The 56,533-nt window shown below is 67.3% G+C and carries 54 protein-coding genes (2 of these 54 cut by a window edge); 23 read left to right on the forward strand and 31 right to left on the reverse strand.

The genetic code is table 11. The features are described 5' to 3' along the window. Both GGC47_RS02360 and GGC47_RS02365 read left to right on the forward strand, forming a co-directional pair. Positions 1-149, forward strand: the 3' portion of a protein-coding gene (locus GGC47_RS02360) for a DUF1028 domain-containing protein (protein ID WP_142020245.1). The gene continues 580 nt to the left of window position 1, outside the view; only the last 149 of its 729 coding nucleotides appear in the window; its start codon lies off the left edge, out of view; its stop codon occupies positions 147-149. An 82-nt stretch (positions 150-231) separates the two neighbouring features. Further along, entirely contained in the window at positions 232-798 is a 567-nt protein-coding gene (locus GGC47_RS02365; RefSeq protein ID WP_038361293.1) for a DUF2345 domain-containing protein, read from the forward strand. Between the two features lie 63 nt (positions 799-861). On the opposite strand, the gene GGC47_RS02370 is transcribed toward GGC47_RS02365, so the two are convergent. The 11 genes from GGC47_RS02370 to GGC47_RS02420 all read right to left on the reverse strand — a co-directional run bounded on the left by GGC47_RS02370 (position 862) and on the right by GGC47_RS02420 (position 12,253). Further along, complete coding sequence (locus GGC47_RS02370; protein ID WP_142020244.1) at positions 862-1,983, reverse strand: alanine racemase; 1,122 nt, start codon at positions 1,981-1,983, stop codon at positions 862-864. Then, positions 1,980-2,438, reverse strand: coding sequence for a RidA family protein (locus GGC47_RS02375; RefSeq protein ID WP_038361290.1), 459 nt, complete (start codon positions 2,436-2,438; stop codon positions 1,980-1,982). Before GGC47_RS02375 ends, GGC47_RS02370 begins: the two co-directional genes overlap by 4 nt. 37 nt (positions 2,439-2,475) lie before the next feature. Further along, positions 2,476-2,985 carry a GNAT family N-acetyltransferase gene (locus GGC47_RS02380; protein WP_370953896.1) on the reverse strand — a complete coding sequence of 170 codons (510 nt, stop codon included), beginning with the start codon at positions 2,983-2,985 and terminating at the stop codon, positions 2,476-2,478. Positions 2,986-2,990: 5 nt separating this feature from the next. Then, positions 2,991-4,154: an amidohydrolase/deacetylase family metallohydrolase gene (locus GGC47_RS02385; protein WP_142020243.1), complete on the reverse strand. Its 1,164-nt coding sequence runs from the start codon at positions 4,152-4,154 to the stop codon at positions 2,991-2,993. A gap of 46 nt (positions 4,155-4,200) precedes the next feature. Further along, positions 4,201-4,773, reverse strand: coding sequence for a hypothetical protein (locus tag GGC47_RS02390; protein WP_142020242.1), 573 nt, complete (start codon positions 4,771-4,773; stop codon positions 4,201-4,203). 5 nt (positions 4,774-4,778) lie between these two features. Then, positions 4,779-5,720 carry an N-carbamoyl-D-amino-acid hydrolase gene (locus GGC47_RS02395; RefSeq protein ID WP_429066750.1) on the reverse strand — a complete coding sequence of 314 codons (942 nt, stop codon included), beginning with the start codon at positions 5,718-5,720 and terminating at the stop codon, positions 4,779-4,781. Between the two features lie 106 nt (positions 5,721-5,826). Beyond that, positions 5,827-6,738: an ABC transporter permease gene (locus GGC47_RS02400; RefSeq protein WP_429066753.1), complete on the reverse strand. Its 912-nt coding sequence runs from the start codon at positions 6,736-6,738 to the stop codon at positions 5,827-5,829. Next, positions 6,735-7,676, reverse strand: coding sequence for an ABC transporter permease (locus GGC47_RS02405; RefSeq protein ID WP_038361273.1), 942 nt, complete (start codon positions 7,674-7,676; stop codon positions 6,735-6,737). Before GGC47_RS02405 ends, GGC47_RS02400 begins: the two co-directional genes overlap by 4 nt. Positions 7,677-7,784: 108 nt before the next feature. Further along, positions 7,785-9,383: an ABC transporter substrate-binding protein gene (locus tag GGC47_RS02410; protein ID WP_112763366.1), complete on the reverse strand. Its 1,599-nt coding sequence runs from the start codon at positions 9,381-9,383 to the stop codon at positions 7,785-7,787. A 216-nt stretch (positions 9,384-9,599) separates the two neighbouring features. After that, positions 9,600-11,012 carry an amidase gene (locus GGC47_RS02415; RefSeq protein ID WP_142020240.1) on the reverse strand — a complete coding sequence of 471 codons (1,413 nt, stop codon included), beginning with the start codon at positions 11,010-11,012 and terminating at the stop codon, positions 9,600-9,602. 11 nt (positions 11,013-11,023) lie between these two features. Next, positions 11,024-12,253, reverse strand: coding sequence for a M20 family metallo-hydrolase (locus GGC47_RS02420; protein WP_142020239.1), 1,230 nt, complete (start codon positions 12,251-12,253; stop codon positions 11,024-11,026). Positions 12,254-12,388: 135 nt separating this feature from the next. On the opposite strand from GGC47_RS02420, the gene GGC47_RS02425 reads away from it, so the two are divergent. The 4 genes from GGC47_RS02425 (at position 12,389) to mbfA (ending at position 17,014) form a co-directional block, all read left to right on the forward strand. Beyond that, complete coding sequence (locus tag GGC47_RS02425) at positions 12,389-13,798, forward strand: MATE family efflux transporter (protein ID WP_142020238.1); 1,410 nt, start codon at positions 12,389-12,391, stop codon at positions 13,796-13,798. A 531-nt stretch (positions 13,799-14,329) separates the two neighbouring features. After that, positions 14,330-15,031, forward strand: a complete 702-nt coding sequence (locus tag GGC47_RS02430) for a L,D-transpeptidase (RefSeq protein WP_113252221.1) — start codon at positions 14,330-14,332, stop codon at positions 15,029-15,031. Positions 15,032-15,133: 102 nt separating this feature from the next. Beyond that, positions 15,134-15,940, forward strand: coding sequence for a DUF2076 domain-containing protein (locus tag GGC47_RS02435; protein WP_142020237.1), 807 nt, complete (start codon positions 15,134-15,136; stop codon positions 15,938-15,940). Between the two features lie 117 nt (positions 15,941-16,057). Next, a complete protein-coding gene (gene mbfA / locus GGC47_RS02440; protein ID WP_142020236.1) occupies positions 16,058-17,014 on the forward strand; it encodes an iron exporter MbfA in 957 nt (318 codons plus the stop codon). 12 nt (positions 17,015-17,026) lie between these two features. Here mbfA and GGC47_RS02445 read toward each other — a convergent pair whose 3' ends face one another. Next, on the reverse strand, positions 17,027-17,836 hold the full coding sequence (locus tag GGC47_RS02445) for a L,D-transpeptidase (protein WP_142020235.1): 810 nt from the start codon (positions 17,834-17,836) through the stop codon (positions 17,027-17,029). Between the two features lie 172 nt (positions 17,837-18,008). After that, complete coding sequence (locus GGC47_RS02450) at positions 18,009-19,451, reverse strand: lipopolysaccharide biosynthesis protein (protein ID WP_142020234.1); 1,443 nt, start codon at positions 19,449-19,451, stop codon at positions 18,009-18,011. A 171-nt stretch (positions 19,452-19,622) separates the two neighbouring features. On the opposite strand from GGC47_RS02450, the gene GGC47_RS02455 reads away from it, so the two are divergent. From GGC47_RS02455 to GGC47_RS02465, 3 genes are all read left to right on the forward strand, one after another. Continuing rightward, positions 19,623-20,387: a sulfite exporter TauE/SafE family protein gene (locus tag GGC47_RS02455; protein WP_185747784.1), complete on the forward strand. Its 765-nt coding sequence runs from the start codon at positions 19,623-19,625 to the stop codon at positions 20,385-20,387. A gap of 63 nt (positions 20,388-20,450) precedes the next feature. Next, on the forward strand, positions 20,451-20,948 hold the full coding sequence (locus GGC47_RS02460) for a GNAT family N-acetyltransferase (protein WP_142020232.1): 498 nt from the start codon (positions 20,451-20,453) through the stop codon (positions 20,946-20,948). After that, positions 20,945-21,787, forward strand: a complete 843-nt coding sequence (locus GGC47_RS02465; RefSeq protein ID WP_112763357.1) for a DMT family transporter — start codon at positions 20,945-20,947, stop codon at positions 21,785-21,787. The genes GGC47_RS02460 and GGC47_RS02465 overlap by 4 nt, the downstream gene beginning before the upstream one ends. Here GGC47_RS02465 and GGC47_RS02470 read toward each other — a convergent pair. Continuing rightward, positions 21,774-22,256, reverse strand: coding sequence for a PaaI family thioesterase (locus GGC47_RS02470; protein WP_038361243.1), 483 nt, complete (start codon positions 22,254-22,256; stop codon positions 21,774-21,776). The two genes, GGC47_RS02465 and GGC47_RS02470, sit on opposite strands and share 14 nt — an antisense overlap. 145 nt (positions 22,257-22,401) lie before the next feature. Continuing rightward, complete coding sequence (locus GGC47_RS02475; protein ID WP_162720090.1) at positions 22,402-22,869, reverse strand: MarR family winged helix-turn-helix transcriptional regulator; 468 nt, start codon at positions 22,867-22,869, stop codon at positions 22,402-22,404. A 219-nt stretch (positions 22,870-23,088) separates the two neighbouring features. On the opposite strand from GGC47_RS02475, the gene groES reads away from it, so the two are divergent. The 4 genes from groES to GGC47_RS02495 all read left to right on the forward strand — a co-directional run bounded on the left by groES (position 23,089) and on the right by GGC47_RS02495 (position 28,844). Beyond that, complete coding sequence (gene groES, locus GGC47_RS02480; RefSeq protein WP_038361241.1) at positions 23,089-23,376, forward strand: co-chaperone GroES; 288 nt, start codon at positions 23,089-23,091, stop codon at positions 23,374-23,376. Between the two features lie 48 nt (positions 23,377-23,424). Further along, positions 23,425-25,062: a chaperonin GroEL gene (groL, locus tag GGC47_RS02485; RefSeq protein ID WP_038361239.1), complete on the forward strand. Its 1,638-nt coding sequence runs from the start codon at positions 23,425-23,427 to the stop codon at positions 25,060-25,062. Positions 25,063-25,372: 310 nt separating this feature from the next. Then, positions 25,373-26,482 (forward strand): branched-chain amino acid ABC transporter substrate-binding protein, encoded by a 1,110-nt coding sequence (locus tag GGC47_RS02490; RefSeq protein ID WP_112763356.1) that lies wholly within the window; start codon positions 25,373-25,375, stop codon positions 26,480-26,482. Between the two features lie 268 nt (positions 26,483-26,750). Further along, positions 26,751-28,844 (forward strand): ABC transporter ATP-binding protein/permease, encoded by a 2,094-nt coding sequence (locus GGC47_RS02495; protein ID WP_038361236.1) that lies wholly within the window; start codon positions 26,751-26,753, stop codon positions 28,842-28,844. 156 nt (positions 28,845-29,000) lie between these two features. On the opposite strand, the gene GGC47_RS02500 is transcribed toward GGC47_RS02495, so the two are convergent. The 9 genes from GGC47_RS02500 to GGC47_RS02540 all read right to left on the reverse strand — a co-directional run bounded on the left by GGC47_RS02500 (position 29,001) and on the right by GGC47_RS02540 (position 38,644). Next, positions 29,001-29,486: an META domain-containing protein gene (locus GGC47_RS02500; protein WP_038361233.1), complete on the reverse strand. Its 486-nt coding sequence runs from the start codon at positions 29,484-29,486 to the stop codon at positions 29,001-29,003. Between the two features lie 151 nt (positions 29,487-29,637). After that, complete coding sequence (gene hisG, locus GGC47_RS02505; RefSeq protein ID WP_133562085.1) at positions 29,638-30,627, reverse strand: ATP phosphoribosyltransferase; 990 nt, start codon at positions 30,625-30,627, stop codon at positions 29,638-29,640. Then, positions 30,624-31,736 carry an ATP phosphoribosyltransferase regulatory subunit gene (locus GGC47_RS02510; protein ID WP_142020231.1) on the reverse strand — a complete coding sequence of 371 codons (1,113 nt, stop codon included), beginning with the start codon at positions 31,734-31,736 and terminating at the stop codon, positions 30,624-30,626. The genes hisG and GGC47_RS02510 overlap by 4 nt, the downstream gene beginning before the upstream one ends. Positions 31,737-31,871: 135 nt before the next feature. Further along, entirely contained in the window at positions 31,872-33,446 is a 1,575-nt protein-coding gene (gene hisS / locus GGC47_RS02515) for a histidine--tRNA ligase (RefSeq protein WP_142020230.1), read from the reverse strand. A 296-nt stretch (positions 33,447-33,742) separates the two neighbouring features. Beyond that, complete coding sequence (glcF, locus tag GGC47_RS02520; protein ID WP_142020229.1) at positions 33,743-35,113, reverse strand: glycolate oxidase subunit GlcF; 1,371 nt, start codon at positions 35,111-35,113, stop codon at positions 33,743-33,745. After that, on the reverse strand, positions 35,113-35,364 hold the full coding sequence (locus GGC47_RS02525) for a hypothetical protein (RefSeq protein WP_142020228.1): 252 nt from the start codon (positions 35,362-35,364) through the stop codon (positions 35,113-35,115). The genes glcF and GGC47_RS02525 overlap by 1 nt, the downstream gene beginning before the upstream one ends. Before the next feature lie 24 nt (positions 35,365-35,388). Further along, entirely contained in the window at positions 35,389-36,024 is a 636-nt protein-coding gene (locus GGC47_RS02530) for a DUF2585 domain-containing protein (protein WP_370954297.1), read from the reverse strand. Next, entirely contained in the window at positions 36,024-37,211 is a 1,188-nt protein-coding gene (locus GGC47_RS02535) for an FAD-binding protein (RefSeq protein ID WP_142020227.1), read from the reverse strand. Before GGC47_RS02535 ends, GGC47_RS02530 begins: the two co-directional genes overlap by 1 nt. Continuing rightward, positions 37,208-38,644, reverse strand: a complete 1,437-nt coding sequence (locus GGC47_RS02540; protein ID WP_142020226.1) for an FAD-binding oxidoreductase — start codon at positions 38,642-38,644, stop codon at positions 37,208-37,210. Before GGC47_RS02540 ends, GGC47_RS02535 begins: the two co-directional genes overlap by 4 nt. Positions 38,645-38,771: 127 nt before the next feature. Between GGC47_RS02540 and GGC47_RS02545 the strand changes: the two genes are divergently transcribed. Together GGC47_RS02545 and GGC47_RS02550 are read left to right on the forward strand one after the other, a co-directional pair. Then, entirely contained in the window at positions 38,772-39,677 is a 906-nt protein-coding gene (locus GGC47_RS02545) for a LysR family transcriptional regulator (RefSeq protein WP_038361212.1), read from the forward strand. Positions 39,678-39,739: 62 nt separating this feature from the next. Then, complete coding sequence (locus tag GGC47_RS02550; RefSeq protein WP_142020225.1) at positions 39,740-40,672, forward strand: SMP-30/gluconolactonase/LRE family protein; 933 nt, start codon at positions 39,740-39,742, stop codon at positions 40,670-40,672. 28 nt (positions 40,673-40,700) lie between these two features. Here GGC47_RS02550 and GGC47_RS02555 read toward each other — a convergent pair whose 3' ends face one another. From GGC47_RS02555 to mscL, 4 genes are all read right to left on the reverse strand, one after another. Continuing rightward, a complete protein-coding gene (locus GGC47_RS02555; protein WP_112763346.1) occupies positions 40,701-42,056 on the reverse strand; it encodes a protoporphyrinogen/coproporphyrinogen oxidase in 1,356 nt (451 codons plus the stop codon). A 145-nt stretch (positions 42,057-42,201) separates the two neighbouring features. Further along, positions 42,202-43,266 (reverse strand): AbrB family transcriptional regulator, encoded by a 1,065-nt coding sequence (locus GGC47_RS02560; protein ID WP_429066774.1) that lies wholly within the window; start codon positions 43,264-43,266, stop codon positions 42,202-42,204. 113 nt (positions 43,267-43,379) lie between these two features. Continuing rightward, the gene (locus GGC47_RS02565; RefSeq protein WP_112763344.1) at positions 43,380-44,573 is read right to left on the reverse strand and encodes a pyridoxal phosphate-dependent aminotransferase; all 1,194 of its coding nucleotides are present in this window, start codon (positions 44,571-44,573) and stop codon (positions 43,380-43,382) included. Between the two features lie 121 nt (positions 44,574-44,694). After that, positions 44,695-45,114, reverse strand: coding sequence for a large conductance mechanosensitive channel protein MscL (mscL, locus tag GGC47_RS02570; RefSeq protein ID WP_038361203.1), 420 nt, complete (start codon positions 45,112-45,114; stop codon positions 44,695-44,697). 260 nt (positions 45,115-45,374) lie between these two features. Between mscL and GGC47_RS02575 the strand changes: the two genes are divergently transcribed. Continuing rightward, a complete protein-coding gene (locus GGC47_RS02575; protein ID WP_113253391.1) occupies positions 45,375-48,950 on the forward strand; it encodes a PAS domain-containing hybrid sensor histidine kinase/response regulator in 3,576 nt (1,191 codons plus the stop codon). Positions 48,951-48,961: 11 nt separating this feature from the next. On the opposite strand, the gene GGC47_RS02580 is transcribed toward GGC47_RS02575, so the two are convergent. Next, positions 48,962-49,522 (reverse strand): thioesterase family protein, encoded by a 561-nt coding sequence (locus GGC47_RS02580; RefSeq protein WP_142020223.1) that lies wholly within the window; start codon positions 49,520-49,522, stop codon positions 48,962-48,964. Between the two features lie 118 nt (positions 49,523-49,640). Between GGC47_RS02580 and GGC47_RS02585 the strand changes: the two genes are divergently transcribed. The 5 genes from GGC47_RS02585 to GGC47_RS02605 all read left to right on the forward strand — a co-directional run bounded on the left by GGC47_RS02585 (position 49,641) and on the right by GGC47_RS02605 (position 52,994). Further along, positions 49,641-50,153, forward strand: coding sequence for a tyrosine phosphatase family protein (locus tag GGC47_RS02585; protein ID WP_142020222.1), 513 nt, complete (start codon positions 49,641-49,643; stop codon positions 50,151-50,153). A 145-nt stretch (positions 50,154-50,298) separates the two neighbouring features. Then, positions 50,299-50,763: an Lrp/AsnC family transcriptional regulator gene (locus GGC47_RS02590; protein WP_185747783.1), complete on the forward strand. Its 465-nt coding sequence runs from the start codon at positions 50,299-50,301 to the stop codon at positions 50,761-50,763. A gap of 83 nt (positions 50,764-50,846) precedes the next feature. Continuing rightward, positions 50,847-51,116 (forward strand): exodeoxyribonuclease VII small subunit, encoded by a 270-nt coding sequence (locus GGC47_RS02595; protein WP_038361192.1) that lies wholly within the window; start codon positions 50,847-50,849, stop codon positions 51,114-51,116. Positions 51,117-51,138: 22 nt separating this feature from the next. Continuing rightward, positions 51,139-52,404 carry a YcxB family protein gene (locus tag GGC47_RS02600; protein WP_142020221.1) on the forward strand — a complete coding sequence of 422 codons (1,266 nt, stop codon included), beginning with the start codon at positions 51,139-51,141 and terminating at the stop codon, positions 52,402-52,404. Continuing rightward, entirely contained in the window at positions 52,401-52,994 is a 594-nt protein-coding gene (locus tag GGC47_RS02605) for a hypothetical protein (protein WP_210245553.1), read from the forward strand. Before GGC47_RS02600 ends, GGC47_RS02605 begins: the two co-directional genes overlap by 4 nt. A 24-nt stretch (positions 52,995-53,018) precedes the next feature. On the opposite strand, the gene GGC47_RS02610 is transcribed toward GGC47_RS02605, so the two are convergent. After that, entirely contained in the window at positions 53,019-53,927 is a 909-nt protein-coding gene (locus GGC47_RS02610; protein ID WP_142020220.1) for a LysR family transcriptional regulator, read from the reverse strand. An 85-nt stretch (positions 53,928-54,012) separates the two neighbouring features. On the opposite strand from GGC47_RS02610, the gene GGC47_RS02615 reads away from it, so the two are divergent. After that, the gene (locus GGC47_RS02615; RefSeq protein ID WP_142020219.1) at positions 54,013-54,573 is read left to right on the forward strand and encodes an NAD(P)H-dependent oxidoreductase; all 561 of its coding nucleotides are present in this window, start codon (positions 54,013-54,015) and stop codon (positions 54,571-54,573) included. 56 nt (positions 54,574-54,629) lie between these two features. Next, positions 54,630-55,550, forward strand: a complete 921-nt coding sequence (locus GGC47_RS02620; protein WP_112763338.1) for a pirin family protein — start codon at positions 54,630-54,632, stop codon at positions 55,548-55,550. 27 nt (positions 55,551-55,577) lie between these two features. Here GGC47_RS02620 and GGC47_RS02625 read toward each other — a convergent pair whose 3' ends face one another. After that, positions 55,578-56,533, reverse strand: the 3' portion of a protein-coding gene (locus GGC47_RS02625) for an MFS transporter (protein ID WP_142020218.1). It continues 274 nt past the right edge of the window; the window shows 956 of its 1,230 coding nt (coding positions 275-1,230); its start codon lies beyond the right edge, outside the window; the stop codon is at positions 55,578-55,580.

Below are 56,533 nucleotides of genomic sequence, written 5' to 3' on the forward strand. Positions count from 1 at the left end.
TCTGGCGGGTGGCGCATCAGCGCTCCGTGCCGTTCCAGCAGGCCTCGCCCTCGCGCAGCCGCCCTGCCGGCGTCACCGACAGGGCCGAACTCGACCGGCTCTGCGCGGAATACGCGGCGAACTGGAACGCGCGGCATCCGGAGAGCTGAGCCGCGGAGCGCATTCTCGCCAAGCCTGTCGCGTGATAAGGTGACGTTTCGTCACCCTGTCATCCAATAAGCGGGGAATGCGATGGCCGATCGGGACAACGAAGCCCTCCAGAAGCGCATCGCCACGCTGGAGACGCAGGTCGCAGCCTTGCTGCAGGCGATTTCGGCAGACCGGGGCGGCAATGTCGTCATCAACGCGCCGGGCTCTCTGACCGTCAATTGCGGGCTCGGGATCTCGCTCACGGCCGGCAGCGCGATGACGCTGACCGCAGGCGCCAACCTTGCCGTGATCGCAGGCGCCAATGCCAGCCTCGTTGTCGGCAACCGTCTGCGCATCAGCAGCGGCCATGAAGCCTCGTTCGAAACACGGAGCTTCAACGTCACCGCGGCCGTGGGCTGCAAGATCGATAGCGGACAGAGCCTTGCCGTCACCTCCGGCAAGGAGATGACGGTCGCGGTCAGCAAGACGCTTCTGGTCGAAAGCGCCAACGCGATGGTGCTGAAAAGCGGCGATGCCAGGCTGGATCTGAAGAAGGACGGCAGCGTCGAGCTTCACGGACGGGACGTCACGCTCAAGGCCTCCGGACACCTCGAAGCCAAGGCGTCCGGCCATGTCACGATCAAAGGATCGAAGATCCTGCAGAATTGAGCCTGAGCATGTTCAAGCGAAGCGGCCGCCGCTTCACTTGAAGAAAATGCGGATGCGCTTCAGTCAGGTCAGCTTCCCGCGCGCCGCGACCGGCAGTTCCCCGATCAGCTTGTCGCCGCGCACCGTGATGAGGCGGTCGACCATGTTGACGACGACGCAGACATGGTTCGGCACGACACGCACGACCTCGCCGACGACGGGACGCTCGTTCGTGCCGGAGAGATCGAGGAAACCGTGCTCCTCGGCGAATTGCGCAATCTTCGCGCGAGGATATTCGAGGATCAGCCCGTGGCCGTCGAGGCCGCCCTTGTCGCTGGTCAGCGTCTTCGAGCCGGAATCGAGGATGCCGCGCTCGGGCGCCGCCCGGCTCACCACCGTGGCGTAGACGGTCAGCGCGCAATCATCGAGGGTCGCGACCCCGGCCGCCATCTGCATGCGGTCGTTGAAGATCGAGGTGCCCGAGCGATGCTCGGTCGCGCCCTTGAGCTTGCCCATGTTGGGGATGTTGGGCGAGCCGCCGGTCGAGACGATATCGGCCTTGAGGCCGGCATCGCGCAGGCCGGCATTGGCGGTGTCGAGGAAAACCTGCGTGCGCTCCCAGCCATCCTCCGGCGGGTACATCAGGAAGCCGGCGAAGCGCAGGCCGGGCGACGCCGCGACCATCTTCGCCAACTCGACCGCCTCGTTCGGGGTCTCGACGCCGGCGCGCTTGCGGCCGGTGTCGCATTCGATGACGACTTCCAGATCACGACCCGCGATCTCGCCCGCGCGCGGCAGGCCAGAGATGGTGACGGGGTTGTCGGCGGCGACGATCATCCGGACGCGGCGCTGCAGGGCGCCGAGGCGGCCCAGCTTCTCCTCGCCGAGGATGTTGTAGCTGATCAGGATGTCGTCGATGCCGCCATCGGCCATCACCTCGGCCTCGCCGAGCTTCTGGCAGGTGATACCGCGCGCGCCGGCCTCGACCTGGAGCCGGGCCAGCTCGGGCGATTTATGCGTTTTGATATGCGGGCGGTTGGCGACGCCGGCCGCATCACAGGCGGCCTGGAGACGGGCGATGTTGGCATCGACCTTGTCGAGGTCGATCACGACGGCAGGGGTGCCGTAAATGCGGGCGATCTCGGCCGCAAGAGGGGTCGCGGCCGGCTGCTCGACGGCCCTGGAGGTGGTCGCGGTCACGCTCATGGATGCACCTTGACGATAACCTCGATCTCGACGGTCATCCGGTTCGGCAGCGAGCCCATGCCGACGGCCGAGCGGGCGTGGCGGCCCCGGTCGCCGAGTACGGCGACGAACAGGTCGGAGCAGCCATTGATGACCTTGGGATGATCCGAGAAATCCGGCGCTGCATTGACCATGCCGAGCAGCTTGACGATCTCGACCTTGTCGAGGGAGCCCGCCGCCTTCTTCATCGCCGCGAGCAGGCCGAGGCCGGTCTGCTTGGCATGCTCATAGGCCTGCTCGATCGTGACGTCGGCGCCGACCTTGCCGGTCGGATAGGTGCCGTCGGCGCGCTTGGGACCCTGACCGGAGAGATAGATCATGTCGCCGACCTGCTTGAAGCTGACATAGGTCGCGACCGGCGTCGGCACCTCCGGCAGGGTCAGCCCCAGTTCCTTCAGCCTGTCATCGGCGCTCATGGCATCTTTCTCCTCAGTCCTTCCGACGCCTGTCGCGTCAGTCCTTCAGGTCGCGGCGCATATAGCAGGCCGCTTCATCGTAAGTCGCCAGCTTCCCGGCCAGCGCGGGCTCTTCGACAACGGCAAATCCCTGACGCCGCCAGAAGCTTGTAGAGCCGTTCACCGCCACCAGCGAGAGGCTTCGGTAGCCGGCCTGCCCGAGCCGGCGGGCGAGCTCCGCGACGATCCGGCCGCCAGCCCCCGCTCCGCGTCCTTCGGGCAGCACAGCGAGATCGTGCAGATACCAGTTCGCCTGACCGTCCGGAACGGCGCCAAGCCGGGAGTTGAGCGCAGGGATCTCGCCGGCCGGCCAGGGATGGCTGACCAGATAGCCGAGCAGCGCCCCGCCCTCGCCCTCCAGGACATGGCAGCCTTCGCCGGCAAGCCGCAACCGCTCGGCGAAGACGGCTTCGTCCTCGGGATAAGCCGCGTGGACGACCGCCGCGATCCGCATCACGGCCGGCAGATCGGCAGGCGCCATGCGGCGCCAGCCCGTTTCGCGTGACATGAAAGTTACGCCGCGACCTTCGGGAACTTGCTGGTCCGCTTCGGGTGCCACCACTTGCCCTTGAGCACGACGCCCTCGGAGACGAACTTCCTGTCGCCGATCAGATGCTCGCCGACCACGTCGACATAGTCGAACTTGCCTTCCTTGATCGTCAGGATGGTCGCGTCGCCGAGCGAGCCGACCTTGAGCGAGCCGTATTCCGGGCGCTTCAGCGCCATGGCGGCGTTCACCGTCGAGGCCGCGACGACATTGTTCAGGCTCATGCCCATGCAGAGGAATTTCGACATGGTAGTGACCTGGTCGAAGGCCGGGCCGTCGATGCAGAGCTTGTGAACGTCCGACGAGATCACGTCCGGCTCGAAGCCGTTGGCGAGCATGGCGCGCGTCGTCTTGAAGGAGAACGAGCCCTTGCCGTGGCCGATATCGAAGATCACGCCGCGCTTGCGGGCGGCCACCACCTCCGGCTTCACCGTGCCCTGCGCCGTGCAGGGGGCGTTCGGGAAGGGCCTGAAAGCGTGGGTGAGCACGTCGCCCGGCCTGAGCATGGCAAGGACTTCCTCATAGGATGGCGGCGGATGGTCGATATGGCACATCAGCGGCATGCCGACCTCTTCGGCCACCTGCAGCGCGATGTTGAGCGGCTTGGTGCCCTGGTCGCCCGAGGCATGCAGGCCGACGCGGACCTTGATGCCGACGATGTAGTCGCGGTTCTTGTCGGCGACCTCGGCGCAGTCGATCGGGTTCATCATGCGCATGTCGCCGCTCTCGCCGACCATGACGCGATGATCGAAGCCGTAGATGCCGGCATGCGAGACGTGGAGATAGGCGAGGATGCGCGCCTGGCTCGGCTCGATGACATGCTTGCGGAAGCCCGCCCAGTTGCCGGGGCCGGCCGAGCCAGTGTCGACCGAGGTGGTGACGCCCGACAGGCGGCAGAACTCGTCGGCGTCGATGCCGAGCGAGGTGCCGCCCCAATAGACATGGGTGTGCAGGTCGATCAGGCCGGGCGTGACGATGTAGCCGGAGACGTCGCGGATCTCCTTCGCCCCCTTCAGATCCTTGCCGAAGCCGGAGACCTTGCCGTCCGTGAAGGCGACGTCGAGGATGCCGTCATGCTTCTGCGAGGGGTCGATGACCCGGCCGCCTTTGAGGATAATGTCGTGGGTCATCGAAACTACTCCGCAGGCCATTGAGCAAAGGCGATGGCGACGCCGTTCAGAAGGTGGAGGCCGGCCCCTGCCGGACGATAGAGAAGGCGCGCCCGAAATACAGATGCAATTCGGGAATGAAGAGTTGCGAAATCGTCGGGTCCTGGATCGGCGTGTATTTCGCACCGCCATCGCGGACGTCGGCACCGCCGAGATAGGCGGTCAGGCCGCGGCCGCGAAAGGCGTCGATCCGGTCGGTGAGCCTTGCGACGACGATGACGCCGCAATCGCCCCATTCATAGGGAATCGCGAAATAGAGCTTGGCGGCGTAGCTCAGCGTCGCCTCGCCCAGGCCCTGGGCATAGCGCGCCATGGTCGCCGAGCGGCCCGCCACGCTCCTGACCTTGCTGAAGACCTCGTGATCCGCCCACCAGCCGCCGGCAGCGGCGCGCAGCGGATCGCTGGCGAAGCGAGCCGCATCGCAGAAGCGATAATAATTCTGGCCAACGCTCAGATGGACGCGCTGGACCTGGGACATGCCGCCGTTCTGGCCCTGCGCGGAGAAACCGCGCGCCGCCTGCTCATAGGTGGAAAGCTTCGGTGGGAAGAAACAATCCCGGTTCAACGGGTCGGGTGACACGGGCTCTATCCTCTCAGCAAAGGCCCTGCCCCCTTGCGCTCGACGATCAAGCCGTAAGCCTGCGGCTCGCGATGCTTCGCGAAGTTGAAGGTCGAGGCCTTGTAACTCTTGCCGAGATCCATGTCGCAACGGGCGATGACGAGTTCGTCGCCTTCCGTCACGGCCTGCGCCACGACCTCACCGGTCGGGGCGATGATGCAGGAGCCGCCGATCTGGTCGACACCGGCCTCCAGCCCCGCCTTGGCGACGCCGACGACCCAGCTGGCGTTCTGATAGGCGCCGGCCTGCATCACGAGCTGGTTGTGGAAGTTTCCAAGGCGGTCATGGTCAGGTGCGGGCGGGTTGTGCTTGGGCGTGTTGTAGCCGAGCACGATCAGCTCCACGTCCTGCAAACCCATGACGCGGTAGCTTTCGGGCCAGCGCCGGTCGTTGCAGATCATCATGCCGATATGGGCGTCCATCGTCCGCCAGACCGGCCAGCCGAGATTGCCGGTCTCGAAATAGCGCTTCTCGAGATTCTGATACGGCGCGTCGGGCCGATGCTCCGGGTGGCCGGGCAGATGGATCTTGCGGTACTTGCCGACGATGGTGCCGGTCTTGTCGACCAGGATCGCCGTGTTGAAGCGGCGCTTGCGCCCTTCCTCATGGGCGAGCTCGCAATAGCCCAGATGGAAGCCGATCCCCAACCGCTTGCTTTCCTCGAACAGCGGCGCCGTCTCGTTGGAGGGCATCGCCGTCTCGAAATAGCTGTCGATCTCTTCCTCGTCCTCCATCCACCAATGCGGGAAGAAGGCGGTGAGCGCGGCCTCCGGATAGACGACGAGATCGACGCCGTGCTCCTTCGCCTGCCGCATCAGCGCGATCATCCGGGCGACGGCCGAAGCCCGGCTTTCGTCGCGCTGGATCGGGCCGAGCTGGGCTGCGGCGACGGTCAGGATTCGACTCACGGCGGAAGGCTCCGGATAAATGGGGCGACAGGCTCGAAAACCACTGCCGGCGCGTCAAGCGCCGGCAGTGGTTGGCGGGGGTTGCTTCAGCGGCAGGGCTACCGCTTCAGAGCCGCTTGGCGATGCGCGGATCGAGCGAGTCGCGCAGTCCGTCGCCGAGCATGTTCACCGCGAGCACGGTGATCGAGAGGAAGACGGCCGGGAACAGGATGATGTGCGGCCTGACCTGCCAGAGCGCCCTGCCCTCGGCCATGATGTTGCCCCAGGACGGGGTCGAGGGCGGCACGCCCGCGCCGATGAAGGAGAGGATGGCCTCGACGATCATGGCGCTGGCGCAGATATAGGTCGCCTGCACGCTCATCGGTGCGAAGGTATTGGGCAGGATGTGCTTGATGATGATGCGCGGCGCGCGCGCACCGTTGGCCACCGCCGCCTCGACATAGGGCTGCTCGCGCAAGGACAGCACCACGCCGCGGACCAGCCGGGCGACGCGCGGAATCTCGGCGACGGTGATGGCGAGGATGACGTTGCCGATGGAGCCGCGCGTCAGCGCCATCAGCGCGATGGCGAGCAGGATCGGCGGGATCGACATCCAGCCGTCGATGATGCGCATGACGATGCCGTCGGCCCAGCGCATGAAGCCCGCAAAGAGGCCGATGGCGAGCCCGGCGACCGAGGCCAGGATCGCCACGCTGAAGCCGACGAGCAGCGAGACGCGCGCGCCGTAGATGACGCGCGAATAGATGTCGCGACCGAGCATGTCGGTGCCGAACCAGTAGAGCTCCGAGGGCACGCGCGTGCGCCGGCTGGGCGAGATCGCCGTCGGGTCGACGGTGCCGAGCAGCGGCGCGAACAGGCCGATGAGCGCCATGAGGACGAGGAGCCCGCCGCCGATCGCAACCGAGGGGTGGCGGCGCAGATAGCGCCCGAAGCGGACGAGCCTGCCGGGCCCGGCGGGCTTCGCCGGGGCTGCGGGGGCGGCGATACCGTTCGCCGGAATGGGATGCTGCAAGGTCAATAGCGGATCCTCGGGTCGACGAGGGTGTAGGTCAGGTCGATCAGCAGGTTCACGAGCACGTAGACCAGGCTGAACATCAACACGACGCCCTGGATGACGGGGTAGTCGCGCCGCAGGATGGCATCGACGGTGAGCCGGCCGAGACCGGGAATGGCGAAGACGCTCTCGGTGACGACGGCGCCGCCGATCAGCAGCGCGATGCCGATGCCGATGACGGTGACGATCGGCACCGCCGCGTTCTTGAGCGAGTGCAGGAAGAGCACGTCCTTCTGCGCCACGCCCTTGGCGTTGGCGGTGCGGACATAGTCCTGCTGCAACACTTCCAGCATGGTGGCGCGGGTGATGCGCGCGATCAGCGCGATATAGACCAGCCCGAGCGTCACCGCCGGCAGGATCAGGTTCTTGAGCCAGGGCCAGACGCCCTGCGAGAGCGGCGTGTAGCCCTGCACCGGCAGCCAGTCGAGCTTCAGCGCGAAGATCCAGGCGAGCAGGTAACCGACGACGAAGACGGGCACCGAGAAACTCAGGACGGCGAAGGCCATCGCGCCCTTGTCGATCCAGGTGCCGGCCTTCCAGGCGGCGATCACGCCCATCGGAACCGCGATCACCACTGCAAAGATCAGCGTCAGCACCATCAGCGAGAGCGTCGGCTCGACGCGCTGGGCGATGAGCTGCGTCACCGGCAGGTTGGTGAAGATCGAGGTGCCGAGATCGCCTTGCACGACCCGCCACGACCATTCGCCGAAACGGACCAGATAGGGCCGGTCGAGCCCCAGGCTGGCGCGGATGCGCTCGACATCGGCCGGCGAGGCCTGGTCACCGGCGATGATCGCCGCCGGATCGCCCGGCGCGATGTACAGCAACGAAAACACGAACAGCGCAACGAACGCCATCACCGGGATGGTCGCGACGATGCGTCTGACGACGAATGCAAGCATGGGGCTGTCCGAACCTCGTTCAAGTCTGACCAGGGGCCACGGCCGGAACGGATGTCCCGGACGCAGCAGGGTGAAGCGTCGAGGCGGCCACCGCCGCCCCCGCCATCGTCAGGCCTTCGACACGCCCCAGAAGAAGGGCAGCGGGCCTGAAACCACGCCCGAGACGTTCTTCCGCCAGGCCTGATAGCCGAGGTAGAAGCCCGTGGGCGCATAGACGACATTCTCGACCGCCGCCTTGTTGAGGCGGCCGAGCGCCGCCTTCTCTTCGGCAAGGTCCTTGGCGTTGAACCAGTTCGTCACCTCGGTCTCGACGGCCGGCACGTCGGGCCAGCCGAACCAGGCCTTTTCGCCATTGGCGCGGATCGCGGTGTACGCGGCCGGATTGATGCAGTCGGCACCGGCATGCCAGGTGTGGAACATGCTCCAGCCGCCCTGCCCCGGCGGCGTCTTCTGGGCGCGGCGGGCGCCGACGGTGCCCCAGTCGGTCGCGACGAAATCGACGTTCATGCCGATGCTCTTCAGCAATTCGGCGGTGACGTCGCCCATCGACTTGGTCGCCGCCATGTCCTGCGCCACGACGCAGACCACCGGCTCGCCCTTGTAGCCCGATTCCGCGAGGAGCTTCTTGGCGGCGGCGACGTTCTTCGCCTTCATCATCTCGCCGCCCTCCTCGGTATAGAGCGGCGTGCCGGGCGTGAAGAAGCCGCCCAGCTCCTTCCAGAGCTTGTCGTCCTCGCCGACGAGGGCGCGCATGTAGTCTTCCTGGTTCAGCGCGGTCATCACCGCCTGGCGCACCTTGACGTTGTTGAAGGGCGGGAAGAGGTGATTCATGCGGAAGGAGCCGATATTGCCGAGCGGATCGCCGATATCGACATTGATGTTGGCATTGCCCTTGAGCACGGGCACGAGGTCGGAGAGCGGCGTCTCCCACCAGTCGACCTCGCCGTTCTGCAGGGCTGCGGCCGCCGTCGCGGGATCGGGCATGATGACCCATTCGACGCGGTCGACGAGGATGTTCTTGCCGCCGGCCAGCCAATCCGCCTTCTCGGAGCGCGGAACATAGTCGGTGAACTTCTCGAAGACGGCCTTGGCGCCGGGAACCCATTCGTTCCGGGCGAACTTCATCGGGCCGGAGCCAACGAATTCGGTGATCTGCGTGAAGGGGTCGGTCTTGGCGATGCGCTCCGGCATGATGAAGGAGCAGGGCGCGTTGTTCTTGGCGAGCGCCAGCAGCATCTTCGGGAAGGGCTGCTTCAGCACCCATTTCCAGCTCCGGTCGTCGACCGGCGCAAGCTCGACCTGGATGGCACGGAGCATCAGCCCCATCGGATCGCGGGCGGACCAGCGCACCAGGCTCTGGACCACGTCCCTGGCCAGGACCGGCGTGCCGTCATGGAATTTCAGGCCCGGCCGCAGCTTGAAGGTCCAGGTCAATCCATCGGCCGAGACTTCCTCGGACTCGACCATCTGGCGCTGCGGCTGGAACTTGGAATCAATGCCGTAGAGCGTGTCCCAGACCAGCGCCGCGGCATTGCGGACGACATATTGCGTCCCCCAGATGGGGTCGAAATTGGCGAGGTTCGCCTGCGGTACGAAGCGCAGGGTCTTGGCCGCCGCGCCTTGCGCCAGGGCCGGCATCGCCAGCCCCCCTGCCGCGGCAGCAACGCCGGCACCGGTCGCGGATTTCAGAAACGTCCTGCGATCCATCATTCTCTCCCCTGTGTGGCAACCTCTGAGCGGGCGGCCTTGGCGCGAGTTTGGGCAGAAAAACTCTCCCTGACAACACGCCGAAGACGCTCCTTCAGGCAGCGCGGTCGCCTGCAGGGTTCGTGCCAGAGCGGCGCAAAACGACGAAAGGGCCGGAATATCCGGCCCTTGGCGTTGGATCGCGCGGCAAAGGAGCGACCGCAGAAAAAAAGCCGGTTAAATCGGTTTGATCGGCTGATCGACGCGGGCGAAGGGTTTTGCCTGTTCGAAGGCGGCAGCCGCCCGCAACACCAGCGCATCGCGCCCGAAAGCGCCGACGATCTGCAGCCCCGCCGGCAGCCCGGCCGCGGTCAGGCCGCAAGGCACGGAGATCGCCGGCTGCTGGGTGAGGTTGAAGGGGTAGGTGAAGGGCGTCCAGCGGGTCCAGTCATCGCCATAGGCGCCATGCTCGGGCGTGTTGCGGCCCACCGAGAAGGCCGGCAGCGGCAGGGCCGGCGTGAGCAGCAGGTCGAAGCGGGCGTGGAAGCGGGCCATGCAGAGCGCCAGTGCGTTGCGCTGGTTGAGCAGCGCATCGACATAGGCCGAGGCCGGAATGCGCTCGCCTTGCCCGGCGACGGCGACGAGGCCCGGATCCATCCGCGCCCGACCGGCAGCATCGGTGTCGCGCAGTGCCAGCGCCGCGCCCGATGCCCATAAGGTGATCAGGGTTTCGATCGGATCGGCGAAGCCGGGATCGGCCTCCTCGACCGTCGCGCCGAGCTCGGCGAAAAGCTGTGCCGCTGCGCTCGTCAGCGCCGCGATCTCGGGATCCACCGGCACGTCGAGGCCGAGCCGCGGCGACCAGGCGACGCGCAGGCCCCTCAGCCCGCCCTTGAGGCCGTCGACATAGTCCGGCGGCCTTCCCGTCATCGCCGTCATGTCGCGCTCGTCGGGCTGGCCGATCACCTGCATCGCCAGCGCCGTATCGGTCACCGTGCGGGTGAGCGGGCCGAGATGGGCGAGGAAGCCCATGGTCGAGATCGGCCAGGCCGGCACGCGGCCATAGCTCGGCTTGAGCCCCACGACGCCGGTGAAGGCGGCAGGGATACGGACCGAGCCGGCCCCGTCGGTGCCGATATGGATGCAGCCGAGATTGAGCGCCGCAGCCGATGCCGCTCCCGCAGAAGAGCCGCCCGGCCCCGTGCCGATGTTCCAGGGATTGCGGGTGATGCCGGTGAGCGGCGAATCGCCGACACCCTTCCAGCCATATTCCGGCATGGTCGTCTTGCCGAGAAAGACGGCGCCGGCTTCACGCAGGCGGGCCGTGGCCGGCGCATCGTCCGGGAAGGGCGCGTCGGAGGCCACGGCGGAGCCGCGCCGCATCGGCCAGCCGGCGACGGCGATGTTGTCTTTGATCGTGACCGGCACGCCGTCGAGCGGGCCGGTCGCCTCGCCCTTGAGCCAGCGCGCCTGAGACGCCTCAGCCATGGCGAGCGTCGCCGCCTCGTCGCGATGGACGAAGGCGTTGATCTGCGGCTCGAAGCGCTCGATGCGGGCGAGCGCGTCCTTCGCGACCTCGACCGGCGATACATCCTTGCTGGCGTAGAGGGGGCCGAGCTCGGCGGCCGAGAGCGAAGCGATCGTCGTCATGCGAGAGATCCTCAGGCGTTCGCCACGCGCCAGGCGGTGGCGAGCAACACATTGGCGCCGGCGACCATGTCTTCGTCGGTGCTGAACTCGGCCGGGTTGTGCGAGAGCCCGCCGATCGAGGGGATGAAGACCATGGCGGTCGGGCAAAGCCGCGCCATCATCTGGGCGTCGTGGCCGGCGCCGGAGATCATGCGCCGGATCGGCAAGCCGAATTCGCCCGCGCTGCGTTCGACCTCGGCGATCAGCTCTTCGGCGAAGGGCGTCGCCGGGAAGCGGGCGAGGTCGCGGAAGGCGATGGCGATGCCGTCGCGCTCCGAAAGCTCGGCGCAGAAGCGGCGCACCGCCTCCTCGGCCTGGGCGAGCGGCGCATCCTGCGGATTGCGCAGGTCGAGCGTCATCACCACCGTCTCGGGCACGACGTTGACGTTGCCGGGCTGCACGCGGATGACGCCGGAATTGGCGAGCTGGTGCGGGATGGTCTTGGTCAGCTCGTTGGCAAAGATATTGATGCGCGCAGCCGCCAGCCCCGGATCCTTGCGATAGGCCATCGGCGTCGTGCCGGCATGGCTCGGGCGGCCCTTCAGCGTCAATTCCAGCCAGGTGATCGCCTGGATGCCGGTGACGGCGCCAAGGCCGCCGCCCTCGTTCTCGAGAACCGGCCCCTGCTCGATATGCATCTCCAGATAGGCATGCGCGGGCAGGAAGCCGGGCCGCTCCGCGCCTTCATAGCCGATGCGCTTCAGCTCGGAACCGAGGCCGACGCCTTCGGAATCGACTTCGCGGTGGGCGGCCTCGACGCTCATCCCGCCGGCCCAGACATAGGAGCCGAGCATGTCGGGATGGAATCGGGCTCCCTCCTCGTTGGTGAAGGCGATGACGGCCATGTCGCGCTTCGGCGTGAGGCCGGCATCGCGCAGGGCCGCCAACACCTCGACGCCGGCCACGACGCCGAGCGCGCCGTCGAAGCGCCCGCCGGTGCCGACCGTGTCGATATGCGAGCCCATGATGACTGCGGGACCATCCTCCAGCCCCTTCAGGATGCCGACGATGTTGCCGATCGCGTCGATGCGCACGTCGAGGCCGAGCGTCTCGAGCTGGCGGACGAGCCAGTCGCGGCCCTGCCTGTCCTCATCGGTCAGGGCGAGACGGCGGCAGCCGCCCTCCGGCGTCGCGCCGATGCGCGCCAGATCCGCCAGCCGCGAGGTCAGCCGCGCGCCGTCGATCCGCAGATTGGTGCTCATGAACGACAACCCTCCTTGCCTAGCGCGAGGCAAGATGCAGGCCGCGTCCCGGCTTGTCGACCCGCCCGGCGCGCAGCCGCCCCCCTGCGCGGGTGGCTGTCTGCGATCGGCAATCGCGGGTAGAAGCGGAGCGCCATGTCAACCGTCGCCGCAGCCCCCGCCCGTTCCCATCCCTGGCTCACCGAGGCCCGGGCCATGCTCGCCCTGAGCTGGCCGATGGTGCTGACCAATGTCGCGCAGACAGCGATGACGGCCACCGATGTCGTGATGATGGGCCATCTCGGCCCGCAGGCGCTGGCGGCCGGCGCGCTCGGCAGCAATCTCTACACCGCCTTCCTGATCTTCGGCATCGGCGTGATGAGCGCAGTCTCGCCGATGATCGCGATCGAGCTCGGCCGCAACCGCCACGCCGTGCGCGACCTGCGCCGGACGGTGCGACAAGGCTTCTGGGCGGCGGCGACGATGGCCGGCCCGATGTGGCTGGTCCTCTGGCAGGCCGAAGCCATCCTGAACGCGATGGGGCAGGATCCGGCGCTGTCGAAGGCGGCCGCATCCTATGTCCATACGCTGCAATGGGGGCTGCTGCCCTTCTTCTTCTATCTATGCCTGCGCGGCTTCGTCGCGGCGCTGCAGCGGCCGCGCTGGGCCTTCATCGTCGTGCTCTTCGCCGTCGCCTTCAACGCCTTCGCCAACTGGTGCCTGATGTTCGGGCATCTCGGCTTCCCGGCGCTGGGCCTGCCGGGCTCCGGCCTCGCGACCGCGCTGTCCTCGGCGCTGATGTTCGCCGGTCTCGCGCTCGTCGTCTCGCTCGACCGGCGCTTCCGCCGCTACCACCTGCTCGGGCGCTTCTGGGTGCCGGACTGGCCGCGCTACCGGACCTATTGGCGCATCGGCTTCCCGATCGGGCTGACGGTCGCCTTCGAGGTCGTGATCTTCAACGGCGCCGCCTTCATGATGGGCCTGTTCGGGGAGAGCCCGCTCGCGGCGCATGCCATCGCGATCCAGATCGCCTCGCTGACCTTCATGGTGCCGCTCGGCATCGGGCAGGCCGGCACGGTCAGGGTCGGGCGCGCCTTCGGGGCCGGCGACAGCGAGGGTGTCCGGCGCGCGGGCGCCACGGCGCTGTTCCTCGCCCTGAGTTTCATGGCCTCGACCGCGCTCTTGATGGCGCTCGCTCCGCAATGGCTCGTCGCACCCTTCCTCGACGTCTCGAAACCCGGAGCCGCGGAGGTCGCCGGGCTTGCCATGACGTTCCTGTTCTACGCCGCCGTCTTCCAGCTCGCCGACGGGGCGCAGGTCGTCGGCGCCTCGATCCTGCGCGGCCTCGGCGATACGCGGCTGCCGATGATCTTCGCCGGCCTGGGCTATTGGGGCATCGGCCTGCCGCTTTCGGCAGCACTTGGCTTCCTCACGCCGCTGGCCGGACGCGGCATCTGGATCGGGCTCGTGATCGGCCTCGCGGTGGTGTCGGTGATGATGCTCGGCCGCTGGTGGTCGCGCGAACGCCTCGGTCTCGTCGAGCCCACGCGGGCGGCGGCCTTCTGAGTTCGTCACCCCGTCGCTTCGGCTGCCGGGCGGCTTTCGGCGCGATCACAATCCGTTGTTCGCCCGAAGCTGCCAGGCGTCTCGCGCAGCGGAAACGGTCGATGAGCATGTCTCTGATGCATGCCTCCCGGCCATTGGCGGGATAGTCACGCCGCAAAAGCAATCCGCGGCTGGTGCGATAGTCTTTTATTAACCCTGTGACGCTCTCCTAGGGCCGCAGAAGAATCGCTTTTCCAGCGCCGGAAGCGGGAATTCTCGCCAAGCGGGAGATTCACCGGGCGTCGTTGTGGCAGCGCGGGAACATTGTTGCCCATACGCAACAGGCGCGGCTTGCCACAATTTCGCCACACGGTATTCACCCCGCAGCCATCTCCGGTTCCTTGAACCGGAACAAGCGACGGCGCAGGGAATTGTGTGGTCGCCTTCCGCCAGCTACCGCCCGCCCGTCCAGATCGAGTTTTCAGCCCAATGTCTTCCGCCCGCCACGACGCCTCTCCCCTCGCCCGGCCGACCCGCCGCGTCTTCGCCGCGATGACACCGCTGTTCCTGGCAGCCTGCGTCAGCCAGCGGCAGCAGCCCTATGAGGTGCCCACCCCGCGGGCGCGCATGGTCAGCCCGGAATATCTGGAGATGTATGGCGAGCGGCCCGACGAGAAGTTCCCGCTGCCGGCGACCGACGTCTCCGAGGTCAATCCGCGCTTCCTGCGCCAGATCGTCTCCTACCAGACCGCCGAGCATCCCGGCACGATCGTCGTGGATACCGACGCTCACTTCCTCTATCTCGTCCAGCCCGGCGGCAAGGCGATCCGCTACGGCATCGGCGTCGGCAAGCAGGGCATGTCCTGGCGCGGCCGCGCCACGGTGCAGCGCAAGGCCGAGTGGCCGCGCTGGACCCCGACGCCTGATATGATCCGCCGCGACCCGAAGAAGAACGGCCCCTGGGCCGGCGGCATGCAGGGCGGCCTCGACAATCCGCTCGGCGCGCGCGCGCTCTATCTCTACCAGGGCGGCCGCGACACCCTGTACCGCATCCACGGCACCTCGGAGCCGTGGTCGATCGGCAAGTCGATGTCCTCCGGCTGCATCCGCCTGTTCAACCAGGACATCATCGACCTCCACAGCCGCGTCCCTGCCGGCACGAACGTCCTCGTCCTCAACCGCGGCACGCTGGTCGCGCCAGACGGCGACGAGGCGCCGCCGCCGGACGATTACAGCCCCGACGGCGACTTCTGATCGCAGCGCGGCATGCTGCCGCGCTCCGCCTTGATACCGTCACAGGGCAGGCCCACCTCTTGAGGGCGGCGCATCGGCGCCGTCCAACCAGAGGAGATGACGATGACGCCGCAAGAACGCGACGTGATCGCCGGGATTTTCGATCGGCTCAAGCAGGCCGCCACCCAGCCCCGCGACCCGGAAGCCGAAGCCTTCATCGCCGAGCGACTGCGCGAGCAGCCCTACGCGCCCTACGCGATGGCCCAGGCCGTCTATGTGCAGGAGCAGGCGCTGACCAACCTGCACCAGCAGGTCGAGAGCCTGCAGGCACAGGTCCGTGAGCTGCAGAGCCGCCCCAGCGAGGCGCCTCAAGCCTCGGGCGGCTTCCTGTCAGGCATTTTCGGCGGCGCTCCCGCGCAGCCGCGTACCGGATCGGTTCCGCCGGTTCCGCCCCGCCCGGAGGGGCAGCCCTCTTCCGCCTGGACGAATGCGCCGGCCGCCCAGGCGATGCAGCCTCCCCCGCCCCAGCCGCAGCCCGGCCCCTGGAGCAACCAGCCCCAGCAGCCGGCCGCACGTGGCGGCGGCTTCATGGCCAGCGCGCTGACGACCGCGGCGGGCGTGGCCGGCGGCCTCGTGCTCGGCAATGTCCTGACCAACGCTTTCAGCGGTCACGGCGCCGCGGCAAGCGGTCTCGCCAGCTCGGTGAGCAACTTCGGCTCGGGCTCGAGCGGCACGAACGCCCAGCAATCCGCCTATGAGCAGGGGGCAGCCGACCAGTCCGCCTATGATCGCGGCGCGGACGACCAGGCGCGCACCGACAGCACTGCCGACAGACAGGATGTCAGCCAGGCCAATTACGACCAGGCGGATGACGACGACGATCCGGGTTACGACGACGGCGGCAACTCGGACGACGACAGCTGGGTCTGACAGCTCCCTGAACGACCTTAAAGCCCGCCTCCAGGAGGCGGGCTTTTTGCTGCCGAAGGGCTTCACAAGCCGATGCGCCGAGGATAGGTTAGAATAATTCTAATCTATGGATCCGCCATGAAGCGCCTCGACGATCTCGACGAAGCCGAACTCCTTGCCCTCGCCGTCGCCAGCGAGGAGGAGGACGCACGAATCTATCTGACCTTCGCGCAGAGGCTGCGGGCGAACTATCCCCATTCCGCCGCGATGTTCGAGGAGATGGCAGCCGAGGAGAGCGGGCATCGCCACCAGCTCCTGGCGCAGTATGAGAGCCGGTTCGGCACCGAATTGCCGCTGATCACGCGGCAGGACGTGAAGGGCTTTCTCAAGCGCAATCCCATCTGGCTGCATGAGGATCTGCAGCTCGAGGCGGCGCGTCGCCACGCCGCCGTGATGGAGGTCGAGGCCAGCCGCTTCTATGCGCGCGCCGCCGAGCGGGCGCATGACACCGGCACGCGGAAGCTGCTGGCCGATCTGGCGGAGGCCGAGCGCGGCCATGAGAAGATGGCGGAACGGCTCGACGACGAGCTCAAGAGCTCGGGCGCGGCCGATGAGGAGGAGGAGACGCGCAAGCGCCTCTTCGTCCTGCAGATCGTCCAGCCGGCGCTGGCCGGGCTGATCGACGGCTCGATCTCGACGCTGGCGCCGATCTTCGCCGCCGCCTTCGCGACGCATGATTCCTGGAACGCCTTCGTCGTCGGCCTCGCCGCCTCCATCGGCGCCGGCATCAGCATGGGGCTGACGGAAGCGCTCTCGGACGACGGCGTGGTGACGGGGCGCGGCCACCCCTGGGTGCGTGGTGCCGCCTGCGGCATCGCCACCGCCATCGGCGGGCTCGGGCATACCCTGCCCTATCTCATCCCGGATTTCTGGCTGGCGACGGCCATCGCCGGCGTCATCGTCGCCTGCGAGCTCGTCATCATCGCCTGGGTGCGCTTCCGCTACATGGAAACGCCCTTCGCCTCGGCGATCGTCCAGATCATCCTCGGCGGCCTCGCCGTGCTGGCCGTCGGCATCCTGATCGGCAGTTCCTGAGGGCCGTCGCCCTCAGATCACGACGACCTTCGCGCCGACGCCGACCTTGCCGTAGAGGTCGATGACGTCGTCATTGGTCATTCGGATGCAGCCCGAGGAGACCTCGCGGCCGATGGTGTTCGGCTCGTTGGTGCCGTGGATGCGGTAGAGCGTCGAGCCAAGATAGAGGGCGCGAGCGCCGAGCGGGTTCTCGGGGCCGCCCGCCATGAAACGCGGCAGGTCGGGCCGGCGCTTGATCATCTCGGCCGGCGGCGTCCAGCTCGGCCATTCGGCCTTTCGCGTCACGGTCTTGGTGCCAGCCCAGGAGAAGCCGGGACGCCCGACGCCGATGCCGTAGCGCAGCGCCCGGCCGCCGGGTTGAACCAGGAAAAGGAAGCGGTTCGGCGTGTCGACGATGACGGTGCCGGGCCGATGCGGCCCGTCATAGGCGACCTCCTGCTTCCGGAAACGCGGCTCGACCACATAGGGGATGCCGGCCTGCGGCTCGACCGGCTGGCCCAAGGCCGCGACCTGCCGCCCGGGCTGCGGGCGGCGCGTTTCCGCGAAGGGATCGGCGCCGTAGCCGGCGGGCGCCTGCATCGCCTGGCCATAGGCATAGCCGCCCGGCCGGTTATAGACCGCGCCGCCACGGCTCGCGGGCGTCGGATCGCGGCCGGTCATCAGCATCTCGATGAAGCCGCCGCCATAGTTCGAGCGGCCGCGCTGCGCCTGCAGCATCGGATCGTCAGGGCCGCGATAGCCATATCCTTGCGCGGCGGCGGGATCGGCCACGGCCAGACTGCCGGCGACAGCCAGACAGGAGAGGATGAACGCTCGACGCATGACGCAACTCTCTCAACGGAAAGACTTGCCCGAAAGCCTGCGGAACGGTCTCGAAGGAATGGTGAATCGTTGACTCTTTCGGCCTGCAACAGGGCCGAAAGGCGCGAATTCGCGGAATTAACCTTAGTGCCTTGCCAAGAGACAGGGTGAAGGAAAGCTTTCCGCGTGCAGGTCAGGCAGAACCGCGCGGAGGCCGCGTCTTGCGGGCAAGCCAGCGCAACCTGAGCCCGGTGCGCCAACGGGCGACGTCGCAGGCGAGGATGATGGCAGCGTAGACGAGCCCGCCCAGCCCGATCTGGAGGATGAGTTCGAGCACCGGCGGCAATTGGTTCCGCAGCGGCCAGATCGCCAGCGCCATGACGGCCCCCGCGAGCAGGACGCAGGCGATATCGCGCGGCGGCGGCGCTTTCGGCAGGGAGCGCAAGGCGACGAGAGCCGTCACCAGCAGCACGACCAGGAATCCCGCGCTCTGCGCGACGGCAAAGCGCGAGGGCGACGCGGTGCCGACCAGACCCGAGACGAGAGCGAGATTCACTGCAAGGCCCGCGAGCGCGACGATCGCCGCGATCAGGGTTCGCTTCTGGAGCAGGAAAACCGGATAGATCGCCGCCTGGAACAGGGCGATGGCGGCGAAGCCCGGCAGCAGCAACGCCATGTAGCCCGCGAAATGGCCGCGGAACGTCGCCGGGACGAAAAGCGCCTCGAAGGCCGGCAGCACGAGCCAGAAGCCGAGCGCGGCGGGCAGGACCACGGCCAGGACGAGCACCATGTTGCCGGCGATCCGCTTCTGGGCGGCGTTGCGCCCGCGCGTCTCGTCGAGGCGGATCACCTCGCGTAGCAGCACGATCTCGAGCATCGACGCCAGCATCGGGAAAAGCCTGAGGCCGATATCGGAGGCGAGTGAGAAATAGCCGGACTCCGCGAGACCATGCGCCTCGGCGAGCAGGCTGCGATTGGCGAGCGGGATCAGCGAATAGACCGCGTTTCCTGCGACGAGCGGAAGGCCGTAGCGCAGGAAAGCGCGCGCCAGATCCTTGCGCGCCCCGGAAATGGAGAGCGGCCCGTCGGAGAGCCGGCCGCGCACGCTCAGCACCGAGGCGATCGTGCCCGCAAGCCCCGCTAGCAGCACCACGACCGGATCGCGCGTCAGCCAGGCGCCGCCGACCATCAGGACGAGCACGATGGCGGCGCGCACGGCGATCAGGCGGCCATAGGCGGCATCGAGGAAACGCGCCCGCGCGATGGCGCCGTGATAGTCGAACCAGCCGGCGCCGATGCCGGCCAGGACGGCAGCGGCAAGCAGGGCTGCCGGCACGCCGCCATCGAAGCCCGCCAGCAGCACGATTCCGAGCAACGCGCACAGCGCCAGCGCGGCAGCCGCAAAAAGCAGGTCCAGCGTCGCCCGGATGCCGGGATCGCTCGCGCGCGTCTGCGCCGTATAGAAACGGACGGCCGACAACTTCAGCCAGTCGAGCGCCGCCGTGTTGACGAGGACGACCAGCGCCGCGCCGATCGCATAGAGGCCAAAAGCCTCGGGGCCGAGGAACAGCGCGATCAGCAGGCCGAGAGCGAAATTCAGCACCGCGTTGACGAGGAAGGGCAGCAGGACGGTCATCGCGTCTCGGTCATCCCCTTGTTTTCCCTCGCGACGCCCATGCGGCCAACGCCCTTGCGACTCGCCGACAACTCGGGAAGCTCGGCGAGACATGGCGTAGCGGGGCGCGGATGGTTTTCCAAGCGGAAGGAGCCGGGTTGTGGCCGCGTCCCGGGCGAGATCGGGGGCCTGATGCCTGAGCCGCTGTCCTTCTATCTCGTCGGCTGGGTGACGACGCTGATCATCGCCATCGGCAAGAGCGCCTTCGGCGGCGGCCTTGCCATCCTCGGCATTCCGCTGCTGGCGATGGTCACCACACCGCAGAACGCCGCGATCATGGTCTCGATGCTGGTCTCGCTGATGGACCTGATGGCGCTGCAGCGCTTCGGGCGCGACACCTGGTCGAAGCCCGACCTGGTCTGGCTGCTGCCGGGCCTCGTCCTCGGCATCGGGCTTGGCTATCTCGTCTTCGTCCGCATCGACCCGCGCATCGTCAACCTGATGATCGGCGTCGTGACGTTGCTGTTCACTGCGCATTGGTTCCTGAAGGGGCGCCTCGCCCCGCCCGGCAACCGCCCGGTTTCACCGGGGCTGGCACTCGCCGCCGGCACGGCCTCCGGCTTCACCACCTTCGTCGCCCATGCCGGCGGGCCACCCGTCGCGATGTATCTGCTCGCCCGCGGCCTGCCGAAAACCCTGTTCGTCGGCACGACGGTGGCGATCTTCACGCTCGGCAACTGGCTGAAGCTGCCGCCCTATTTCAGCCTCGGCCTGAAACATACCGAGGCGCTCTGGGGCGCGCTGGCGCTGGCTCCCGCCGTGCCGATCGGGATCTGGCTCGGGCGCGTGCTGCACGATCGGCTCGAGCAGAAGGCCCTGTTCTTCTGGTGCTACGCCCTGCTCGCAGTCGCCGCGCTGAAGCTCACCGCCGATGCTGCGCTCGCCCTGATGCGATAGCGGCATGGCGGAATGCGGCGGCCCCTCTAGGCGCGATACCGGTTTATCCCTAGAGCCGTCGTCATGACCGCGCTCCCGCCGATCCGCCTTGCCCGCGACACCGATTCCGAGCCTCTCGCCGCGCTGATCGCGGCGAGCTTCGCCGAATATCCGAATTGCCATTTCGTCTGGGAGGAATTCCCGGAGCTGCGGCAGCCGGCGACGGCCTTCGCCAACAAGGGCGGCAAGCTCTGGATCGTCGACGCGCCGGATGGCGGCATCGCCGGCTCGCTCGGCGCCACGCCGCTGCCCGAGCAGAACGCCGTCGAGCTCACCAAGGTCTATGCCGACCCGGCCTTTCGCGGCACGGGGCTGGCGCAGGCGCTTTTCGCGGAGGCGCTGGCTTTCGCCGAGGCAGGCAACTTTGCCGAGATGATGCTGTGGTCTGACACGCGCTTCGCGCGCGGCCATCGGTTCTACGAGAAGCTCGGCTTCCGGCGCTGGCCGGGCGAGCGCTATCTCGCAGACGTCTCCGCCACCTGGGAATATCATTTCCGCAAGCCGCTCAGCTGCGTGTCATGAACTGGTCGACGGCGCTGCGCGCCGCCCTGGGCATCGCCCTGCTCACCGCCATGGACGCGGTGCTGAAGGGGCAGATGCACAAGCATCCCTTCGTGCTGGCGCTGTTCATGCGCTTCGCCATGGGCGGGCTCTGCGCGCTCGTCGTCCTGGCGATCGCCCGGCCGGCGCGGCCGACGCGCGACAGCCTGATCGGCAATCTCGCCCGCATCCCGCTGGTGGTGCTCACCGCCGGCAGCTTCTTCTATTCGGTCTCGGTGCTGCCGCTGGCCGAGGCGCTGACGCTCTCCTTCCTCGCCCCGGTCTTCGTCGCGCTGCTGGGCGGGCTTCTGCTCAAGGAGAAGATCGACAAGCGCGTGCTGCAGGCGCTCGCCTTCGGCCTCGCGGGCATGCTGGTGATGGTCTGGCCGCGGCTGCAGGGCCATGTCAGTGGCGCGGGGCTCGGCGTCGCCGCCGCCCTGTTCTCGGCCGTGAGCTATGCCTTCAACCTCATCCTGCTCAGGCGCATCGCGATGCGCGAGCACCCGACGGTGATCGTCGCCTTCCAGAATGTCGGCCCTGCTCTCTGCCTCGCCATCCCGGCGGCAACCGTCTTCGTGCCGATGGCGGCGATCGACCTCGCGATCTATCTCGGCGCCGGCATCCTCGGCGTCGCCGGTCATCTGACGCTGACCTCGGCCTATGCCCGGGCGGCGGCCTCGAAGCTCGCGGCGATCGAATACACCGCGCTGATCTGGGCGAGCCTGCTCGGCTTCCACCTCTTCGGCGAGGTGCCGCTCTACACGACCTATGCCGGGGCGGTGCTGATCGTAGCGGGAGCGGTGGCAGTCAGCCGGCGCTAGGCCTCGCCGGGAATACGACGCAGGTCTCGGTGCCATGCGCGAGCAGCTTGCCGCGCTCGTCGACGAGCTTGCCCTCGGTCGTGATGACCGTGCCGCCGCGATGGATCAGCTTGCCCTCGCAGCGGACCGTGCCGCTCTCCGGCATGACCGGGCGGACATAGTTCAGCTTCATCTCCAGCGTGGTGTAGCCCTCGCCCGGCTTCAGCGTCGCATGCGCGGCGCAGGCCATGGCGGAATCGAGGATCGTCGCCGTCCAGCCGCCATGGATCGTGCCGAGTGGGTTGAAGAAGCGCGGCGACGGCCGGCCGACGAAGACGACCCGGCCCTCATCCGCCTCGACCAGGTCGAAATCCATGGTCTGCGCGAAGGGCGGGGCCGGCTGCGAGCCATCGATGATACCGCGCAGGAAGCTCAGGCCGTCGCCGGCGGTCAGCACTTCGCGGGACACCACTCCGAAGGTTCGATCCATGGCCGCTTCTCCAATCGTGTATCTGCACGATAGAGAGAGCCTAGCTGTACCGTCAACCGGGCCGCCGGAGATCCTGCCGCGACAAGCGGGAGACGTGTTCTAAAACCCTCATCCTGAGGAGTGCCGTATTTTTCAGGCGAGGTTCTCAGCGTGTCTCGCGTGCCGCGCGGCGCAGCGCCTTCAGCCCGTCGCGGGTCTCGCGCCAGCGCTCTTCGCCGAAGCCGCCCTCGATCTTGTCCTGCGCCGCCCGCCAGAACGGGATCGCCGCCGCGATCGCAGCCCGGCCCTTCTCCGTCACCGCATAGACGGAGGCGCGGCCGCGGCACTCGACCGGCTCGACCATGCCCTCGGCCGCCAGCAGCTGGAGATTGCGGGTCAGCGACGTCCGCTCCAGTGCGAAGCGCTCGGCCAATTCGGTGACCGACTTCCATTGCCCGGTGCTCAGCGCCGAGAGCAGCACGAACTGGGTGATCTTCAGCCCGCTCGGCCGCATCGCCTCGTCATAGGCGCGGGTGACGGCGCGCGCCGTCATGCGGATGTGCAGCGCCACGCAGGAGCGGGCGATCTCATCGAGACGGGGGTCGGGCGCGGGAGGGGTCGCGGATGTCGTCATGTCGCCATCTTAACGTGTTCTGCCCTTTACCGCAGCCGGAAGGCTAAGGGCTGCGTCCGGAGCGTTCACTTTATCGCTCGCGGCTTTCTTGACTCTCCGGACACCCGCGCCTATCTCCGCGCTATCTGTTAGCACTCCCAACAGGTGACTGCTAACAGCCTCCCCCGGGAGCCCATCAGCGGCGCCCGAAACGAATAAGACCGAGAGGAAGACAGAACCATGAAGTTCCGTCCTTTGCATGACCGCGTCGTGGTCCGTCGCCTGGATGGCGAAGAGAAGACCAAGGGTGGCATCATCATCCCCGAGACCGCCAAGGAAAAGCCCCAGGAGGGCGAGGTCATCGCCGTCGGTTCCGGCGCGCGCGATGAGGCCGGCAAGCTCGTTCCGCTCGACGTCAAGAAGGGCGACCGCGTCCTGTTCGGCAAGTGGTCGGGCACTGAGGTCAAGATCGACGGTCAGGACCTCCTGATCATGAAGGAATCCGACATCATGGGCGTCGTCGGCTGATAGCCGCCTGACCGCTCTCTTCCGTTTCAAGTTCAAGGAGTAGCTCTCATGGCTGCCAAAGACGTCAAATTCGGCACTGAAGCCCGCGACAAGATGCTGCGCGGCGTGGATATCCTCGCCAACGCCGTGAAGGTCACGCTCGGTCCCAAGGGCCGCAACGTCGTGATCGAGAAGTCGTTCGGCGCCCCGCGCATCACCAAGGACGGCGTCACCGTCGCCAAGGAGATCGAGCTGTCCGACAAGTTCGAGAACATGGGCGCCCAGATGGTCCGCGAAGTCGCTTCGCGCCAGAACGACCATGCCGGCGACGGCACCACCACCGCCACGGTTCTCGCCCAGGCGATCGTCCGTGAAGGCGCCAAGTCGGTTGCAGCCGGCATGAACCCGATGGACCTGAAGCGCGGCATCGACCTGGCCGTCGAGGCCATCGTCGCCGACCTCAAGAAGAACTCCAAGAAGGTCACGTCCAACGCGGAAGTCGCTCAGGTCGGCACCATCTCGGCGAACGGCGACGAGTCGGTCGGCAAGATGATCTCGACCGCGATGCAGAAGGTCGGCAACGAGGGTGTCATCACCGTCGAGGAAGCCAAGACCGCCGAGACCGAGCTCGACGTCGTCGAGGGCATGCAGTTCGACCGCGGCTATCTCTCGCCGTACTTCATCACCAACTCCGAGAAGATGATCGCGGAGCTGGACGACCCCTACGTCCTGATCTTCGAGAAGAAGCTGTCCTCGCTCCAGGCGATGCTGCCGATCCTCGAGGCCGTCGTGCAGACCGGCAAGCCGCTGCTCATCATCGCCGAGGACGTCGAGGGCGAGGCCCTGGCCACGCTCGTCGTCAACAAGCTCCGTGGCGGCCTGAAGGTCGCGGCCGTCAAGGCTCCGGGCTTCGGTGATCGCCGCAAGGCCATGCTCGAGGACATCTCGATCCTGACCGCCGGCCAGATGATCTCGGAAGACCTCGGCATCAAGCTCGAGACCGTGACCCTCCAGATGCTCGGCCGCGCCAAGAAGGTGCGCATCGAGAAGGAGAACACCACGATCATCGACGGCGCTGGCAAGAAGAAGGACATCGAGGCTCGCGTCGGCCAGATCAAGGCCCAGATCGAGGAGACCACCTCGGACTACGACCGTGAGAAGCTCCAGGAGCGTCTGGCCAAGCTCGCCGGCGGCGTCGCGGTCATCCGCGTCGGCGGCGCGACCGAGGTCGAGGTCAAGGAGAAGAAGGACCGCGTCGACGATGCCCTGAACGCCACCCGCGCCGCGGTGGAAGAAGGCATTCTGCCGGGCGGCGGCGTCGCCCTGCTGCGTTCGCTCCAGGCCGTCAAGTCGATCAAGACCGTCAACGACGACCAGAAGACCGGCGTCGAGATCGTCCGCAAGGCGATCATGGCCCCGGCCCGCCAGATCGTCGACAACGCCGGCGATGACGGCGCCGTCGTGATCGGCAAGCTGCTCGAGTCGAAGGACTACACCTACGGCTACAACGCCCAGACCGGCGAATACGGCGATCTGGTCAAGGCCGGCATCATCGACCCGACCAAGGTCGTGCGCACGGCGATCCAGGACGCGGCTTCGATCGCGGGCCTGCTGATCACCACCGAGGCCATGGTCGCCGACCTGCCGAAGAAGGAAGCTCCGATGCCCCCGATGGGCGGCGGCGGCATGGGCGGCATGGACTTCTGAGGAAGTCCAGACGCCCAAAGCGTCAAAGTGCCGAAGCCGGGCAAGCCCGGCTTCGGTGGCGGCATGGACTTCTGAGGAAGTCCAGCTTCTCGCAAGCTATCGAGAAGGCCCGGCGCAAGCCGGGCCTTTTTCGTTTGCGTGATTTTCCAAAGCAGCAAGCGAGGGAGCCGACGCTCCCCTGCGGCCATGCGTCTCAAGCGGCCCGCTCGGGAGCCGATGAGATGTCATCATCCCCTCTCCTCGCCTATAAAAGCGGCAAGCGCCTCCGCAACGGATGCGCGAACATGCAAAAACCGATCGGGAGAGGCCCATGAAGACCTCCAAATTCCTCACAGGCGTCGCTTTCACCGCCACGCTGCTGGCGTCGCAGATCGCCCGCGCCGACATCACCATCGGCCTGATCGCGCCGCTGACCGGCCCCGTCGCCGCCTATGGCGAGCAGGTCAAGAACGGCGCCCAGGCCGCCGTCGACGCCATCAACAAGAATGGCGGCGTGCTCGGCGAAAAGCTCGTGCTCAAGCTCGCCGACGATGCGGGCGACCCGAAGCAGGGCGTCTCGGCCGCCAATCTTCTCGTCGGCGACAAGGTGAAGTTCGTCGTCGGCCCGGTGACCTCGGGCGTCGCGATGGCGACTTCGGACGCGCTCGCCGAAAGCGGCGTGCTGATGGTGACGCCGACCGCGACCTCGCCGGCGCTGACCAGCCGCGGCCTCACCAACGTCTTCCGCACCTGCGGCCGCGACGACCAGCAGGCCGAAGTCGCCGCCGCCTATGTGCTGAAGACCCTGAAGGACAAGAAGATCGCCATCGTCCACGACAAGGGCACCTACGGGAAGGGCCTCGCCGACAACTTCCAGAAGGGCATCAATGCCGGCGGGCTCAAGGAAGTGGCCTATCTCTCGCTGACGCCGGGCGAGAAGGACCTCTCGGCCGTGATCACGCGCCTGAAGTCGGCCGGTGCCGAGGTGATCTATTTCGGCGGCTATCACCCCGAGGGCGGTCTGCTCTCGCGCCAGCTCGCCGATGCCAACGTCAAGGCGACGATCATCGGCGGCGAGGGTCTCTCCAACACCGAGTTCGCGGCAATCGGCGGCGACCACGCCACCGGCACGCTGTTCACCAACGCCACCGACGCACTGAAGAACCCGGATTCGGCGCAGGCGGTTGCCGCGCTGAAGGAGAAGGGCATCCCGCCGGAAGCCTTCACGCTCAACGCCTATGCCGCGGTCGAGGTGCTGAAGGCCGGCATCGAGAAGGCGGGCAAGGCGACCGATGCCTCGGGCACGGCCAAGGCGCTGCAATCGGGCATGCCGATCAAGACCGCCATCGGCACGCTGACCTATGGCAAGACGGGCGATCTGAGCTCGCCGAGCTTCTCGATGTACAAGTGGGACGCCGGCAAGATCGTCGCGGCGGAGTGAGACAGAGGGCGAAGCGGGTCATGCCCGCTTCGCCTTTTTTCGGGGCGCGGGTTATCCTAGGCAACCTCAGTTTGACCCGGGATGACCTCTCGATTGGAGCGCTCCGGGTGGCCGCAAGCAGCCACCTCGCTGGGTAATATCACGCTGTTGTTCGCCTCTCCGGCGGATGACAATTTGCTCATCTGCGCGCGTTGCCATTGAAAGGCCATCGGCGCTGCGACATGGTCCGAATCGTGGCCTCCACCGTTTCCCGCCAGGATTACAGCCCATGCGCCTGTTGAGCATTCTCGTCGCCGTGATGGCGGCCGCCGCGCTGGCGGTCGGCGCTTCGGCCCAATCGGCCGCCATCATCGGCATGGGCGTCATCGGCCTGTTGCTGGCGGCGGTGACCTTCCGCTCGCCGGCGCTGACGTTCTTCCTGCGCATCTTCTCCGGCGTCTTCGCCATCGAATATGTGCTGTTCGGCGCGGCCGCGCTGCTCGCCCAGACCGGGCTGTGGCCGGCGCCCTTGGGCATTCCCGCGATTCCGACCAGCCTGCCGACCACGGTCGGCGTCTTCGGCGTCCTGATCTACGCGATCTCCTTCGTACCGGTGATCGCACGCATCTCGCGGCTCGCCTCGCCCTTCTTCGAAACCGACGAGGTGACCACCGCCAATCTCTGGCCGATCGGCCCCTACCAGATCCGGCTCGGACGGCTCGCCGTCGCGCTCCTCGTCTTCCTGGTCGTCATAAACCAGCTCCAGGTCGGCATCTCGCTCAGGATCTCGTTCTTCAGCCGCGACATGTTCGACTCGCTGCAGAACAAGGACGCGCCGAGCTTCTGGTATCAGATCTTCTGGGTGTTCGTGCCTTGGGCAACGATCTGGGTCGTCTCGAATCTGATCGAGCTGTTCGCCAACTACACGATCCTGATCCGCTGGCGGCAGTTCATGGCGCGCGAATACACCGAGCGCTGGCTCAGCCACGCCACGCATTACCGGATCGCCCTGGTCGGCAGCGTCGACAACCCCGACCAGCGCATCGCCGAAGACACGCGAGCCTTCGTCAACCAGACCTATAATTTCGCACTGCCTCTGCTCTCGCAGATCTCCACGCTGGTCTCGTTCTCGATCATCCTCTGGAACATCCCCGTCGCCTTCACCCTGCCCGGCACCTCCTTCGCGGTCCCCGGCTACATCTTCTGGGTGGCGTTCTTCTACGCGGCGGCGGCGACCTGGCTGACCCACCTCATCGGCCGCCCCCTGATCCGGCTCGAGTTCGAGCAGGAGAAGCGGGAGGCGAATTTCCGCTTCTCCCTGGCGCGCCTGCGCGAATATTCCGAGCAGATCGCGCTGATGGTCGGCGAGCCGACGGAGCGCAGCCACCTCGCCCAGCGCTTCCGTGATATCGTCGAGAACTTCTACCGGCTGGTCTGGCGCCGGCTGAAGCTCACCGCCTTCACCTTTTCCTACAACCAGGCCAGCGTGGTCGTCCCGACCATCATCCTGGCGCCGTATTTCTTCGCCGGCACGATCACGCTCGGCATCCTGCAGCAGGTCTCGGGCGCCTTCGACCGGGTGCAGACGGCGCTGTCCTTCATCATCAACAGCTACTCCTCGATCGCTTCCTACCTCGCTTCGATCAACCGCCTGACCTCCTTCGAGACAGCGATCGCCGATGCGCAGCACGGCGCGATCAGCGAGGAGGCGCTGAGCCGCGAGACGTCGCGCGACGGCGGCCTGCATGTCGGCAAGGCGGTGCTGTCGCTGCCTAACGGCCAGCCGATCGTCCGGTTCGAGCGGCTCGATTTCGGCCAGGCGCGCTCGACCCTGCTGATCGGCCCGTCGGGCTCGGGCAAGTCGACCCTGTTCCGCGCCATCGCCGGCATCTGGCCCTTCGGCGACGGCAAGGTCGGAATCCCGGCGGATGCGCAGATCATGCTGCTGCCGCAGCGCCCCTATCTGCCGCAGGGCTCGCTACGTGCGGCGCTCGCCTACCCGGCCGAGGAAGGCGCCTATGACGACGCCGCGATCCGCGCCGCCATGGCGAAGGTCAAGCTCGGCCATCTCGCCGACAGGCTCGACGAGGTCGATCTCTGGGGCCAGCGTCTCTCGGGCGGCGAGCAGCAGCGGCTGGCGGTCGCCCGCGCCCTGCTGAGCAAGCCGGACTGGCTCTTCCTCGACGAGGCGACCGCCTCGCTCGATGAGAAGCTCGAAGGCGAGATCTACGCGACCATCGACACGGAATTGCCGGAGACGCGCATCGTCTCGATCGGCCACCGGGCAACGCTGCGCGAGATGCACGATGCCATCGTGACGATGGAGCCCAATGCCGACGGCACCTTCACACCGACGCCGACAGAAAAGGCGCCGGTCGCCTGATCGTCAGCCCGAGAAGCGGCATGCGGTTTTGAGAGAGGCCGACGCAAGAACAAAGCCCAGCAATAGCGGACTGAACATCATATTCAGTCCGCTATTGCTGGGCGATTGGCGTCGGGAGAATGGTCCGGTTGAGCCCGAGCCTGTCGGCTCAAGAACTCAGAGCGTGCGGCTGAGCACCAATTCGCCGGCGCTGCCCTTGAGCACCAGGCGACCATTGACCAGGTCCCATTTCTGGGTGGCGCGCAAAGTCGTCAGGAAGGAGCGCTCGAAATCGAGCAGCCCCTTGTCGCAGGAGCGCTTGGTCAGCGCGATCGGCCCGACCGCGAGAGCCTGCTGGCGCAGCGGATAGGCGGAGGCCGAGAAGGTGTTGCAGCCGCCGAAGCCGGTGCCGCGCAGGTTTGCGTCGATCATCAGGGTGGCGCGGCGATCATAGACCGGCTTGCCGTTGAGTTCGATGACGCTCCAGCTCGCGCCGATCGGGAAGGTCTTCTCCTGCTGCGGCAGCGGAATCGCCGTGCCGCCACCGCCGAGCTCCTCGCGGGACGGCATCTGCTGGCGGCGCTGCGCGGCGGCCTCTCCCGGCATCAGCATCGGTGCAACCAGCGCAGCAAGGACGGCCGCAAGGCCAAGGCGTCGAGTCATCTTCGTCTTACCTGCATTCACGCGCGCGGCCGCCTCGATCCAGGATCAAATGGGCCGCGGACCCCTTCATGGTTAAACGCGTAGATGCCAATTGGTTCAGGATCAAGGCTGCTGCACCGGAAAGCGCACAGCCGGATGGCCGGTTATGCGTTCAGATCCGGGCGTCGAGCCGCTCCAGCAGCCGGTTCGCGCGGCGGAAGACATAGGTCGGCGCGGTGACGGTGATGTCGTCCGCGCCCTTGCGGTCGAGCTCCTCGACCAGCGCGAAGACCGCCTTGTCCGGGCAATGCAGGGTCAATGGCGCCCCCGCGGCCGGTGCGCCAAAGGGCAGCCGCGCCCCGAAACGCTCGGTCAGCGCAGCCAGCGCCGACGCATCGAGGTCTAACCTGGCGCGGATTTCGCGGACCGTGCGCGCCTCCTCCTCCGCCGCGATGCGGGAGAGAATCGTCCTGGCCGCAGCCCTGGCGCGGTCGCCCCAGGGCGCGCGCGTCGAGGCGACGAGATTGGCTTCCGATGCGAGCATCACGCCGTCGTCGAGCACCTTGAGCGCATTCGCCGCGAGCGTCGCGCCGGTCGTGGTGATGTCGACGACGATCTCGGCGGTGCCGGCGGCAGGGGCGCCTTCCGTCGCGCCCAGGCTCTCGACGATGCGGTAATCCGCGAGCCCATGCTCAGCGAAGAAGCGGCGGGTCAGGTTCACATATTTGGTGGCGACGCGCAGCTTGCGGCCGTGGCGGGCGCGCATGGTCGAGGCGACGTCCTCGAGATCGGCCATGCTGCGCACGTCGATCCAGGCCTGCGGCACGGCGACGACGACATTGGCGTGGCCGAAGCCGAGCGGCGTCAGCATCTCCACCGCCGCATCGGCATCGGAGAGCTGCTCGCGAACCAGATCCTCGCCGGTGATGCCGAGATGAGCGGCGCCCGAGGCGAGCTGGGCGACGATTTCCGAGGCGGAGAGGAAGGCGACCTCCGCCCCCTCGACGCCTGCGATGGTGCCGCGATAGCCGCGCTCGCCGCTGGCCTTGACGAATTTCAGCCCGGCGCGGCCGAAGAAGGCGGTGGCGTTCTCCTGCAGCCGGCCCTTGGAGGGGACGGCGAGGACGAGAGGAGCATCATTGGCTTGCGGCGCTTGAGTCATGGGGTCTCTCCCGCCAGACGGTCGAGCCAGAGGGAGGCGCCGACCGCGGGGATCGCGCGCTTCGCGCCGAGGCGCCCGAGCAGGTTGTCGTAGCGCCCGCCGCCGGCCACAGGCTTGCCGTCGCCGCGCGCGGGATCGTGCAGCTCGAAGATGAAGCCGGTGTAATAGTCGAGATTGCGCGCAAAGCCGGCCGAGAACCCGATGGCGCCGACATCGACCCCGCGCGCGGCCAGGAAGCCGGTGCGCTCGTCGAAGGCGTCCAGTTCGCGACTGAGATCGAGCGAGGCCTGATCGGCCAAGGCCCTGAGCGCGGCGGAGGCCGTATCGGGATCGCCCGAGACGCCCAGCACCTGCGCCAGCAACGCCTTGACGTCGCCATTGATCGGATTCTCGCGTTCGGCGGCGCGGGCGAGGAAGCGCTCGGCGATATCGGCGGCGCTGCGCCCGCCGACCGTCGAGATGCCGGCGATTGAGAGCACATCCTCGACGAAGGCACGTGCGGCCTTGGGATCCTGCCCTTCCAGCGCCTTGAGCAGGCCGGCATGGGCGGCCTCGCCCTCGGCGAGCGGGGGATCGAGCGCCTCGACGGCCTGCGTCCCCCTGCCCTGCACGATGGCGCGCACCAGGCGCCGGCGTGCGCCTTGGGGTACGGCCAGCCGGTCGAGCAGCGCGCCGAGCAGCGCGACGTCACCCATCAGGATGCGCGGCGCCTGCAGGCCCAGCGCGGCGGTCGCCTCGATGGTGAGCCCCATGATCTCGGCATCGGCGGCGGTGAAATCGGCACGGCCGAAGGATTCGATTCCCGCCTGCTGGAACTCGCCGGGCTCGCCGGCGCGCATGCGGAAGACCGGGCCGGCATAGCCATAGGCCGCAGGCTCCGTCGAGCCCGAGGCGATGTGATCGAGCGCGACGGGGATGGTGTATTCAGGGCGCAGGCACCAGTCGCGCCCGTCGACATCCTGCGTCATGAAGATGCGGCGGCGGATATCCTCGCCCGACAGGTCGAGGAAGACGTCGGCGGGCTGGAGGATCGCGGGTTCGGCATACCCATAGCCCTCGCCCGCGAAGAGCGCGATCACGGTCTCGATGCTGGCGCGGCTTGCGGGCACGGGTCGTCCTGTCCTGTTGCGAGCGTCGTCCTAGCAGCGGCGCGGAGGATTTTCGAGGGATTTGAGGGAAATGGGTGAATGGGAATCGAAGGACTGACCGGAACCCTCTCCCGCAGGGAGAGGGTTCCCAGTGCCTCACGAATGTCGCGCCAGCACCCGCTTCACGCCCTCGACCAGTTCCGCTACGGGCACAGCGAACTGAGCCTCGGCCTGCTTGGCCTTGTGCTCGGCGGAATCCTTGACGTCGCGGCTGGCGGCGGCGAGTTCGGCGCCGAGGATCAGATCCTTGATGACGACGGTGCCGGCCTCGCGCTCGGACGAGCCCTGAATGACCGCGCAGATCGCGCCGCGCCGGTCGGCATATTTCATCTGGGCGTTGAAGCCGGACGAGCCGAGATAGAGGTCCGCGCGCAGCAGCGGCTTGCCCTCGGCATCCTTGGCCTGGCGCAAGCCTGCGACCATCGCCTGATAGCCCGGCATGAACTCCGGCGACTTGTTGTCCATCGCCGTGACGACGACGAGAGGCAGTCCGTTCCTGCTATCGACGATGGGCGACTTCACCGCCTTCAGCGCCGAATAGAGCCTGGAAACGCCGATCGAGAAGCCGACTGCCGGCACGGGCTCGGGCCGGAAGCGGCCGACCAGCCCGTCATAGCGTCCGCCGCCCGCGACCGAGCCGAAGCGCACGATTTGGCCGTCGTCATTGGTGACCGGGAAGGTCAGCTCCACCTCGTAGACCGAGCCGGTGTAGTATTCGAGGCCGCGGACGACCGAGGGGTCGATAATGATCCGCCCGAGATAGCCGGCCACCGTGATCAACTCGCGGATCTGCTCCAGTTCCCCGATGCCGGCGCGGCCATTCTCGGCATCTTCGACAAGGCCGCGCAGATCGGTGAGAGCCTCGGCCGAGAGCTTGGCAGAACCTTCGCTGTCCTCGGCATTGGCTTTGCCCAGCTCCGCGAGCTTCTGGCCGAGCTCCAGATAGCGAATGATGCGATCCGTCTGCGCGGGGGACAGACCCGCTCCCTTGGTGAAGTCGCCGCTCTCATCCTTGCGGCCGTCGCCGAGGAGCTTGCGGACCTCTTCAAGCGGGAACTTGTCGGCCTTGTCGATCGCGCGCAGCACGGTGAGGCGCACAGCCGGGTCGATGCCCGCCGCATCCATCACGCCGTCGAGCACCTTGCGGTTGTTGACCTTGACGACATAGTCGCCGCGCTTGATGCCGAGCGCCTCCATCGTATCGGCGGCGAGCATGCAGATCTCGGCATCGCCCGCGACGGTGCCCGAGCCGACGATATCCGCGTCGAACTGCATGAACTGACGGAAGCGGCCGGGACCCGGCTTCTCGTTGCGGAAGACATAGCCGACTTGGTAGCCGCGATAGGGCTTTGGCAGCGCGTCGAAATTCTCGGCGACATAGCGAGCGAGCGGCGCCGTCAGATCGTAGCGCAGCGAGAGCCACTGCTCGTCATCGTCCTGGAAGGAGAAGACACCCTCGTTCGGCCGGTCCTGATCCGGCAGGAATTTTCCGAGCGCGTCGGTGTACTCGACGAAGGGCGTCTCGACTGGATCGAAGCCATAAAGGGCGAACTGCTCGCGGATGACGGAGAGCATGCGCTCGGTGGCGGCGACATCGGCCGGGCCACGATCGACGAAGCCGCGCGGCTGGCGGGCTTTCAGCTTGGCAGGGGCGGTCTTGTCGGCGGACATGGGCGTGCGGAACTCAATCGGAGTGGGGAGCGTGCATAAAAAATTATGCACGCGGGTTAGACCGCCGCGACGCAGGGAGCAAGTCACGGGGCGTCATTCTCGGGCGGAGCGAAGCGCAGACCCGAGAATCTCATGACGAGAAGGGGCGTCATTCCGGACAAGCCGCGAAGCGGCGCCGATCCGGAATCCATCACAGAACTCTGCGCTCTACGATGGATTCCGGGTCTCCCTTCGGTCGCCCGGAATGACAAAACTGGTCACGAGATGCTCGGGTCAAGCTCGAGCATGACGGCGCGCTATTCCGCCGCCAGCGCTTGCACCCGCAAAGGCCGATCCTCGATCCCTGCCCGCGCCAGCTTTTCCGGCAGTGGGCCCCCGGTCGCCCAATCCAACAGTTCGGCGGTATGCACCACCGGCGTGGTCGCGCCCTTGTCCGCAAAACCCTTCGCGAGCTGGGTCATGCAGCCGATATTGCCGGTCGCGACCAGCATCGGCTTCGTCCGCTCGATATTGCCGATCTTGCGCTCGCGCAGCTTCCCCGCGATCTCGGGCTGGAGGATGTTGTAGACGCCGGCCGAGCCGCAGCAGATATGCCCTTCCGGCACTTCCTTTACCTTGAAACCCGCCCCCGACAACAGGCGCTTCGGCCCGTCCTTGAGCTGCTGGCCATGCTGCATCGAGCAGGCCGAATGATAGGCGATCGGCATCGCGACATCACGCACGGCCGAAAGCTCCAGCGTCTCCAGGAACTCGGTGACGTCCTTGGCCAAGCCTGAGACCTTCGCCGCCTTCTCGGCGTAAGCCGGCTCGTTGCGGAACATGAAGCCGTAATCCTTGATCGTCGTGCCGCAGCCTGAGGCTGTGATCAGGATGGCGTCGAGCCCCTCGCCCTCGATCTCCGCCATCCAGGCGTCGACGTTCTTCCGGGCGAAGGCGAGCGCGTCGTGCTCCTGCCCCATATGGTGGACGAGAGCGCCGCAGCAGCCCTCGCCCTTCGGCAACACGACCTCGACGCCGTGGCGGTTGAGCAGGCGGATCGTCGCCTCGTTGATGGCGGGGTCGAGCACCGGCTGGGCGCAGCCGGAGAGCAAGGCGACGCGCTTCGATCGCTCGGCCGGCGGCGGGAAGCTTTGCGGGCCTTCCATCGCCGAGCGCGTCGGCAGGCGCGCGGGCGCCAGCGCCAGCATCGCCTTCAGCCGGTTGCCGACGACCGGGAGAACGCCGAGCACCGGAGCGAGCGGCTTGGCCGCCAGGGCCATCAGCATCGCGGCGCGGAAGCGGCCGGGATAGGGCAGGATCGCCGCCAGCACCTTGCGCAGCAAACGGTCATGCCAGGAGCGCGTATAGGTCTCCTCGATATGCGCGCGGGCATGGTCGACGAGGTGCATGTAGTGGACGCCGGACGGGCAGGTCGTCATGCAGGAGAGGCAGGAGAGGCAACGGTCGATGTGCTGCACCACCTCGGCGGTGGCCGGCTTGCCGTTCTCCAGCATGTCCTTGATCAGGTAGATGCGCCCGCGCGGGGAATCGAGCTCGTCGCCGAGCAGCAGATAGGTCGGGCAGGTCGCGGTGCAGAAGCCGCAATGCACGCAAGTCCGCAGAATCTTCTCCGAGGCCGGCATGCGCGGATCGGAGGCGAGGCGCTCAGGGGTGAAGTTGGTCTGCATCAACTCACCTTAGTGCCATCAACATAGAGATTTTTTCGCACCAAGCTCGGGGAGGTCTCGCTTTCCACCCTGATGTAATGCCCAGAAAGGACAAGCCGAACAGCTTCGTCCTCACTCTTTACGTAGACTTGATTGTCCTGGGTATGCCGCTTCTTGCCAAGGGCTGGATCTCCAAGGGCAAACATTCCATCCGCGTTTCTAACGGCCAACCGCTTGTAGGTCGTGCCGGGGTCAAGCTTGTAGATTCTCATAGATCTGCCCTCTTGCGCGCTTGTTCAGGCCCCACCCTGCCAGGCTTTGATCCAGTCCATCGGCCAGAGCAGCATGATGACGTTGAGGGTGAGATTGTCGCGGATCAGCCAGCCGACGATCAGTTCCATGGCGAGAGCGCTCGAAACCGTCAGCCAGACCGGCGCGAGCCGCGCGACGAGAAAGCCCAGCACCATCGAGAGGATGTCGCTGACCGAGTTCAGGACGCTGTCGCCGTAATAGTCGAGCGAGATCGTCGCCGAGCGGTAGTGCTCGATCACGGCCGGCGAGTTCTCGGTGATCTCCCAGGCGCCTTCGATGATGATGGCGAGCAGCAGCGCCAGCCCGAAGGAGATCGGCAGGCCGGTCAGGCGGCGCACCAGCCAGAACAGGCCATAGAACAGGAAGCCGTGGATGATGTGCGAGAAGGTGTACCAGTCGGCGATGTGCTGGGAGTTCTCGGAGGAGAAAACCTGCCCCTGCCAGAACTTCACATAGCCGCATTTGCAGATCGGTTCGCGGCCCATGGCCATGAGGATCACAGCGGCCGCCGCCACCAGCAGCAGCGCCAACCCGGCGATTGCAAGAGGGCCGAGACGCCCCGGCGCCCAGCTCGGGCGCGGCGCGGCAAATTCGCTGGAAACCGGTTCGGCGAGCGCCATCATATCCCCGCATACATCCGGCCGGGCTCGAAGATGCCGGCGGGATCGAAGCTTTTCTTGATACCGGCCGTCACCCGCATCAGCGGCTCGGCCAGCGGCTGGAACACGTCGACGGCGGCGCGGATCGCATCCGGCGCCCGGACCAGCGTGGCATGGCCGCCGAGCGGCTTCAACGCGGTACGGATCGCGGCGGCGCCGGCATCGCCATAGGCGGGAACCGCGAGCCAGACCAGTCCGCCGCCCCAGTCGTAGAAGCAGCGTGCAGCCGGGATCATCCGCGCAATCGCAGCGGCGGCCTTCGGGCCGTTGGTCGGGGCGAGCGAGAGCCGCCAGACCGCGTCATCGCTCCCGGCGAAGAAGGCTGCATCGCGGATGTCGACCCAGAGTTCGGTCGGGGCTGTTCCTTCCAGCCGATCGGGCGTGCCATAGTCGCCGAGCAGCAGCGCGAGTTCACCGGCACGGTAATCGATCGAGTCCGAAAAATTCTCCAGACGCAGCAGGGTCAGCGCCTCCTCGCCAGCGATCCGGGCCGGGAGATGCGCCGCCGCCATCGGCTCGAAGGGCGAGCCCAGCGCTTTCGCCAGCAGCGCAACTCCCACGTTGTCGGAGAGGCCGCGCCATTGCAGCGTGACGATGCGTTCCGGCCGCGGCAGCACGCGGAAGGTGACTTCGGTAAGGAAGCCGAGCGTGCCGTGGCTGCCGCTCAGCAGTTTAACCAGATCGAGACCGGTGACGTTCTTCATCACCCGCCCGCCGGACTTGATCATCTCGCCGCGGCCATTGACCAACCTGACGCCGATCAGGGAATCGCGGGCGGCGCCGGCGTTGATCCGGCGCGGGCCGGAAATGTTGCAGGCGGCGACCGCGCCGATGGTCGGCGTGCCGTCCGAGCCGAAGAGCGAGCGATGGTCCATCGGCTCGAAGGGCAGCATCTGGCCGCGCTCGGTCAGGGTTTCCTGCACGATCTGCAGCGGCGTGCCGGCGCGGGCGGCGATGACCATCTCGGCCGGTTCGTAGAGCGTGATCCCGGTGAGGCCCGCGCTGGAGAGCGTGCTCGCAGCCTGGGCGGGCCGGCCGAGCCCGGCACGCGTGCCGCCGCCGCGCAGGAGCAGCGGCACGTTGTTGTCGACCACGGATTTCACGACGGCGCAGGCCTGCGCCTCGGTGGTGGGGGTGTGGATGGTCACGCCGCGACCCTGCCTTCCAGTGGGAACACCTTGGCCGGGTTGAGCAGCCACCCTGCATCGAACACCGCCCTCACCCGCATCTGCTGGGCGAGGTCGGCTTCGGTGAACTGGAAGGTCATCAGATCGCGCTTCTCGATGCCGACGCCGTGCTCGCCCGTGAGGCAACCGCCGACCTCGACGCAGAGCTTGAGGATGTCCATGCCGGCATCCTCCGCCTTCTGCGCCTCTACGGGATCGTTGCAGTTGTACAGGATCAGCGGGTGGAGATTGCCGTCGCCGGCGTGGAAGACATTGGCGACGCGCAGGCCGTAAGCTTTCACGATCTCGTCCATGCGCTTGAGCACATAAGGGAGCTGGCCGGTCGGGATCGTGCCGTCCATGCAGATATAGTCGGCGATGCGGCCGGTCGCGCCGAAGGCCGATTTGCGGCCCTTCCAGATCGCCGCCGACTCCATGGCCGATTGGCTCTCCTTCACCGTCTTGACGCCATGCTCACGGGCGATCGCCACGATACGGGCGAGCTGGGCGTCCATCTCCGCATCCGAGCCCTCGACCTCGATGATCAGCAGCGCCTCGACATCCATCGGATAGCCGGCCTTGGCGAAGGCCTCGCAGATCTCGATCGCCGGCTTGTCCATGAACTCCATCGCGACCGGGATGATGCCGGCGCCGATGATGGCGGCCACAGCCGCGCCGGCCTGCTCGCTGGTCGGGAAGCCGAAGAGCACGGGACGCGCTCCTTCCGCCGCGCGCAGAATGCGCACCGTCGCCTCGGTGACGATGCCGAGCTGGCCTTCCGAGCCGTTGATCAGGCCGAGCAGATCGTAGCCGGGGGAATCGAGATGGCCGCCGCCAACTTCAACGATGCTGCCGTCGAGCATCACCATGGTGACGCCGAGGACGTTGTTGGTGGTGACGCCGTATTTCAGGCAATGCGCGCCGCCCGAGTTCATGCCGATATTGCCGCCGATCGAGCAGGCGAGCTGCGAGGATGGATCGGGCGCGTAGAAGAAGCCCTCCGCCGAGACTGCACCGGTCACCGCGAGATTGGTGACGCCGGCTTCGACCCTGGCGATCCGGTTGGCATAGTCGATCTCGAGGATGCGGTTCATCTTCGAGACGCCGATCACCACGGCGTCCTCCTGCGGGATCGCCCCGCCGGCGAGCGAGGTGCCGGAGCCGCGCGGGACCACCGGCACGCCCTGTTCCAGGCAATAGCGCAGGACCGCCGCGACCTCCTGCGTCGTCGAGGGCAGGACGACCGCCAGCGGCATGCGGCGATAGGCGGTGAGCGCATCGGTCTCATAGGGGCGCCGCTCGTCGTCGCTGGTGATCAGGGCCTGCGGCGGAACCAGCCGGGACAGGCCGGCGATGATCGATTCGCGGCGGGCGAGAATGCCGGCATCCGGCTCCGGAAAGGCAATCGCGCTCATCTGTCCCTCCCCTCGCCCCGCGAAACACACGGCTCTGATTGCGCCGGAGACTAGACCAATTCAAGACCACTTGCAGCGCGTGTGGAAAGCCAGCCATTATTTCCAAAATGGAAAAGGTGGGCTTGCCATGGATCGGTTCGGCGATCTCGACGTCTTCGCCCATGTCGTCACGGCGAGGAGCATGTCGGCCGCGGGACGGCAGCTCAATCTGTCACCCGCGGTCATTTCGAAGCGCATCCGGCGCCTCGAGGAGCGGCTGGGGGTGCGGCTGCTGCAGCGCACGACGCGGCAGCTCGCTTTGACCGAGGCCGGGCAAGGCTTCTACGAGCGCGTCGTCTCGATTCTCTCCTCGATCGAGGAGGCGGAGGCCTGGGTCGCGAGCGGCGCGGGACAGGTGCGCGGCACCTTACGCGTCTCGGCGCCCACCTCTTTCGGCCGGATGCATATCGCCCCCCATCTCAAGGCCTTCCTCGACGCCAACCCGCTGGTGACCGTCGAGCTCGTGCTGAGCGACGCCTTCGTCGATGTGGTGGGAGAAGGCTTCGACCTCGCGGTCAGGATCGCCGATCTGCAGGATTCCAGCCTCGTGGCGAAGCGGCTCGCCCCGAACCACCGCGTGCTCTGCGCCACGCCGGGCTATCTCGCAGCGCACGGGACGCCGACCGACATCGCCGCGCTCTCGCGGCATACGCTGATCGCGCACAATGCCGACCATTGGCGGCTGGATGGGCCGGAAGGTCCTGTCTCGGTGAGGGTCGGCGGTCCGCTCAGGACCAATTCGAGCGAGGTGGTGCGGGAGGCGCTGCTGGCCGGCGTCGGCATCGCCCTGCGCTCGACCTGGGATGTCGGGCCGGAGCTGAAATCCGGCGCCCTGCAACGGGTCCTGCCGGCCTATGCGGTGGGCTCGCGCGTCGCGGTCCATGCCGTCTATCCGAGCCGCCGCCACATGGAGCAGAAGGTGCGCGCCTTCGTCGACTATCTCGCCGAACTCTACGGCGCCACGCCCTATTGGGATGCGGGGCTTGCGCTATAGGGCATTGCCGGCGGCCAGGCCGCGGGAGGATGCTCCGGGAAAGGGCTTATGGGAGGATAGTCATGTTCGGCGTGCTCGAAGGCACAGGCGTTTCGGTTCTCGATCCGCGCTTCCACCGCATCGTTCCCGGCTCGGCCCGGGTCGAGCGGCTCTGGACGGGTGCGCGCTGGTCGGAGGGGCCGGCCTGGTTTCCCGCCCATAACACGCTGGTCTGGTCCGACATTCCCAACAACCGGATGCTGCGCTTCGACGCCCTCTCCGGCCAGACGGCCGTCTTCCGCGAGCCCGCCCGAAATTCCAACGGCAACACGGTCGACGCGCAGGGCCGGCTCGTCACCTGCGAGCATGGCGGGCGGCAGGTGACGCGCACCGAGCATGACGGCAGGGTCACCGTGCTGGCGAGCCATTATGGCGGCAAGCGATTGAACTCGCCCAACGACGTCGTCGTGAAATCGGACGGCTCGATCTGGTTCACCGACCCCGATTACGGCATCCTCACCGACTATGAGGGTGACAAGTCGCCGAGCGAGATCGGCGCCTGCCATGTCTACCGGATCGACGGGCAAACCGGCGAAATCGCCATCGCCGCCGATGATTTCGTCAAGCCGAACGGCCTCGCCTTCTCGCCCGACGAGAGCATCCTCTACATCGCCGATACCGGCGCCAGCCACGACCCCGAGAACGGCCCGCGCCATATCCGCGCCTTCGCGGTCGGCGCCGACGGCAAGACGCTCGGCGCCTCGAAGGTCTTCGCCACCTGCACGAATGGGCTGTTCGACGGCTTCCGTCTCGATGTCGAGGGCCGGATCTGGACCAGCGCCGCCGACGGCGTCCACATCTACCACCCGGACGGCACGCTGATCGGCAAGGTCGCGATTCCCGAAATCGTCGCGAATGTCTGCTGGGGCGGCCCGAAGCTCAACCGCCTCTTCATCTGCGGCACGACTTCGCTCTATTCGGTGATGACTCACACCAACGGCGCGCGGCGGCCCTGATCCCAAGTGGGGTCAGCGCGGCAGGGCGCTACACGTCCTGCCCGACATAATCGGCCACATGCTGCATGCGCTTCAGCGTGCGCCAGTAGATGTCCTCCATCAGCAGATGGGCGAACTCGCCGTTGCGGCCGATGCTGTAGAGCCCGGCGACGCCGGTGCCGCGCGCGAAGGCCTGCCGCCGCTGCTCGTAGCGCGAGAGATAGACCGGGTAGGCGAAGGGCGTCTTCAGCATCCCGCCGGCGCCGATATAGCGCGCCCGCAGATGCGGATAGATCCGGCAGAGCCCTTCGAGGCAGAGCGTCGCGAGTTCCTCGTCCGACATCGACCAATGGGCGTCGCCAACCTCGCAGCCGATGTCGAAGGTCAGTTGGGTGCGCCCCTCCGGCGCGAGCCAGGGCATCGCGGCCGGGGCCTCCGTCACCCGGAAGAAGGGCTGCGAACGGTCCGGCACCCACAACATCGTGTCGGGCAGCAGGTTGCGGCCCTCGAAGCGCAGATTGACGAAGATCATCGGCCGGTAGCGGAACTGGCCGAGCTCGTCGAGCTGGTCCGTGCCCTCGACGAGGCGCGGCAGGACATGAACGGGCGCCGTGCTGATCGCCGCCGAAACGCCGATCTCGCGGCCATTGACCTGGATCGCGGCGACGCGGCCGCGCTCGACGAAGACGCGCTCGACGCGCGCTTCCAGTTCGATGCGGTGGCCGACCTGCTTCATCGTCGGCTCCAGCAGCCGCGAGACGCCACCTTCCGGATAGACATGATAGACGCGCGGGCTCTCCGGCATCTCGTGCGAATAGCCGTTGCAGACCGCACGACCCGTGACGCGGGAGGCGGCCTTGAGATAGAGCGTCTTCATCACCCCGGCCGAGAGCTTCTGTCCGACGGCCGGAGAAAGCTCGCTCGCCGGAGCGCCGGACCAGGCCTCCGCCAGCGGAATCGCGACATCCTGCGCCAGCGCCTCGCCATAGGCGTTTCGGAACCAGTCGGCGGCGTTCTCGACCTTACCGGGGCTTAACCGGGCCGCGAAGGCGCTGACCGCGTAGCGCGGCGACGCCGCCAGCCCGAAGGGGTAGCTGTAGCTGCGCCCGCCGAGCGAGACCGCTTCGCCGTAGTGACCGACGGTTCGCGAGATCTCGCTCGCGCCGAGCGCGTCCGCCAGCCGGTTGCTGACGAAATGCGCGCCGAAATCATAGGTGTAGCCCTCGGCATCCTTGAAGGAGGAAGCCATGCCGCCGACCGCGCGGCCGGTCTCGAAGACCGCAGCCTGCAAGCCGCGCCGCTCGATATCGAAAGCCGCCGTCAGCCCGGCGATGCCGGCGCCGATGATCGCGACAGGCTTGGCGAGACGGCGCCAGACGGCCGGCGCCTTGACTGCGATGTCCATGGAGAAAGCCCCCGCGTTCCGAAGCCCGCCGGCAGGTTCCGGCATGAACTGACGTAACAGGAGCGGATGAATCCCGATTTGAGCCGACTTCACAATCAAGGGCTCAGATCGTCATGAACTGTTAACGCTAACGGAGCGGCGGCACTCAGGAGCCGGGCTTCTCGCCCTTGATCCGCATCAGCACGAGCGGCATGGCGAGGCCGATCACCACGAACCGCACCAGATGGTGGGCGCCGACATAAAGCGTGTCGAGCCCCATGGCGAAGGCGAGCATCGCCATGGCCTCGAGCCCGCCCGGTGCGAAAGCCGCCATGCCGCTGGCATAAGGCACTCCCGCCAGCCAGGCCGCCGGCCAGGCGAAGAGGAAGGCGACGCCCATCGAGACGGCGAAGCCGCCGATCGCCAGCGGGAACAGGCCGCGCAGCTCCTTGCGCGGGATATGGGCGATGCGCCCGCCCATGGTCGAGCCGAGCAGGATCTGCACCGCGATCTGGATCGGCTGCGGCAAGCTGCCTTCGACGAGCCCGCTGCCATGGAGGATCGCGCTGGCGAAGGTCGCTCCGAACATCAAGGGCGCGGCAAGCCCGATGCGCTCGAAGCTGAGACCCAGCAGCAACCCGGCCATGACCAGACCCAGCATGGTCGAGGGACCGACGGCCGTCAGGACCGGCGCCGGCGCGCCCGCCGAGGTGCCGGTCGCCTGCATCAGGCTCGGCAGGAACGCGACCAGGACCAGCAGCCGGAAGAGCTGGACGACCGAGATGCGGCCGATATTGGCGCCCTTCGCCTGGGCGATCGCCAGAACGGTCGAGAGCGCGCCCGGCGCGGCGGCGAGAAGCGCGTCGATCCAGGGCCAGCGCGCGACATGGCGCAGATAAGCCCCGGTCGCGAGCATGATCGCCGCGACGCCGACGAGCAGAACCGCGAGCGAAGCCGGATAGCGCGCGAGCGCGGCCAGCGCCTCGGGCGTCGCGGCCGAGCCGAGAATCGTGCCCGAGAACAGCATCGTCGAATCGAACCAGGGGCGCCTGAGCGCCGGCAGCGGGCGAACCAGCGACACAATGGTGCTGAGCAGCATCGACCCCGACAGCCAGGCGGCGGGCATGCCGAGCGTCGCGAACAGGGCGCCCCCGAGCGCCGCGATCGCGATGACGACCGCCTCGCGTCCGAGGAGCGCAAATCGCGAGGAAGGGTAGCCGAACAGTCTCATTCTGCCCCGAAGCGTGCCGCATCGGCGACGCCGGGCGTTCATGACCATCGCCGGCGCAACGGTCAACCGCGCCGGCCGCCGGCCCGCGCAGGGCCGCCTTGCGTGGCAGGCGGTCAGGCCGCCATCAGCGCCTTCTGCAACCGCGCTACCGCCTCCGTGAGATCGGCGGCGTTGCGGGCGAAGCAGAGCCGCAGGCCCTTCTCGCCGCCGGGGCCGAAGGCTGTGCCCGGCGCCAGCCCGACATTGGCGGTATCGACGAGATCCAGCGCCAGTTTGCGGGAATCCTCGCGGCCATCGACAGTGAAGAACTGGTAGAAGGCCCCGACCGGCGCCGCCAGCGAGACGCGGTTGGTCGCCTTGAGCCCCTCATGGACGATCCGGCGTCCTTCGGCTGCGCGCGCGATCTGGCCGGCGATGAAATCCTCGCCCTCGTCCAGCGCCGCGACGGCACCGCGCTGCACGAAGACCGGCGAGCCGGAGGTCGAATACTGGATCAGGTTCTCGATCACCTGGCCGAAGGCCTCCGGCGCCTCGATCCAGCCGATGCGCCAGCCGGTCATCGCCCAGTTCTTCGAGAAGGTCTGGACAAAGATGACGCGGTCCTCCGGCGCCATGATGTCGTGGAAGGACGGCGCCCGCGCCGAGCCGTCATAGACGAAGCGGCCATAGATCTCGTCGGCGACGATCCAGATGCCGTGCTTGCGCGACAGGGCAAGCAGCGCCTCCTGTTCCGCCTTCGTCGCCGTCCAGCCGGTGGGGTTGGAGGGCGAGTTGATCAGCATGCCGCGCGTCTTCGGCGTGATCGCGGCCTCGAGCTTGCCGAGATCGAGCGTAAACCGGCCCTGGTCGTACTCCATCGGCACGCAGACGGGCCTGGCGCCGCCGACGCTCGTCGCGGCCACGAAATTGGGCCAGGCCGGGGTCGGGATGATGAGCTCGTCGCCCGGCCCCGCGATCATGCGCACCACGATCTGGAGCGACTGCATGCCAGAGCCGGTGACGAAGAAGCGCTCGGGCGAAAAGGTCTGCCCGTAGAGGCGCTCGTGATAGCGGGCCAGCGCCTCGCGCAGCTCCGGGATGCCGCGCTGCCAGGTGTAGAAGGTCTCGCCGGCGGCGAGCGAGCGCGCCGCCGCGTCCCGGATGAAGGCCGGCGTCGGCAGGTCGCCCTCGCCGACCCAGAGCGGAATCAACCCCTCCCGCAGGCGACCGTAATTCATCACCTCGACGATGCCGCTTTCGGGCGCCTCGCGCGCCTCCGGCCGCAGATCGGCGATCAGCGTGCTGCCCGTCGGGAGAGCGGAATTCATCGGCTTCGACCTCGCGATTTGTCCTGCCCTTCTTTAGCCGATGACGGCGCAGCGGGGCATGAAATCGCGAGATCGGGTCGATCGGTCGCGGTGATGAATCGCGACCAGCGGCGTCAGCCGATCAAACCGTCTTCTGCTTGAGCAGATCGCGGATCTCGGTGAGCAGGACGACGTCGTCGGCCTTCGGAGGCGGCGCGGCCGGCTCTTCCTTCTGCTTGCGCTGGAGCGTGTTGATGCCCTTGACGACCAGGAACAGCACGAAGGCGATGATGATGAAGTTGACCGCGACCGTGATGAAGTTGCCGTAGGCGAGGACCGCGCCCTGCTTCTTGGCTTCGGCCAGCGTCGTGGCGGTGATGCCGCTGTTGAGGCCGATGAAGTAGTTCGAGAAATCGACACCGCCCAATGCGCCGATAAAGGGCATGATGATGTCGTTGACCAGGGAGTCCACGATCTTGCCGAAAGCGGCGCCGATGACGACACCGATCGCGAGATCGATCACATTGCCTCGCAGCGCGAATTTCTTGAATTCATCGAGCATGCTGCACCCCTTCTTTAGTCGCCCGGATTTTTCCATCGGCCGGCGCAGGCTAGACCATGCAGCCCAGGCAGGAAAAGCCCGCAGGCGGTATATTCGGCGCGTTCGACCCGGTTTGCGCGAAATATTCGGGGGACGACTTGGACAAATGACCTGTGGCAAGCCGGAAGACACATCGCTAGACTGGTGGGAAACCTGAAACGGAAGGTCATGCCGGCAGCTTTTCGGCCCCGATTGCAGGCGCTCTCGCAGGACATGGCATCGTGATTCCAGCCTGGTCCGTCGTACTGGTCGCGCTCGCCTATCTGTGCGGGCTCTTCGCCGTCGCCCACACCGCCGACATATCCGGCCGGCGGCTGATGACCGGGCGGGCGCGCTCGACGATCTATGCGCTGGCGCTCGGCGTCTACTGCACCTCCTGGACGTTCTACGGCTCGGTCGGCTTCGCCAACCGCGCAGGCTTCGATTTTCTCGGCATCTATGTCGGGCCCATCCTGGTCATCGGCTTCGGCCATCGCTTCGTCGCGCGCATCGTCGGCATCGCCAAATCGCAGAACATCACCTCGGTCGCGGATTTCGTCGGCGCGCGCTATGGCAAGAGCGAGCGCGTGGCGGCGCTGGTCTGCCTCGTCGCCGTGATCGGCGCCCTGCCCTATATCGCGCTGCAGCTCAAGGCGGTCTCGAATTCGCTCTCCGTGTTCCTCGCCGCGACCGGCGGACACGCCCCGGCCTATGACGTGCCGATTCTGAGCGACATCGCCTTCCTCGTCGCGGTGGTGCTGGCCGGCTTCGCCTGCGCCTTCGGCACGCGCCATATCGATGCGACGGAGCATCAGGACGGCCTCGTCCTCGCCATCGCGGTCGAATCGGTGGTCAAGCTCATCGCCTTCCTCGTGCTCGGCATCTTCATCGTCTACGGGCTGTTCGACGGCATGGGCGACCTGCTCGCTCAGGCGGCAAAGCCAGCACCCGACATGCCGCCGATCTGGGACCGGACCTCGAGCTGGCCGGGCTTCCTGACGCTGACGCTGCTGTCGAGCTGCGCCGCGCTGCTGCTGGCGCGCCAGTTCCACATGACCATCGTCGAGAATCGCGATGCCCGGGACGTGCGCCGCGCGGCCTGGATGTTCCCGCTCTATCTCGTGCTGATCAATCTCTTCGTCCTGCCCCTGGCGGCCGCCGGCGAGATCCTGCTGCCCGGCAGCGGCATCGATCGCGACATGACGGTGCTGCTGCTGCCGCTCCAGCGCGAGGCCGGGCTGATCGCGCTTCTCGTCTTCATCGGCGGGCTCTCGGCGGCGACGGCGATGGTGATCGTCGCCTCGGTCGCGATCGCGATCATGATCGCCAACCACCTCGTCATGCCGCTGCTGCTGCGCGGCCGCCGGGCCCTCAGCGAGCCCAGGAAGGCGAAGGCTTCGCTCGGCCCGCAAGCGCCGGGCAACGGCAATCCCGGCGGCGATCTCGGCTCACAGATCCTGATCATCCGCCGGGTGAGCATCTTCCTCGTCATCCTGCTCGGCTATGCTTATTACCGCGCCGCCGGCGAGGCAGCGCTGGTCTCGATCGGCCTGCTCTCCTTCGCGGCAACGGCGCAGATCGCGCCCGCCTTCTTCGGCGGGCTGATCTGGCGGCGCGGCACGTCGCTGGGCGCGGCGGCGGGGCTCATCGTCGGCACGACCGTCTGGGCCTATACGCTGCTGATGCCGAGCCTCGCCATTCCCGGGAGCTGGTGGAGCGAGATCGTCGCGCATGGCCTTCTCGGGCTCGACCTGCTGCGGCCGGAAGCGCTGCTGGGTTTCGACGGCATGCCGGCCCTGCCGCACGGCGTCGCCTGGAGCCTCGGGCTCAACATCCTCTCCTATGTCGGCTTCTCGCTGCTCAGGCCCGCCAATCCGATGGAGCGTCTGCAGGCCAACGCCTTCGTCGAATCGGACCGGGCAACGATGGCGCAGACCTTCTCGCTCTGGCGCACCAGCGTCACCGAGGGCGAGTTGCAGGCGACCATCGCCCGCTATCTCGGCCGGGAGCGCACGGAAGGCGCCTTCGAGAGCTTCAACCATAGCCGCGGCGAAACGCCCGAGCCCGCCCGCGACGCCGATATCCACCTGCTGCGCTTCGGCGAGCACCTGCTCTCCTCGGCGATCGGCGCGGCCTCCTCGCGGCTGGTGCTGTCGCTGCTGCTGAAGAAGCGCAACCTCTCGACCGAGGCCGCCTTCAAGCTGCTCGACGATGCCTCGGCGGCCTTGCAGTACAACCGCGACATCCTCCAGCACGGGCTCGACCATGCCGGCCAGGGCATCACGGTGCTCGACCGAGATCTTCGGCTGCTCGCCTGGAACCAGGCTTTCCTCCAGCTCTACGACCTGCCGCCCTCGCTGGTGCGCTTCGGCACGGGGCTCGACGAGATCGTGCGCTTCAACGCGGCACGCGGCGCCTATGGCGACGGCGCGCAGGACGATCTGATGGCGGCGCGGCTGGAAAGCTTTGTCAACGACCGCGAGCCGGTCCGCCTCAAGCTCTTCCCCTCGAAGAAGGTGATCGAGGTCCGCACCAACCCGCTGCCGGATGGCGGCTTCGTCACCACCTACACCGACATCACCGAGACCGTCGCCGGCGAGGAGAAGCTCGAACGCGCCAATGAAAGCCTGGAGAGGCGCGTCGCCGAGCGCACCGAGGAACTGCTCCACGTCAATACGGAGCTCCAGCGCGCCAAGGCCGAGGCCGAGGCCGCGAACCTCTCCAAGACGCGCTTTCTCGCAGCCGCGAGCCATGACATCCTGCAGCCGCTCAACGCCGCGCGGCTCTACGCGACCTCGCTGGTCGAGCGGGATCGCACCGCCGGCCAGCCCGACCTCGCCGAGAACATCGACGCCTCGCTCGACGCGGTGGAAGAGATCCTCACCGCACTGCTCGAAATCTCGCGGCTCGACGGCGGCGCCCTCAAGCCCGAGCTCACCGCCTTCCGCCTCGACGAGCTGATGCGCCAGCTCCAGCGCGAATTCGAGCCCAGCGCGCAGGAGAAGGGGCTGAAGCTCGTCTTCGTGCCGACTGGGCTCGCCGTGCGCTCGGACCGGCGCCTGCTCCGGCGCCTCCTGCAGAACCTGATCTCCAACGCGATCAAATACACGCCGAACGGCAAGGTGCTGATCGGCTGCCGGCGCCGAGGCAACCAGGTCGCGGTCGAGGTGATCGATACCGGGCTCGGCATTCCCCAAAGCAAGCAGAAGACCGTCTTCCGCGAGTTCCAGCGGCTCGACCAGGGCGCGCGAGTAGCGCGCGGCCTCGGGCTCGGCCTGTCGATCGTCCAGCGCATCGCCCGCGCGCTCGACCATGGGCTGACGCTCGATTCGGTGCCCGGCCGCGGCACGCGCTTCTCGCTCATGGTGCCGCGCACCGCGCCGCTGCCGGCGATGACGACCGGCGCGGCTCCGCGCCAGTCCCCGGCCGGCCAGCTCGCCGGAATGCGGCTCCTGGTGATCGACAATGAGCCGGCGATCCTCGACGGCATGAAGCGCCTGCTCGAAGGCTGGGGCTGCCGGGTGACGATCGCCGCGGGTCTCGAAGAGGCGCTGCCGCATGTCGGGGGCAAGAACGAACCGGACGTGCTGATCGCCGATTATCACCTCGACCATGGCAATGGGCTGACCGCGATCAGCTCGCTGCGGGCCCATGCCCGTACGCCGATGCCGGCGATCCTGCTCACCGCCGACCGCACGCCGCATGTGCGCGAGGCGGCGAACGCGCTCGACGCCCATCTGCTCAACAAGCCGCTGAAGCCGGCGGCGCTGCGCGCCTTGCTGGCGCAGTGGCGCGCGACGCGGCTGGCCGCGGAGTAGGTTTCCAGCCCTCAGCGCTCGCTTGCGCCGGCGCCGCGCAGCACCTCTTCCGATGCCAGGAAGGCCGCGACCTCGGGGCTCGGCGCCGGACTTTGCGCGGTGATGCCGATCTCCGCGAGAAGCCGCTCGACGGGCACATAGGCCCTCACCCGCCGGTCGTAGATCGCCGCCCGCACCAGCGCGACGGCAGCGACGATCTCACCCCCGTCGCGGCCCTGCATCAGCATGCGGTGCTGCATCACCAGCCAGTTCTCGCTCCAGCACAGGATGCGCGTCTCGAGATTGAAGGAACGAAAGAGCCGCATCTCGCGCCTGAAGCGAATCGTCCCGGCATTGACCACCGGCACCCAGCGGTGCCGCAGGATCGCGCGCCACAGGCCGCTGCGCAGCACGAGGTCGGTGCGCCCGAGATCCATCAGCGTCCAGTAGCGGCCGTTGTTCATGTGCAGGCTGGTGTCGAGATCGTGGAACCAGACGCGGAATGACAGCAGCGAAGCCCCGCCCGGCATCTCCAGGCGCGGGCGCATCCGAAAGGTGGCGAGGAGCCAGATCAGGCGGAACCAGAGATTCATGTCGGCCTTCCGATTGTGGACCGGTCGCTGCGAGCCCCATGTCATACGGGCGGCATCGCTGTCGATCATGCTATCGTCTGGTTCGAACCCGCCAGAGAGCGGCAGCGGAGTCGCCGGTTTGCCCACCCTTCACGTCTCGCCCCTGTCGAAGCTCGACGCCACCGTCGCGGCCTGCGGCGCCAGCCATCTCGTCACGCTGATCAATACCGATACCAAGGTCGCACGGCCCGCCGGCATCCCGGAGAGCCGCCATCTCTTCCTCGGCATGTCAGACATCAACCAGCCGATGGAGGGGCATGTTCTGGCGGGGCAGGAGCATATCGCGCGGCTCATCGCCTTCGTCAGGGACTGGGACCGCGCCGCGCCGCTGGTGATCCATTGCTGGGCCGGGATCAGCCGCTCGACCGCGGCCGCCTACATCACCGCCTGCGCGCTCGCGCCCGAGCGGGACGAGGCGGAAGCGGCGGAGGCCTTGCGCGCCGCCTCGCCCTCGGCAACGCCCAATGCCCGCCTCGTCGCACTCGCCGACGCCAGCCTCGGACGGGGCGGCCGGATGATCCGCGCCATCGAGCGGATCGGCCGCGGAGCCGACGCCTTCGAGGGGCAGCCCTTCGTCTTCCCGCTGGCTTGAGCCAGGATGCCGCAACGGCAGCTTCGTGCGGCCTTCCGAAGGATCGTCGCGGATCGTACCGGGCTCCTCGACGAGCGAGGCAGAAGATTGCTTGCATCCGGCAAAATTTGCGACGATTGATCGCGCAGGAGGCAATTCCGGCACCATGACGATCGAACTCGACTCGCGCGACCGCACGATCCTGCGAATCCTGCAGCAGGACGGACGCATCACCAATTCGGACCTGGCCGAGAAGGTGCACCTGTCGCCCTCCGCCTGCCTCAGGCGCGTGCGGCAGCTCGAGGAAAGCGGGTTGATCCGTGGCTATGCGATGATGCTCGACGACAAGATCGCCGGCTTTCCGGGCACGGCCTTCGTTTTCGTCACGCTCGACCAGCAGGGTCGGGCCTCGCTGGAGAGCTTCGAGCAGGCCGTGCAGAACCTGCCCGAGATCCTCGAATGCCACCTGCTCGCCGGGGCGCATGATTATCTGATGCGCGTGATCTATCGCGACAGCGCCGATTTCGAGCGCATCCACACCGACATCATCACGCAATTGCCTGGCGTGACGCGCGTGCAGTCGACGCTGACGCTGCGGACGATCAAGAAGACCTCTGCCCTGCCGGTCTGAGCCCGGCGGATCTAATTCCGGCTCGCGGGTTGCGACGGGGCGCCGTCCGACCGATAAGCTTGCCTCAAACAGGAATCAGGCCCGTGAGCGAAGACAAGACCCAAGGCACTCCCCATGCCGACGTCGCCGCCCTGCCCTTCGAGGCGGCGCTGAAGGAACTCGAAGGCATCGTCGCGCGGCTCGAGCGCGGCGACGTACCGCTCGAGGAATCGATCGCAATCTACACCCGCGGCGAGGCACTGAAGGCGCGCTGCGACGCGCTGCTGAAGCAGGCCGAAGCCCGCATCGAGCGCATCACCCTCGGTGCAGACGGCAAGCCCACGGGCACGACGCCGCTCGACGTCGAGAACTGAGAGGGCGGGGGCGACCGGCAGGATGCGCACGACGCCGACGATCCGCCGCGCTGACGCAACCGATCCTCCCGAGGCTTTCACGATTGAGGCTCCCGTTCGCCTCGAAGACCGGGTCGCGGCCGCGCTCTTCGCTTATGCCGATCTGTTCGCGGCGGCACGACGGCGCCAGCTCCATCTGCTGATCTGGGTGGTTATCGCGCTTCTGGCGATGGCCTACTACTCTTCCTGGCAGGAAAGCGGCCATTTGGGCGCCCGCGCTTTCCTGTCGCGTTTCGGCGCGGACCTGCTCGGTCTCGGCGGCCTGCCGATCCTCGTCGTCGCGGGGCCCATGCTGGTCTACTACCTCATCCAGCCGGCGCTCGTTCGCAGCCGGCTGAAGCGCTGGTATCGCGACGAACGGCTCGACCGCCCCATTGGCACCGCCTATCGCTTCGAACCCGGCGGCATCGCCGTGACCCTGCCCGGCCGCGGGAGCGCGCTCGCCTGCCGCCGCATCGGCGGCATCTCCGAAAGCCCCACCCATCTCTTCATCCGGTTGAAGGACATCGAGGATGTCTTCGCCCTGCCCCGCAGCGCGCTATCCGGGGAGCAGGTCGCGCAGATCGGAGCATGGGCCGCCTCCTGTCATGTCGATGGCGCGGGAGCGGCCCGCGCCTTTCCGGAGCTGGAAACGCCACCGGGGCGCGCGCCCCTGCTGACCGCGCGCTTCGAGCTGACCGAGGATGATCGCGCGGTCGCGCTTGGCTGGCAGATGGAGCGCCCGGGGACGCGGCGGCGGCGCAGGCGCGGCTTTATCCTCGCCTTCCTCGTCGCGGCACTGATCCCCCCGCTGCTCTTCGGCGTCCTCTGGCTTCTCGATCCCGAGAGGGTGCCCTTCCGCTATGCCTTTCCCTTGTTCGTCGAGATGTTCGCGAGCACATTCTGGAAATGGGTGCTCGGTCTCTGGGCGATCATGACGGCCGTCATCCTGCTCCATCCCTGGATGAGACGCCGGCATGCGCGCCAGCTCGCCCGGCAGATGCAGAAGCGCGTGCAAGCCTATGAGCACGAGGTGCGGCTCTACGACGACGGGCTCGAAACCTGGCAGGACGGCTTTTGCAACGGCTTCGACTGGAAGGGGTTCGAGCGGATCGAACGCCAGGGCGACCATCTCATCCTGCTGCGGCGGGAAGGCGAGCCGCTGATCCTGCCTTTGCGCGCGCTCGACGGCGACAAGCTGGCCATCTTCCAGCGCATCGTCGATCATCGCATCGATGGGGGGAGCCATCGGCCGGAGGCAGGTACGTGACGAAGCCGCTCGCGAATTCCATTGCAACAGCGCTTGCGGCGCTGGCCTTGTCCGTCGCGGCCGCCACCTCTCACGCCGAGACCGTCGTGATGCCGCACGGGCTTTCGGTCGAGCTCCCCGAGGGCTGGCACGTTGACGGGTCGCCGGAGGGCGAGGTCTCGCAAACCGGACTTCGCCGCGTGCAGCTCGTCTGCGACAGCGAGGCCTGCAGAAAGACGCAGGAAACCTGCACCATCCTGATGCGCTCGAAGGAGATCGAGGGCGCCGACGATGCGGCCAGGCTGCGCGCGCTCTATGCCTCGCCTCTCGACCGCTACACCCGCCTGCGCGCCGTGCTGCGCTCGACCAGCAAGGACGCCGAAATTCGCAAGCCGCTGGAGATCGTGCGGATGGGCGAGCGTGAATGGTACCGCGTCGAGACCGATGCGCGGCACAACTACAAATCCGGCCTTTTCGCCGAGACGGTCGTCAGCGGCCTCTATGTCGGCGGAATCTGCAAGACCTGCGAAACCGGCGAGGAACGCCATCGGGACGGCCTGAAGATCCTGATGAGCCTGAAATCGAGCGCCGCAGCCGCCTCCCTGCGCTAGGCCTGCAGCTCGCCGACGGCAATCTCAGCCTCCGACCGGCAGCGCGAGGATCAGATCCTCGATCAGCCTTGCGACGTGCTGGACGGCTGGATCGCCGGCGCGGCGCTTGTGCCAGGCGCTGTGCAGCGGGAAGCCTTCCACGGCAAGCGGCGGCGGGAAGGTGACGAACGCGTCGTCACCTTCCTGCAGGCAGCGGCTCGGCAACAGCCCGATCATGTCGGAGCCGGCCACCAAGGGCAGCACCATCGTGAAGTTCGGCACGACCATGCCGACATGGCGCTCGCGCCCGATCCGCGCCAGGGCTTCGTCGAGAGGCCCCTTCGTGTCGCCGCGCCCCGAAACCAGAACATGCGGATGGGCGAGCCAGCCCTCGAGATCGAAGCCGGCCGCCGCCGGATGGCCGCGGCGCATCACGACGAGGTAGCTCTCCCGAAGCAATTCGCGGCGGGTGAAATCGGCCTCGACGGCCGGGAAGACCGAGATCGCCAGATCGATGGTTCCGCGCCCAAGGCCTTCAAGCGAGGCGGCTGCGCCATGCCAGGGCATGAGGACGACCGTGATGCCCGGCGCCGTCCGCGCCAGGCGGCGATGCAATTCGGGGGCGATGGCCACGGCCGGATAATCGGCCGTCACGACCCGCACGGTCTGCCGGATCGCCATGAGATCCGGCTCGCTCCGGTCGAGCAGGGATTTGGTGCTCGCCAGAATGTCCTTCACCGGCCCGGCCAGCGCATGGGCCTTGGGCGTCAGGACCATTCCCCCGGGACCGCGCTCCAGCAGCCGGTCGCCAAAGAGCTGGCGGCAGCGTTCCAGCGCGCTCGACATCGCCGGTTGCGACAGGCCGATGCGATCCGCCGCACGCGAGACATGCGCCTCGTCGAGCAGGGCGTCGAGCACCACCAACAGGTTCAGATCGACCGACCTTAAATTCATGAAATCGATGATACGGTATATCGATCATCCATTGGAGTAATTTTATCGACGCAGCCATCCTCTGCTCATTCCGAAGGAGGATGCCATGACCAAGACCCTGATCCTGCTGTTCCACCCGCATTTCTCGGTTTCGCGTGCCAACAGGGCGCTCGTCGAGGCAGCGCAGCATCTGCCTGATACCGAGATCGCCGATCTCCATGCGCTCTATCCGGACGGGCAGATCGATGCCGATGCCGAGGCCGCCCGGCTCGTCGCGGCGGATCGCATCGTGCTGCAGTTTCCGGTCCAGTGGTATTCGACACCGCCGCTGCTCAAGGCCTGGCAGGATGTCGTACTCACGCGGATGTTCTACCTCGACTATGAGACGGAAGGCGCCAAACTCGTCGGCAGGCCGCTGCTGGTCGCGGCGACGGCGGGCAATGTCGAGACGGCCTATGCACCGCAAGGCGTCAATCTCTTCCCGCTGACGGAACTCCTGCTCCCGCTGCGGGCGACGGCGCATCGCTGCGGTCTCGCCTGGGCCGAGCCCTTTCTCGTTTACGACGCCCGTCGCGCCGACGATGAAGCCCTGAAGGCCGCAGGCGACTACTACGCCTCGCGGCTGCGGCGCCTGGCCGCGCCGGCACCGGCAGCGGCGGCCGCCTGAACAGCCTTGCCCGCCAGCGCGATCGGGGTAGGCTCTCGCCGACACAGGAGGCCGCCATGTCGCAACTGCCAGCCGAAGATCCCGTCCTGGGCGATGCCCGCTCCTGCGAGGCGATCGAGAAGGTGATCGTGCCCCGCTCCCATGACCTCGGCGGCTTCCAGGTGCGCCGGGCGCTCCCGGCGATCGGCCAGCGCATGGTCGGCCCCTTCATCTTCTTCGACCAGATGGGACCGGCCGAGTTCCATCTCGGCGAAGGGCTCGATGTGCGCCCGCATCCGCATATCGGGCTCTCGACCGTGACCTATCTCTTCGACGGCGAGATCATGCATCGCGACTCGCTCGGCACCGCACTCGCCATCAAGCCGGGGGCGGTTAATCTGATGACGGCCGGGCGCGGCATCGTGCATTCGGAACGCACTGGCATGGAGGCACGCGCCAGCGGCCCCAAGCTCTACGGCATCCAGGCCTGGCTCGCCCTGCCGAAATCGCATGAGGAGGTCGCGCCGGAATTCGTGCATCACGGCGCGCCAATGCTGCCGCGCATCGTCGAAGGCGGCAAGCGCATCAGCCTGATCATGGGCTCGGCCTATGGCCAGAGCTCGCCGGTGAAATTCCCCTGGGAGGCGCTCTATGCCGAGGCGGTGCTCTCGCCCGGCGCGATCCTGCCGCTCGACCCGGACTATGACGAGCGCGCGATCTACATCGTCTCGGGCAAGGTCGACATCGCCGGGGACGAGTTCGGCGCCGGCCAGCTCCTGGTCTTCAAGCCCGGCGACCGCATCTCGATCCTCGCCGTCGATCAAAGCCGCGTGATGATCGTCGGCGGCGAGCCGATGGATGGCCCGCGCCATATCTGGTGGAATTTCGTCTCCTCCTCGCAGGAGCGCATCGAGCAGGCCAAGCAGGAATGGAAGACCGGCCGCTTCGACACCGTGCCTGGCGACGACAAGGAGTTCATTCCGCTGCCGGAGGGATGACACCTTCGCTGCCGGCAGCCACGCCCGTCAGGCGATCTCGGACAGGTCCCGCAATCTCGGCACCTGCGAAAAGGCGATGACGAGCAGCTGAACCAGAAAGCCCGCAGTTGCGAGACCCAGGCAGGCGCCGATGCCGAAATGCGCCGCCACGGAGGCTCCGATCGCGGCGCCCAGTGGACGGGCGCCGAAGGTCGCCGTCATGATCAAGGCCGAGACGCGGCCGAGCATCGCATTGGGCGTGACGGCCTGCCTCAAGGTCATCGTGGAGATCGTCCAGATGATCGGCCCGACACCGAACAGGAAGAAGCTCGCGCCGACCAGCTGGACGGACGGAAACCAGAGCGTCGCGAGCATCACGCTGGCCGCGCAAAGCCCGGCGAAGGGCCCGAGCAGGATCAACGTCCCGAAAGAGACGCGCCGGGCTATGGCGGGCGCGAGAGCAGCGCCGACGATCATTCCCGCGCCGTAGACGCCGAGCGTGACGCCGACCTGGGTCGCGCTCAGGCCGAGGTTCTGGACCGCATAGGCGACATAGACCGCCTGGAAGACGAACCAGGAGATGTTGAAGAAGACCGCCGTCAGCAGGATCGGCCTGAGCAGGTCGTGGCCAACCGCGAAACGGGCACCCTCCCCCAGATCATGCAGCAAATGGCGCCGTTGACCGGAGGGCGGTTCATCCTTGGGCAGGCCGGCGAGCAGGAGCACGGCCAGGATGGAAAGTGCGGCGGCCAGGCCATAGGCCGTCGAGACGCCGATCCAGCCGACGAGCGCCCCGCCCAGCGCCGGTCCACCGGCATAGGCGACGCTGCGCGCCAGCTCCAGCCAGCGATTGGCGTCAGCCAGCTGAGCGCGTGGTACGACCGAGGGAACGAAGGCCGGGGCCGCCACGCTGTAGCAGACCGTGCCGATGGCCCCGAGTGCACCGAGCATGGCAAGCCAGGTCAGGTTGAGGCTGCCTGCGGCCAGCAGCAGCGGGATCGCCA

This window comes from Allobosea sp. OAE752, assembly GCF_050433265.1.
Taxonomy (GTDB): Bacteria; Pseudomonadota; Alphaproteobacteria; order Rhizobiales; family Beijerinckiaceae; genus Allobosea; species Allobosea spartocytisi.

Coding starts and splice junctions, on each gene's coding strand:
- mscL (WP_038361203.1), bottom strand. CDS start 45,114: ATGCTCGATGAATTCAAGAAATTCGCGCTGCGAGGCAATGTGATCGAT.
- GGC47_RS02445 (WP_142020235.1), bottom strand. CDS start 17,836: ATGCGTCGAGCGTTCATCCTCTCCTGTCTGGCTGTCGCCGGCAGTCTG.
- hisG (WP_133562085.1), bottom strand. CDS start 30,627: ATGACTCAAGCGCCGCAAGCCAATGATGCTCCTCTCGTCCTCGCCGTC.
- glcF (WP_142020229.1), bottom strand. CDS start 35,113: ATGCAGACCAACTTCACCCCTGAGCGCCTCGCCTCCGATCCGCGCATG.
- GGC47_RS02540 (WP_142020226.1), bottom strand. CDS start 38,644: ATGAGCGCGATTGCCTTTCCGGAGCCGGATGCCGGCATTCTCGCCCGC.
- GGC47_RS02460 (WP_142020232.1), top strand. CDS start 20,451: ATGACCGCGCTCCCGCCGATCCGCCTTGCCCGCGACACCGATTCCGAG.
- GGC47_RS02380 (WP_370953896.1), bottom strand. CDS start 2,985: ATGTCACGCGAAACGGGCTGGCGCCGCATGGCGCCTGCCGATCTGCCG.
- hisS (WP_142020230.1), bottom strand. CDS start 33,446: ATGTCCGCCGACAAGACCGCCCCTGCCAAGCTGAAAGCCCGCCAGCCG.
- GGC47_RS02495 (WP_038361236.1), top strand. CDS start 26,751: ATGCGCCTGTTGAGCATTCTCGTCGCCGTGATGGCGGCCGCCGCGCTG.
- GGC47_RS02530 (WP_370954297.1), bottom strand. CDS start 36,024: ATGGCGCTCGCCGAACCGGTTTCCAGCGAATTTGCCGCGCCGCGCCCG.
- GGC47_RS02610 (WP_142020220.1), bottom strand. CDS start 53,927: ATGAATTTAAGGTCGGTCGATCTGAACCTGTTGGTGGTGCTCGACGCC.
- GGC47_RS02555 (WP_112763346.1), bottom strand. CDS start 42,056: ATGGACATCGCAGTCAAGGCGCCGGCCGTCTGGCGCCGTCTCGCCAAG.
- GGC47_RS02425 (WP_142020238.1), top strand. CDS start 12,389: ATGTCAACCGTCGCCGCAGCCCCCGCCCGTTCCCATCCCTGGCTCACC.
- GGC47_RS02370 (WP_142020244.1), bottom strand. CDS start 1,983: ATGAGCGTGACCGCGACCACCTCCAGGGCCGTCGAGCAGCCGGCCGCG.
- GGC47_RS02385 (WP_142020243.1), bottom strand. CDS start 4,154: ATGACCCACGACATTATCCTCAAAGGCGGCCGGGTCATCGACCCCTCG.
- GGC47_RS02615 (WP_142020219.1), top strand. CDS start 54,013: ATGACCAAGACCCTGATCCTGCTGTTCCACCCGCATTTCTCGGTTTCG.
- GGC47_RS02435 (WP_142020237.1), top strand. CDS start 15,134: ATGACGCCGCAAGAACGCGACGTGATCGCCGGGATTTTCGATCGGCTC.
- GGC47_RS02500 (WP_038361233.1), bottom strand. CDS start 29,486: ATGACTCGACGCCTTGGCCTTGCGGCCGTCCTTGCTGCGCTGGTTGCA.
- GGC47_RS02450 (WP_142020234.1), bottom strand. CDS start 19,451: ATGACCGTCCTGCTGCCCTTCCTCGTCAACGCGGTGCTGAATTTCGCT.
- groES (WP_038361241.1), top strand. CDS start 23,089: ATGAAGTTCCGTCCTTTGCATGACCGCGTCGTGGTCCGTCGCCTGGAT.
- GGC47_RS02410 (WP_112763366.1), bottom strand. CDS start 9,383: ATGGATCGCAGGACGTTTCTGAAATCCGCGACCGGTGCCGGCGTTGCT.
- GGC47_RS02545 (WP_038361212.1), top strand. CDS start 38,772: ATGGATCGGTTCGGCGATCTCGACGTCTTCGCCCATGTCGTCACGGCG.
- GGC47_RS02465 (WP_112763357.1), top strand. CDS start 20,945: ATGAACTGGTCGACGGCGCTGCGCGCCGCCCTGGGCATCGCCCTGCTC.
- GGC47_RS02475 (WP_162720090.1), bottom strand. CDS start 22,869: ATGACGACATCCGCGACCCCTCCCGCGCCCGACCCCCGTCTCGATGAG.
- GGC47_RS02415 (WP_142020240.1), bottom strand. CDS start 11,012: ATGACGACGATCGCTTCGCTCTCGGCCGCCGAGCTCGGCCCCCTCTAC.
- GGC47_RS02565 (WP_112763344.1), bottom strand. CDS start 44,573: ATGAATTCCGCTCTCCCGACGGGCAGCACGCTGATCGCCGATCTGCGG.
- GGC47_RS02420 (WP_142020239.1), bottom strand. CDS start 12,253: ATGAGCACCAATCTGCGGATCGACGGCGCGCGGCTGACCTCGCGGCTG.
- GGC47_RS02590 (WP_185747783.1), top strand. CDS start 50,299: ATGACGATCGAACTCGACTCGCGCGACCGCACGATCCTGCGAATCCTG.
- GGC47_RS02560 (WP_429066774.1), bottom strand. CDS start 43,266: ATGAGACTGTTCGGCTACCCTTCCTCGCGATTTGCGCTCCTCGGACGC.
- GGC47_RS02470 (WP_038361243.1), bottom strand. CDS start 22,256: ATGGATCGAACCTTCGGAGTGGTGTCCCGCGAAGTGCTGACCGCCGGC.
- GGC47_RS02490 (WP_112763356.1), top strand. CDS start 25,373: ATGAAGACCTCCAAATTCCTCACAGGCGTCGCTTTCACCGCCACGCTG.
- GGC47_RS02375 (WP_038361290.1), bottom strand. CDS start 2,438: ATGAGCGCCGATGACAGGCTGAAGGAACTGGGGCTGACCCTGCCGGAG.
- GGC47_RS02550 (WP_142020225.1), top strand. CDS start 39,740: ATGTTCGGCGTGCTCGAAGGCACAGGCGTTTCGGTTCTCGATCCGCGC.
- GGC47_RS02365 (WP_038361293.1), top strand. CDS start 232: ATGGCCGATCGGGACAACGAAGCCCTCCAGAAGCGCATCGCCACGCTG.
- GGC47_RS02430 (WP_113252221.1), top strand. CDS start 14,330: ATGACACCGCTGTTCCTGGCAGCCTGCGTCAGCCAGCGGCAGCAGCCC.
- GGC47_RS02455 (WP_185747784.1), top strand. CDS start 19,623: ATGCCTGAGCCGCTGTCCTTCTATCTCGTCGGCTGGGTGACGACGCTG.
- groL (WP_038361239.1), top strand. CDS start 23,425: ATGGCTGCCAAAGACGTCAAATTCGGCACTGAAGCCCGCGACAAGATG.
- GGC47_RS02600 (WP_142020221.1), top strand. CDS start 51,139: ATGCGCACGACGCCGACGATCCGCCGCGCTGACGCAACCGATCCTCCC.
- GGC47_RS02525 (WP_142020228.1), bottom strand. CDS start 35,364: ATGAGAATCTACAAGCTTGACCCCGGCACGACCTACAAGCGGTTGGCC.
- GGC47_RS02620 (WP_112763338.1), top strand. CDS start 54,630: ATGTCGCAACTGCCAGCCGAAGATCCCGTCCTGGGCGATGCCCGCTCC.
- GGC47_RS02580 (WP_142020223.1), bottom strand. CDS start 49,522: ATGAATCTCTGGTTCCGCCTGATCTGGCTCCTCGCCACCTTTCGGATG.
- mbfA (WP_142020236.1), top strand. CDS start 16,058: ATGAAGCGCCTCGACGATCTCGACGAAGCCGAACTCCTTGCCCTCGCC.
- GGC47_RS02405 (WP_038361273.1), bottom strand. CDS start 7,676: ATGCTTGCATTCGTCGTCAGACGCATCGTCGCGACCATCCCGGTGATG.